At 60.2% G+C, this 52,088-nt stretch carries 50 protein-coding genes and 1 pseudogene; 25 read left to right on the forward strand and 26 right to left on the reverse strand.

The features are described from left to right. The coding region (locus tag KHO31_RS36045) for a hypothetical protein (RefSeq protein ID WP_211625678.1) at window positions 1-313 on the reverse strand (313 nt) is incomplete at its 3' end. Here KHO31_RS36045 and KHO31_RS36050 point away from each other — a divergent pair. Both KHO31_RS36050 and KHO31_RS36055 read left to right on the forward strand, forming a co-directional pair. Continuing rightward, entirely contained in the window at window positions 312-986 is a 675-nt protein-coding gene (locus tag KHO31_RS36050) for a peroxiredoxin-like family protein (RefSeq protein WP_201081509.1), read from the forward strand. The two genes, KHO31_RS36045 and KHO31_RS36050, sit on opposite strands and share 2 nt — an antisense overlap. Window positions 987-1,055: 69 nt before the next feature. After that, window positions 1,056-1,778, forward strand: a complete 723-nt coding sequence (locus KHO31_RS36055) for an SDR family oxidoreductase (RefSeq protein WP_201081511.1) — start codon at window positions 1,056-1,058, stop codon at window positions 1,776-1,778. On the opposite strand, the gene KHO31_RS36060 is transcribed toward KHO31_RS36055, so the two are convergent. Next, window positions 1,727-2,659 (reverse strand): LysR family transcriptional regulator, encoded by a 933-nt coding sequence (locus tag KHO31_RS36060; protein ID WP_201081513.1) that lies wholly within the window; start codon window positions 2,657-2,659, stop codon window positions 1,727-1,729. The two genes, KHO31_RS36055 and KHO31_RS36060, sit on opposite strands and share 52 nt — an antisense overlap. 431 nt (window positions 2,660-3,090) lie before the next feature. Between KHO31_RS36060 and KHO31_RS36065 the strand changes: the two genes are divergently transcribed. Together KHO31_RS36065 and KHO31_RS36070 are read left to right on the forward strand one after the other, a co-directional pair. Next, on the forward strand, window positions 3,091-4,194 hold the full coding sequence (locus KHO31_RS36065; protein WP_201139363.1) for an alkene reductase: 1,104 nt from the start codon (window positions 3,091-3,093) through the stop codon (window positions 4,192-4,194). Between the two features lie 170 nt (window positions 4,195-4,364). After that, window positions 4,365-5,198 carry an NHL repeat-containing protein gene (locus KHO31_RS36070; protein ID WP_201081517.1) on the forward strand — a complete coding sequence of 278 codons (834 nt, stop codon included), beginning with the start codon at window positions 4,365-4,367 and terminating at the stop codon, window positions 5,196-5,198. A 111-nt stretch (window positions 5,199-5,309) separates the two neighbouring features. On the opposite strand, the pseudogene KHO31_RS39645 reads toward KHO31_RS36070, so the two are convergent. From KHO31_RS39645 to KHO31_RS36125, 12 genes and pseudogenes are all read right to left on the reverse strand, one after another. Further along, window positions 5,310-5,452, reverse strand: a pseudogene (locus KHO31_RS39645) (IS6 family transposase); the annotation flags it as partial. Between the two features lie 7 nt (window positions 5,453-5,459). Beyond that, window positions 5,460-6,212, reverse strand: coding sequence for a histidine utilization repressor (gene hutC, locus KHO31_RS36075; protein ID WP_201081519.1), 753 nt, complete (start codon window positions 6,210-6,212; stop codon window positions 5,460-5,462). A gap of 49 nt (window positions 6,213-6,261) precedes the next feature. Then, complete coding sequence (hisC, locus tag KHO31_RS36080; RefSeq protein ID WP_201081521.1) at window positions 6,262-7,401, reverse strand: histidinol-phosphate transaminase; 1,140 nt, start codon at window positions 7,399-7,401, stop codon at window positions 6,262-6,264. Beyond that, window positions 7,398-8,252: a phytanoyl-CoA dioxygenase family protein gene (locus tag KHO31_RS36085; RefSeq protein ID WP_211625680.1), complete on the reverse strand. Its 855-nt coding sequence runs from the start codon at window positions 8,250-8,252 to the stop codon at window positions 7,398-7,400. The genes hisC and KHO31_RS36085 overlap by 4 nt, the downstream gene beginning before the upstream one ends. Window positions 8,253-8,290: 38 nt before the next feature. Continuing rightward, the gene (locus tag KHO31_RS36090) at window positions 8,291-9,043 is read right to left on the reverse strand and encodes an amino acid ABC transporter ATP-binding protein (protein ID WP_201081680.1); all 753 of its coding nucleotides are present in this window, start codon (window positions 9,041-9,043) and stop codon (window positions 8,291-8,293) included. Window positions 9,044-9,074: 31 nt separating this feature from the next. Then, window positions 9,075-9,857: an amino acid ABC transporter permease gene (locus KHO31_RS36095; RefSeq protein WP_201081525.1), complete on the reverse strand. Its 783-nt coding sequence runs from the start codon at window positions 9,855-9,857 to the stop codon at window positions 9,075-9,077. Next, window positions 9,824-10,675: a substrate-binding periplasmic protein gene (locus KHO31_RS36100; protein WP_211625682.1), complete on the reverse strand. Its 852-nt coding sequence runs from the start codon at window positions 10,673-10,675 to the stop codon at window positions 9,824-9,826. Before KHO31_RS36100 ends, KHO31_RS36095 begins: the two co-directional genes overlap by 34 nt. Window positions 10,676-11,300: 625 nt before the next feature. Further along, a complete protein-coding gene (locus KHO31_RS36105) occupies window positions 11,301-11,627 on the reverse strand; it encodes a Rieske (2Fe-2S) protein (protein WP_201081529.1) in 327 nt (108 codons plus the stop codon). A gap of 11 nt (window positions 11,628-11,638) precedes the next feature. Then, window positions 11,639-12,406: a DsbA family oxidoreductase gene (locus tag KHO31_RS36110; protein ID WP_211625684.1), complete on the reverse strand. Its 768-nt coding sequence runs from the start codon at window positions 12,404-12,406 to the stop codon at window positions 11,639-11,641. A gap of 125 nt (window positions 12,407-12,531) precedes the next feature. Further along, complete coding sequence (locus KHO31_RS36115; protein ID WP_200655127.1) at window positions 12,532-13,512, reverse strand: quinone oxidoreductase family protein; 981 nt, start codon at window positions 13,510-13,512, stop codon at window positions 12,532-12,534. A 115-nt stretch (window positions 13,513-13,627) separates the two neighbouring features. Further along, window positions 13,628-14,692, reverse strand: a complete 1,065-nt coding sequence (locus tag KHO31_RS36120) for a BKACE family enzyme (RefSeq protein WP_201081535.1) — start codon at window positions 14,690-14,692, stop codon at window positions 13,628-13,630. Between the two features lie 74 nt (window positions 14,693-14,766). Further along, on the reverse strand, window positions 14,767-15,078 hold the full coding sequence (locus tag KHO31_RS36125; RefSeq protein ID WP_201081537.1) for a hypothetical protein: 312 nt from the start codon (window positions 15,076-15,078) through the stop codon (window positions 14,767-14,769). Window positions 15,079-15,726: 648 nt separating this feature from the next. On the opposite strand from KHO31_RS36125, the gene KHO31_RS36130 reads away from it, so the two are divergent. The 8 genes from KHO31_RS36130 to KHO31_RS36165 all read left to right on the forward strand — a co-directional run bounded on the left by KHO31_RS36130 (window position 15,727) and on the right by KHO31_RS36165 (window position 24,092). Then, window positions 15,727-16,848, forward strand: a complete 1,122-nt coding sequence (locus KHO31_RS36130) for a porin (RefSeq protein WP_200655124.1) — start codon at window positions 15,727-15,729, stop codon at window positions 16,846-16,848. Between the two features lie 28 nt (window positions 16,849-16,876). After that, a complete protein-coding gene (locus KHO31_RS36135; RefSeq protein ID WP_201086526.1) occupies window positions 16,877-17,251 on the forward strand; it encodes a BON domain-containing protein in 375 nt (124 codons plus the stop codon). A 281-nt stretch (window positions 17,252-17,532) separates the two neighbouring features. Next, a complete protein-coding gene (locus tag KHO31_RS36140) occupies window positions 17,533-18,054 on the forward strand; it encodes a hypothetical protein (RefSeq protein WP_200655122.1) in 522 nt (173 codons plus the stop codon). A gap of 7 nt (window positions 18,055-18,061) precedes the next feature. After that, window positions 18,062-18,349: a hypothetical protein gene (locus tag KHO31_RS36145; protein ID WP_321207333.1), complete on the forward strand. Its 288-nt coding sequence runs from the start codon at window positions 18,062-18,064 to the stop codon at window positions 18,347-18,349. Between the two features lie 349 nt (window positions 18,350-18,698). Continuing rightward, window positions 18,699-19,544: a TauD/TfdA dioxygenase family protein gene (locus KHO31_RS36150; RefSeq protein ID WP_236555775.1), complete on the forward strand. Its 846-nt coding sequence runs from the start codon at window positions 18,699-18,701 to the stop codon at window positions 19,542-19,544. 234 nt (window positions 19,545-19,778) lie between these two features. Beyond that, window positions 19,779-20,603: a GntR family transcriptional regulator gene (locus tag KHO31_RS36155; RefSeq protein ID WP_201081543.1), complete on the forward strand. Its 825-nt coding sequence runs from the start codon at window positions 19,779-19,781 to the stop codon at window positions 20,601-20,603. A gap of 875 nt (window positions 20,604-21,478) precedes the next feature. Beyond that, complete coding sequence (locus KHO31_RS36160; protein ID WP_211619420.1) at window positions 21,479-22,750, forward strand: MFS transporter; 1,272 nt, start codon at window positions 21,479-21,481, stop codon at window positions 22,748-22,750. Between the two features lie 133 nt (window positions 22,751-22,883). Beyond that, on the forward strand, window positions 22,884-24,092 hold the full coding sequence (locus KHO31_RS36165; RefSeq protein WP_201086525.1) for a CaiB/BaiF CoA transferase family protein: 1,209 nt from the start codon (window positions 22,884-22,886) through the stop codon (window positions 24,090-24,092). Window positions 24,093-24,196: 104 nt separating this feature from the next. Here the strand turns inward: KHO31_RS36165 and phaC are convergent, their stop codons facing one another. The 3 genes from phaC to glaH all read right to left on the reverse strand — a co-directional run bounded on the left by phaC (window position 24,197) and on the right by glaH (window position 28,380). Next, window positions 24,197-25,924 (reverse strand): class I poly(R)-hydroxyalkanoic acid synthase, encoded by a 1,728-nt coding sequence (phaC, locus tag KHO31_RS36170; RefSeq protein WP_201086524.1) that lies wholly within the window; start codon window positions 25,922-25,924, stop codon window positions 24,197-24,199. A 243-nt stretch (window positions 25,925-26,167) separates the two neighbouring features. Beyond that, complete coding sequence (gene lhgO, locus KHO31_RS36175) at window positions 26,168-27,448, reverse strand: L-2-hydroxyglutarate oxidase (protein WP_201081550.1); 1,281 nt, start codon at window positions 27,446-27,448, stop codon at window positions 26,168-26,170. Further along, window positions 27,445-28,380: a glutarate dioxygenase GlaH gene (gene glaH, locus KHO31_RS36180; protein ID WP_236071684.1), complete on the reverse strand. Its 936-nt coding sequence runs from the start codon at window positions 28,378-28,380 to the stop codon at window positions 27,445-27,447. The genes lhgO and glaH overlap by 4 nt, the downstream gene beginning before the upstream one ends. A gap of 99 nt (window positions 28,381-28,479) precedes the next feature. Here glaH and KHO31_RS36185 point away from each other — a divergent pair, with 99 nt between their 5' ends. Beyond that, complete coding sequence (locus KHO31_RS36185) at window positions 28,480-29,397, forward strand: LysR substrate-binding domain-containing protein (RefSeq protein ID WP_200654568.1); 918 nt, start codon at window positions 28,480-28,482, stop codon at window positions 29,395-29,397. 77 nt (window positions 29,398-29,474) lie between these two features. On the opposite strand, the gene KHO31_RS36190 is transcribed toward KHO31_RS36185, so the two are convergent. Next, window positions 29,475-30,518 carry an AraC family transcriptional regulator gene (locus tag KHO31_RS36190; protein ID WP_201081554.1) on the reverse strand — a complete coding sequence of 348 codons (1,044 nt, stop codon included), beginning with the start codon at window positions 30,516-30,518 and terminating at the stop codon, window positions 29,475-29,477. 235 nt (window positions 30,519-30,753) lie between these two features. On the opposite strand from KHO31_RS36190, the gene KHO31_RS36195 reads away from it, so the two are divergent. The 3 genes from KHO31_RS36195 (at window position 30,754) to KHO31_RS36205 (ending at window position 34,058) form a co-directional block, all read left to right on the forward strand. Further along, window positions 30,754-31,314: an RBBP9/YdeN family alpha/beta hydrolase gene (locus KHO31_RS36195; RefSeq protein WP_201081556.1), complete on the forward strand. Its 561-nt coding sequence runs from the start codon at window positions 30,754-30,756 to the stop codon at window positions 31,312-31,314. A 183-nt stretch (window positions 31,315-31,497) separates the two neighbouring features. Then, window positions 31,498-32,844: an MFS transporter gene (locus KHO31_RS36200; RefSeq protein WP_236071685.1), complete on the forward strand. Its 1,347-nt coding sequence runs from the start codon at window positions 31,498-31,500 to the stop codon at window positions 32,842-32,844. A 155-nt stretch (window positions 32,845-32,999) separates the two neighbouring features. Beyond that, window positions 33,000-34,058: a BKACE family enzyme gene (locus KHO31_RS36205; protein ID WP_211625686.1), complete on the forward strand. Its 1,059-nt coding sequence runs from the start codon at window positions 33,000-33,002 to the stop codon at window positions 34,056-34,058. A 149-nt stretch (window positions 34,059-34,207) separates the two neighbouring features. Here KHO31_RS36205 and KHO31_RS36210 read toward each other — a convergent pair whose 3' ends face one another. Then, window positions 34,208-34,468, reverse strand: a complete 261-nt coding sequence (locus KHO31_RS36210) for a DUF4148 domain-containing protein (RefSeq protein ID WP_200654562.1) — start codon at window positions 34,466-34,468, stop codon at window positions 34,208-34,210. Window positions 34,469-34,705: 237 nt separating this feature from the next. On the opposite strand from KHO31_RS36210, the gene KHO31_RS36215 reads away from it, so the two are divergent. Next, window positions 34,706-36,667: an alpha-galactosidase gene (locus KHO31_RS36215; RefSeq protein ID WP_211625688.1), complete on the forward strand. Its 1,962-nt coding sequence runs from the start codon at window positions 34,706-34,708 to the stop codon at window positions 36,665-36,667. Window positions 36,668-36,714: 47 nt separating this feature from the next. Here KHO31_RS36215 and KHO31_RS36220 read toward each other — a convergent pair whose 3' ends face one another. Further along, window positions 36,715-38,571 carry a beta-galactosidase gene (locus KHO31_RS36220; RefSeq protein WP_201086520.1) on the reverse strand — a complete coding sequence of 619 codons (1,857 nt, stop codon included), beginning with the start codon at window positions 38,569-38,571 and terminating at the stop codon, window positions 36,715-36,717. A gap of 323 nt (window positions 38,572-38,894) precedes the next feature. Between KHO31_RS36220 and KHO31_RS36225 the strand changes: the two genes are divergently transcribed. Continuing rightward, a complete protein-coding gene (locus KHO31_RS36225) occupies window positions 38,895-39,584 on the forward strand; it encodes a ferredoxin reductase domain-containing protein (protein ID WP_201081578.1) in 690 nt (229 codons plus the stop codon). Window positions 39,585-39,659: 75 nt separating this feature from the next. Here the strand turns inward: KHO31_RS36225 and KHO31_RS36230 are convergent, their stop codons facing one another. The 4 genes from KHO31_RS36230 to KHO31_RS36245 form a co-directional block, all read right to left on the reverse strand. Further along, the gene (locus tag KHO31_RS36230; protein ID WP_407945984.1) at window positions 39,660-40,850 is read right to left on the reverse strand and encodes a helix-turn-helix transcriptional regulator; all 1,191 of its coding nucleotides are present in this window, start codon (window positions 40,848-40,850) and stop codon (window positions 39,660-39,662) included. A 146-nt stretch (window positions 40,851-40,996) separates the two neighbouring features. Beyond that, window positions 40,997-42,901 carry a sulfate adenylyltransferase subunit CysN gene (gene cysN, locus KHO31_RS36235; protein WP_201108496.1) on the reverse strand — a complete coding sequence of 635 codons (1,905 nt, stop codon included), beginning with the start codon at window positions 42,899-42,901 and terminating at the stop codon, window positions 40,997-40,999. Then, window positions 42,901-43,854 carry a sulfate adenylyltransferase subunit CysD gene (gene cysD, locus KHO31_RS36240; protein ID WP_201086518.1) on the reverse strand — a complete coding sequence of 318 codons (954 nt, stop codon included), beginning with the start codon at window positions 43,852-43,854 and terminating at the stop codon, window positions 42,901-42,903. The genes cysN and cysD overlap by 1 nt, the downstream gene beginning before the upstream one ends. A gap of 90 nt (window positions 43,855-43,944) precedes the next feature. Continuing rightward, window positions 43,945-44,430 (reverse strand): SRPBCC domain-containing protein, encoded by a 486-nt coding sequence (locus KHO31_RS36245; protein WP_201081584.1) that lies wholly within the window; start codon window positions 44,428-44,430, stop codon window positions 43,945-43,947. A 186-nt stretch (window positions 44,431-44,616) separates the two neighbouring features. Here KHO31_RS36245 and KHO31_RS36250 point away from each other — a divergent pair, with 186 nt between their 5' ends. The 5 genes from KHO31_RS36250 to KHO31_RS36270 all read left to right on the forward strand — a co-directional run bounded on the left by KHO31_RS36250 (window position 44,617) and on the right by KHO31_RS36270 (window position 49,300). Next, window positions 44,617-45,726: a DUF1214 domain-containing protein gene (locus KHO31_RS36250; RefSeq protein ID WP_201081586.1), complete on the forward strand. Its 1,110-nt coding sequence runs from the start codon at window positions 44,617-44,619 to the stop codon at window positions 45,724-45,726. After that, complete coding sequence (locus tag KHO31_RS36255; protein ID WP_201081588.1) at window positions 45,723-46,925, forward strand: sulfotransferase family protein; 1,203 nt, start codon at window positions 45,723-45,725, stop codon at window positions 46,923-46,925. Before KHO31_RS36250 ends, KHO31_RS36255 begins: the two co-directional genes overlap by 4 nt. A gap of 77 nt (window positions 46,926-47,002) precedes the next feature. Then, window positions 47,003-47,443, forward strand: a complete 441-nt coding sequence (locus tag KHO31_RS36260; RefSeq protein ID WP_201081590.1) for a nuclear transport factor 2 family protein — start codon at window positions 47,003-47,005, stop codon at window positions 47,441-47,443. Window position 47,444: 1 nt separating this feature from the next. Further along, the gene (locus KHO31_RS36265) at window positions 47,445-48,236 is read left to right on the forward strand and encodes an SDR family oxidoreductase (RefSeq protein WP_201141558.1); all 792 of its coding nucleotides are present in this window, start codon (window positions 47,445-47,447) and stop codon (window positions 48,234-48,236) included. A gap of 35 nt (window positions 48,237-48,271) precedes the next feature. Beyond that, complete coding sequence (locus tag KHO31_RS36270) at window positions 48,272-49,300, forward strand: acetyltransferase (protein ID WP_201081702.1); 1,029 nt, start codon at window positions 48,272-48,274, stop codon at window positions 49,298-49,300. 78 nt (window positions 49,301-49,378) lie between these two features. Here the strand turns inward: KHO31_RS36270 and KHO31_RS36275 are convergent, their stop codons facing one another. Further along, window positions 49,379-49,603, reverse strand: a complete 225-nt coding sequence (locus KHO31_RS36275; protein ID WP_201081594.1) for a hypothetical protein — start codon at window positions 49,601-49,603, stop codon at window positions 49,379-49,381. Between the two features lie 364 nt (window positions 49,604-49,967). On the opposite strand from KHO31_RS36275, the gene KHO31_RS36280 reads away from it, so the two are divergent. Further along, the gene (locus tag KHO31_RS36280; protein ID WP_201081596.1) at window positions 49,968-50,492 is read left to right on the forward strand and encodes a nuclear transport factor 2 family protein; all 525 of its coding nucleotides are present in this window, start codon (window positions 49,968-49,970) and stop codon (window positions 50,490-50,492) included. Between the two features lie 107 nt (window positions 50,493-50,599). After that, on the forward strand, window positions 50,600-51,376 hold the full coding sequence (locus KHO31_RS36285; RefSeq protein WP_211621298.1) for a glucose 1-dehydrogenase: 777 nt from the start codon (window positions 50,600-50,602) through the stop codon (window positions 51,374-51,376). 92 nt (window positions 51,377-51,468) lie between these two features. On the opposite strand, the gene KHO31_RS36290 is transcribed toward KHO31_RS36285, so the two are convergent. Further along, on the reverse strand, window positions 51,469-52,088 hold a 620-nt coding region (locus tag KHO31_RS36290; protein WP_211625690.1), incomplete at its 5' end, for a M20/M25/M40 family metallo-hydrolase.

Below are 52,088 nucleotides of genomic sequence, written 5' to 3' on the forward strand. Positions count from 1 at the left end.
CAGCATCGCGGCGCTCAGACGCCGCGCGTCCGCGCTTGGTTTCCAGATCATTCCCGACACGAAAACGGCCTGAAAACCACCCGTACTTCCATGCGATGTTTCTCGAGAGGCCCCTTGGTGTTGTCACATTAAAGTATCGGACATGCAATAGTTCGGCAGACTGATTTTTCCTCAAGAACAAGACATCCATCGCCTCCCATGCCCAGCAGGAATGACAGTTATGCAGTCTTACTGTCTTCTCCGTCGGTTTGCATTGGCGGACTATCCCTTCCACGCAATGTGCGTTAAACATCATCAGGAAGGAGATTGTCATGTCACTTCAAGCCAGGCTCGACGCATTCAAGGCCGATTTCAAAGGCGGAAAAGCCCCGTACTTTGCACCGCAGGAAATCCATCCGATCATGGAACGTGCGACGGCCGAACTCGTGGCGTCCGGTCAGGCCGCACGCGCTCTCAAAGCAGGCGACGTAGCGCCAGAATTTACCCTCAATGATCCGGAGGGCAAACCCGTGTCGTCTGTCGACCTGCTGAAACAGGGGGCGCTCGTGATCAGCTTCTACCGTGGCGTGTGGTGCCCGTATTGCAATCTTGAACTGACGGCCCTTGAAGAAGCGCTGCCGTCGTTCAAGGCCGAAGGTGCAAGTCTGATTGCGATCTCCCCGCAGAATGCCGTGAACAGCCGCAAATCGGTTCGCACCAACAAGCTGAACTTTCCGATCCTGAGCGACACGCACAATGATGTGGCCGCCGCATTCGGCATCCGCTTTGCTTTGCCCGACTATCTCGTGGATCTGTACAAGAGTCTAAAAAACGATCTGCCGGCGTTCAACGGGGACGACAGTTGGACGTTGCCGATGCCGGCGCGCTACGTGGTCGGGCAAGACGGAACGATCCTGTACTCGGAGGTCAACCCGGACTATACGCACCGCCCTGAGCCTCAGGATATGTTGCCCGCTCTCCGCAAGAAGATCGCTTCGGCGTCTTGATCCGGTCCTGCTTCGTTCCCGGTCGTGAACGGTTGGACAGGCACGTTGGACCATCTACATCGAGGCAATATGAAATCACGTACTTTTCTCGTCACCGGTGCCAGCAAAGGCATCGGCAGAGCCGTCGCAGAGCGGCTGAACGCAGACGGGCACCGGGTTGTGGGACTGGCACGTCAGGCAGACGACCCTGGCTTCCCAGGGACGCTCGTGTCTGTCGACCTATCCGATCGCGTGAAAACGCAGGCTACGCTCGATAAGCTTGTGGCGGAATACAAGTTCGACGGCCTGGTCAATAACGTTGGGCTGGTCAAACCGCAGAGGCTGGGCGCCATCGATCTGGATACGCTTGACTCCGTCATGTCGCTCAATCTGCATCCAGCTATACAGGCGGCGCAAGCACTCCTACCCAATATGAGCGCCCAAGGCTGGGGGCGAATCGTCAACATAACGAGCCTTACTGTCCTCGGCATCGTGGAACGTACGGCTTATGCTGCCGCCAAGTCCGCGCTGGTGAGTTTTTCGCGCTCCTGGGCGCTTGAGTTGGCGACCACCGGCATCACGGTCAATTCCGTAGCGCCGGGCCCCACGGAAACCGAACTGTTTAGAGCCAACAACGCGCCAGGAAGCGAAGGGGAGCAGCGCTATCTCGCCGCCGTCCCAATGAAACGCTTCGGCAAACCAGGCGAGATTGCTGCAGCCATCACGTTCCTGCTGTCCGAAGATGCTGCTTTCATTACGGGTCAATCGTTGTTTGTCGATGGCGGCGCCTCTATCGGCAAGGCTTCAATTTGAGGGCCGAATAGCTCCTCAATCCAGGCGACGAAAGCGCGTGCCTTTGCACTGACCATGCGCCCACTGGGGAAAACTGCCCACAGGTCGATACCCGGCAATTCCCAGTCGGGCAGCACGCGTTTCACGGCACCACTCGCGAGTTCCGGCGTGAACATCCATTCCGAAGCGATCGCGACGCCCATGTCGGCGAGCACGGCCGCGCGCACGCCTTCCGCCGCGTTCACGCGGATGCGCCCGGCGACGACAATTGCCGTTTCCGAATTGCCTTGCTTGAACGACCACACGCTTCCGCCGCCGCCCTGCTCATACACGATCGCCTGATGCGATAGCAGATCCGCAGGTACCCGCGGTTCGCCGGCTTTTGCGAACCAGGCTGGCGTGCCGACGACGCAACGCCGACCGTGGGTGACCTTGCGTGCAGTCATGTTCGAGTCGCCGAGTACCCCCATCCTGAGTGCTACGTCGATGCCGCGTTCCAGCAGATCAATGTTTTCATCGTCGAGCACAATGTCGATGTTGAGTTCAGGGTGTCGATCAAGAAATGTCTGGAGCCGCGGGAGGATGTGAATCCGCGCAAAGGTCACCGCTGCTGAAACCCTGAGACGGCCCGAGAGGGCGCCAGCCGATCCTCTTGCCGCAAACTCCGCCTCGTCGGCCTCTTCGATCGCCCGCTTTGCGCGCTCGTAAAATGCGTGGCCCGCTTCGGTCGGCGTCAGCCCGCGCGTCGAACGGAGTAGCAGTCGAACTGCGAGCCGCTCTTCGAGTTGCGCGATGGACTTGGATACGGCGGGCTGCCCAACGTTCAACAGCCGCGCTGCCGCCGAAAAAGAGCCGGACTCCACCACGCACACAAACGTTTCCATCGCTGTCAGTCGGTCCACGATCGTCCCTCCTGGAACGGATAGTTGGGGCTCGTTCGTCGCACCGTCAAACACGCGCGACGAAACCTGGTTGCCGGACGATACACCACCGCGCCACGCTGTTTTCGGTAGCGCCGGCATAACACTTATTCCGCACAGGCAAACGGTAACGCGTTCTTATCCTCAGCGACTTCTCTTGCGCCGTAAGCCGTTCACCGGCCGGGACGAAGTCCGCCCGATATGCCCCAAGGGAATGACTGTTATGCAGTGACGCTGCCTACCCTGGGCAGTTCAATTCAACGACGATGTCTCTGTGTTTGGCGAGCCGCTACCAGGCGCTTGTCTGACAGTAAATCGCCGTTGTGGCTCGCCCCGCAGTTGCAAGAGCCACCGAATCTGTTACCGCGCTCGTACCGCAAGCCGGTACTAACTGATCCGCAAGGAGTCACTCCATGAGCAAGCTGTTTTCAGCCGTCAAAGTCGGTCCTTACACGCTTTCCCATCGCGTCGCGATGGCGCCATTGACACGCATGCGTTCGGAACCCGGCGACGTGCCGGGCGATCTGATGGTCGACTACTACACGCAGCGCGCAACCGAAGGTGGTCTTATCGTCACGGAGGCAACCCCCATTTCGGTACAGGGCTACGGCTATGCAATGGCCCCGGGAATCTACGCCGACGATCAGATTGCAGGGTGGCGCCGGATCACGGATGCCGTGCACGCCAAAGGCGCTCGCATCTTTCTCCAGTTGTGGCATGTCGGCCGTCAGTCTCACCCCGATCTTCAGCCGGGTGGCGCGGCGCCCGTCGCGCCGTCTGCGCTGAAAGCCGAAGGCCATGCGTATTCGGTGAACGGCGAAGTCGAATTCACTATGCCTCGTGCGCTTGAACTGCGCGAAATCCCCGCCATTATCGAGGACTTCCGCAGGGGCGCCGAGCGGGCACTGCGTGCGGGCTTCGACGGTGTGGAGCTGCACGGCGCAAATGGCTACTTGCCGGACCAGTTTCTCCAGGACGGTTCGAATGCTCGCACCGACGAGTACGGTGGGCCGATTGAAAATCGTGCCCGCTTTCTCCTCGAAGTAACGGATGCTCTGATTTCGGTGTGGGGAGCGGATCGGGTCGGCGTGCGCATTGCACCGAGCGGCACCTATGGCTCGATGCATGACAGCGATCCTGAAACCACCTTCGGTTACGTGACGGAGCAGCTGGACAAGCGTGGCATCGGCTATCTTCACGTGGTCGAGCCACGCATCAAGGGCACGGAAACGATCGGCGAAGTTCACGATCCGGTCGCGGCGCGCCATCTGCGCCCGAAGTTCACCGGCACGCTAATCGCTGCAGGCGGTTTCACGAAAGAGACTGCGGACGCGATCATCGAAGCGGGCCACGCGGACATCGTAGCGTTTGGACGCCATTTCATCGCCAACCCCGATCTGCCCGAGCGCCTGCGCTTGAATCTGCCACTCAACCGGTACGACCGTAGTACTTTTTATGGCGGCGACGCACGCGGTTACACCGACTATCCGTTCCATGCTGAAACGCAGGCCGCGTAATTCTGCACCCCACCATCCGGAACCGGAAGAGCGGATTCCGGTGCTTGACTCCCTTCACACGAGCACGGCCTGAACGACGCAGCGCCCCGCGCTAACATAGCGCCGGTCGTTGCGTTGGCCACTACGGCGCGGCAGGGTGAAGGGTTCTAATTTATCTCACAGGACTCGGTATGAGCATTCTGGTTACCAGCGCCTCTGGTTCGAACGGCGATGGATACGGGGCGCTCCTGTCATTCCGCCTCGACGGTACTTTCATGGGTTCGTTCAGCGACGACCCTCGCATCGTCGATCCTCGCGGCATGAGCGTCAGTCCGGATCTGCAGCATCTTTATGTCAATAGCGGAAACGACCGCATCCTTGCGCTCGACACCAAAGGGATGGTGGTACGCGACACGGGTTCCGTTCCAGGACTGAATGCCGGAGGCGCCAACCTTGGGCCCGATGAGCGCTACTACGTTGGATTGCGTAGCGCTCGGACGATTGCTGCGTTCCCTCCATCTCTCGACGGAGCCGCACAATCCTTACTGCCAGTCGGTGTGGTTCCGTATCCTCGCGGATTCGCCTTCGGCACGGATGGCAAGCTTTTCCTTGCTTCCGGCATTGGTCCAGACGGTGAGGGTGAGAACAACATCGTCGTGTTCGACCCGGACGGTGGACTGCATGCTTCCCGATTCATTACGGACGACGCTGTGAGTCCACTGGATCTCACGATTGGGCCGAACGGAAATGTGCTTGTGTCCAGCGAGTTCCCGTTCGGCAAGCCGGGCGCGGTATGTACCGTCCGCGAGTACGACAGTTCAACCGGCAGCCTTGTCCGCGTGTTCCGGGTGGATCGGAATATGAGCTTTCATCGTCCTCGGGGTCTGCGCTTCGACCCTGAGGGATATTTGTTTTGCGTCGCTCGGGATACCGTCGTTGCGTTCGACTTCGTCGACGGACGCTGCCTGGGCCCCGTTATCGATATGCCGAGGTTAAACGGCCAGGCGATTGCTTTCTTTGCTTGACGCACTGATCCAACGTCACGGAAATGATACTAATGAGCATTAGTAGAGCATTTAAAGGTGCTGTCACGTTAAAGCGTTCGCTATGCAAAGCCGGATAGAACGCACCCGTACTCAGAAAGCGGACGGATCCTGGGTGAGCGCAGTGCAGCTTGCCGCGCGGCAAAGCGTGCGGCAAGCTGTTTTCGATAGGGTGGTGCACGCAGCAAATGTCGCTTGAGCGCGAAGTGCTGACGGATCGGCCCAAAACTCGCGAGCAACGCCTCAGCGACTCGTGGCCAACCCTTGGCCGCGCATCGAGTTCGGTTTGAAGCGCGAACCGAGCCGATACCGGTTGCCCGCATGAACGAAGTGGGCGAGTGTCACCGGAGTGCCGTCGGTCCAGGTGCGGCGCGTCAGCATCAGACAAGGCTCGTCTGTTCGCATCTCGAGCAGCGCTGCCTGTTCCGGCGTCGGTAGACAGGCGTCCACGATATGCTCGATTTCCAGTTCGTAGTGTGACACGTTGTTGTAGAGATACTGCGACGGCGGCTCGGCTGTGAAATCCTGCGTGAGAAAATTGGGTGCAGCAGCGGGGTTCACATACCGATCTTCGAACTGAATGGGCCGCCCATTTTCCAGATGTACGCATGTCAGATGAAACACGGGCGTATTCATCGGCAAGCCGAATGCTGCGGCGACCTCGACCGACGCGGCTTCGCGAGCCAGCGTGATGACCTTGCAGGCGTAGTCGTGCCCTCGTGAGCGAATCTCATCACGAATATGGGCGATCATCAGCAGGTTCGACTGCGGTTTGCCTTCAGCGACAAACGTGCCGACGCCGGCGACGCGTTCGAGTTCACCCTCGGCGGTCAATTCGCGTAATGCGCGATTGACCGTCATGCGCGCTACCCCAAACGCCGTCGCCAGATCGATCTCCGAGGGGATGCGCTCGCCAACGCCCCATTCGCCTGCGCGAACCTTGTCGCGCACGATTGACTTGATCTGCTGAAACGGCGCACCCGGTTTTTGAGCCATGTGTACTACCTTTCGATTCCGATTGAGCGACACCGATTCTATTACGCTTTCAGCGGCTCCCAAGCGACGCGAGCAACGTGCGCAGAAACATGTCATTTTCTTCTTCTGTACCGACGGTCACGCGGACAAAATCGTCCAGTTCGTAGGCGCCGAGCGGCCGGACCACGATGCCGGCCTGCAGCAACTGCTGTGCCGCTGTCTTTGCGTCGTTCAGGCCAATTGTGACGAAATTCGCATGCGTCGGAATGAATGGAATGCCCTGACGCTCCAGCGCCTGGGTGATTTGCGTAACGCCCGCACGGTTCAGGCTCTGCGTGCGTTGCAGGAACGCACGATCGGCGAGCGCCACCAATGCCGCGCGCTGCGCGAGTGCATTGACGCTGAACGTCGGGCGGATTCGGGCAATGGCATCGACAAGATCGGGATGCATGATGCCGTAACCGACTCGCAGCGAGGCTAGCCCGTACGCCTTCGAGAACGTTCGCGCGACGATCAGTTGCGGATAACGCGCAACCAGTGAAATCGAATCCGGTCGCAGCGCTGGATCGACATAATCGATATATGCTTCATCGAGTAACACGAGCATATCCGGACCGACAGAATCCAGAATGATTTCGATCTCCGCCGGGGACAGCAGCGTACCCGTTGGATTGTTAGGATTGCAGATGTAAACGAGGCGCGTCGTGTCGGTCAGTGCCGCGCACATCGCGTCAGGATCGTGTCGATAATCGAGCGCCGGCACTTCGATTGCGGTAGCGCCGCGCGCTCCAATGCTGATCGGATACGCCTGAAATGCGTACTGCGAATAGAGACCGGCGGTGCCGGGCAGCAAACTCAATGCGGCGCACAGATCGATCAGTTCATGGGAGCCATTCGTCACCGCGATGTGATCGGCCGGCACACCATGGTAGCGGGCAAGCGCGTTGCGCAAATCGAATGCATCGCTGTCCGGATAGCGCGCGAGAGCGGTATCCGCGCCGCTGAACTGCTCAGCCAACGCTTGCGCGACATATGGGCTGCAGCCGAGCGGATTTTCATTCGACGCAAGCTTGATGATGCGCGCAAGACCATATTCGCGCGCAACCGATTGCTCGGAGCGGCCCGGTACATAGCGCGGCAACGCACGGATATGCGCGGGCACCGGTGCGTCTTGCATGGCATCGTCCAGCTCGCTTTTCGCTTCGCTCATGCGCCCACCTGTCCCTGTTCTGCGCGCCACACTATCGGAAAGAGCGGATGCGCCATCGGCGCGTCTTCGGCGAGCGTCTCGCGCAGGCCCGGAAACTCCGGCGATGTCCGCCACGGGCGTGGCTTGTGGCGCACATCGTCACCGATAAACCGCAGCGAAAACGCGCGGCGCCGACGGTTGCCGCCAACGCCCCCCGACGCATGCAACGTCAGCATGTGAAAACACACCATATCGCCAGGTTCGAGCTCCCAGCCGACGATCGGATAGGCGTCGCGATTGCTTTCGATATCGGGCAGATCGGTCAGGCTGCCTTCGGGAAACCACTTCGCCTCGTTGGCAATGAACGTGCGAGGCATCAGCCACGGCCCGCGATGCGAACCCGCGACAAATTCGAGAGTCGACTCCCGCGCGACCGGATCGACGGGAATCCACATGCTGACGTTCTGGTCACCGGTGATGTTGTAGTACGGCTGGTCCTGGTGCCACGGCGTACGCTGGCGCGTGTTTGGCTCCTTCACAAGCAGGTGATCGTGATAGAAGCGGGCCGCTTCGCCGCCCATCAACGCGCCCGCGACGCTCGGCGCAGGCGATTCCATGATGAAACGACGGTAACCGTCGTTATCCTGCCAGTTGCAGAAGTCCTCGAAGAACCAGCCTGGATCGTCCGGCCGGCTCGCCACCTTGGCACGCGGACTCGGTTGAGCGATGTTTCGGTCGATGGCCTCGCGCAACATCGCCAGTTCATCGGCCGAGAAAATATTGCGAATGCACACCGCGCCGTCGACGCGAAACGCCCGCACCAGTTCGTCGGTCATAGCGCGTGCGACGCGCTGCTGAATGGTCTCAGACATCTCCGTTTCCTTTGTATGGGGTTGACATTTCACGCCGCTCAACGCTCGACTGCACGTATGAAGTCGGCGATGCGGCTGTCTCCAGTCGCGCCGAGAATCGAGTCAGGGGTGCCCGACTCCAGAATGACGCCATTCGCGACGAAATGAATCGTGTCGGCCAGCTTCCGCGCGAACGCCATCTCATGCGTCACGATGGCAAGCGTCAAACCCGCATCGGCAAGGGTGCGAATCGTGTCGAGCACGCCAGCGACAAGCTCCGGATCGAGTGCCGAGGTCGGCTCGTCGAACAGGACGACTTTGGGCTTCATCGCCAGTGCGCGCGCAATTGCAACGCGCTGGCGCTGGCCGCCCGACAACTGGTCGGGGTAGTAGTCGAGACGATTGCCCAGACCGACCTGGTGCAGGATCGCCGAGGCCTCACTGATGACTTCGTCGCGTTGACGACGCTGCACGTGGATTGGCCCTTCGATAACGTTTTCGAGCACCGTGCGATGAGCGAAGAGATTGAATTGCTGAAACACCATTGGCATCTTGCGCCGTACGACGCGCAGCTGCGCTTCCGGTTTTGTGCGAAACGTGGCGCCATCCTGATGACAAAGCCGTTCGCCTTCGAAATGAATTTCACCGCCAGTCGGCATGTCCAGAAAATTGATGCAACGGAGCAAGGTGGACTTGCCCCCGCCACTCGGACCGATGAAGAAACTGACCTCGCCGGGCCGGATACGCAGGTCGATGCCTCTGAGCACCTGTACCGCGCCGAACGTTTTTTCGAGTGCGCGCACGTCGAGAATGGGCGCGGGGAGATTCGCCTCCTCGTTTCGATCAGGCTTCAAGATTGGGCTCCGTGCTAGCCGCGCCGGCCGTGCTCGCGGGGATCTGTGTCGACACGCGTTTTCCGCCACGATGTACCGGGGTGAACTGCTGCTCGATCCACCGCACGCCACGTGCTGCAGCAAAGCTCATCGCGAAGTAGATGATCGCCACCATCAGATAGACCTGCATGCTCATGAAGGTATCGGCGATCACAATCGTGCCGTGCCGCAGCAGTTCGTTGACCGCGATGAACGACACCAGCGACGAATCTTTCAGCAACGAAATGAAATAGCCGCCGATCGTAGGGAGCGCGACCTTCAGCGCTTGAGGAAGAATCACCCGCCGGTAGATCATCGCGTGCGACATACCGATGGTCAGTCCTGCTTCACGCTGACCGTTGTCTACCGCCTGGATCGCCGCGCGGAATACCTCGGAAAGATACGCGCCGAGGTTCAGCGCGAGGCCGAGCACACCCGCCCAGAATCCCGGCAAGGTCAAACCGACCTGCGGCAACGTGAAGTAAATCACCAGTAGCTGGACCACCAGCGGTACGTCGCGCCAGATCTCGACATAGGCGCGCAGCAGCCAGTCGAGCCAGCGCCGTGACGACAGCCGGCCTAGCGCGACCGCCAGGCCGAGCGCAATCGCACACGTCATGCTGATGACAGACAGTTCGATCGTCACCCACGCGCCCTTCAATAAGAACGGAAAGTAGCGCGGAATCAGCGTAAAGAAGAACTCGCTCATGATCGGTGCGGTTACTTCGTCAGCACCGCTTGTTCCGGCGACCATGCACCGTACTTCGTCAGGATCTTCTGGCGCGTGCCGTCCTGATCCATAGATTGGAGCGCACCATTGATCGCCGTGAGAAGGTCACTGCATTCTGCGCGAACCGCTGCTGCACTCGTGCCGAATTTATAGCTGGCCTTGTTTTCGGCGTCGGCCCATTCAGGCTTCGGATGGTAGTAGATCGGCTGACCGACAACGCGCAGATTTTTCATCTTCTCGCGTTGGCCGAGCAAAGTGCCCTGATCGAGCAGTACCGCGTCGACTTGGCCGTTCTGCAGCGCGAGGAATGGTTCGCCAAACGAATTGAAGTCCATGACTTCACCGATCTGGCCTTCGGTCGCAAGCCTGTGCGCGTTCACCGAATCGTTGGTGCCGAGCGTTGTGGCAACCTTCCGGTTCTTCAGGTCTGCGAATGACTGGATCGGTGAATCGGTTTTGACAATTATTTCATCGTACAGCAGGAAATAGGGCCGCGAGAAACGTACGTTGGCGCTCTGGATGCGCTCCTGCGTGGCCGACATCGAGGAGAAGATGATGTCCCAGCGCTTCGATTTCAGACCGGGAATGAGCGTACTCCATTCGGTGACGACGAAGTCTGTCTTCGGCACGCCGATGCGCTTGCCCAATTCCTTCAGCATATCGGCCTCGAAGCCGCCGTAGCTGCCGTCTTCGTTTTGCCAGACGAAAGGACGGGTACCCATCAGGCCGTTGCCCGCTGTCAGGACGCCGCTCGCCTTCACGTCGTCCAGACAACCGGCGGCGACTGGAAATGCGGAGCTGGACAGGACGGCGGCGACATATAACGCGATCAGACGATTCATGGCGAACACTCCGGGCAGAAGGGGAACGACTGGTGGAAACGTTGCGCGCGTCTGCGATACCTCGGTGGGACCCACTCGCATAGCGGTCTAGACCGGACTATACTGCAACAAAAAAAATAGCCAAGTTTTTTTTCGATGCAGACAAGCTCAAAAGCTACGCGGCGGCGAACTGGGATCTCGGTGTGACGTATCAGTTGTTTTGTCCTGGGAATACTTGCGTCCCGGGGGCGACATTTTCGTGAATTGGGAGAGGTGCAAGAGCGACAACATCAGCGTCCGCTTGCATAGCATCGTCACGGCGATCGAAATTGGCATGACCCGAGTGACCAAGGGGCGAGGCGAGGGCCCGTGGTCCACACTCGAATGGCTGTTGGCAATACTGTTGCCAATGATTTGCGGTGTGCTGATAGTGGTTGCGAAGCGGCTGAGTTCCTTTTTGAGCGCGGTGCGACAAACCCGCGGTCAAATGTTTCTTCAAGCGCCTGCTGCGCTCGAGCCCTGTACCGCGCAGGATCGTCACGGCGGGGCGCAGTGATGTCCTTGGGCGTGAGAGCGGAGAGGTCGAACTGCCCTTTGCGAAGTCGATGTATCAAGCCGATGCCTGAAATCGTCGTCGCGGTACTCCCTAAATTTTCGGAAGCTGAAAATCGACTTCAGCAACGACTCCGCTATCAGCCGCTCGTACTGGGAAAGTCGTCAGACATAAGCTACCGGCTCCATGCATGCAACCTGTCGTCAGATCGAAACGTAAGCCGTGTGCCGGGCACTGCAATAGGTAGCCGTCAAGTTGACCGGATGCCAGCGACGCGCCGTTGTGAGGGCACGAATTATCGATGGCGTAAACGGTACCTTCGATATTGAAGATGACAATGCTGCGACCATTGACGAAGACAATTTTGCGCTTCCCGGGAGGCAGTTCATCGACAGGGTCAATCGGAATAGGGTGTGACATTTCGTTCCCGTTCAATCCCCAATCGATTCGAGCATGACTTCCACAATAACGTCGGCGGGATAGGCGCCCGAAAGGTTGTGTACTCCGTTGAACACCATGAATGGGACACCACTCACGGAGTGGGCGTCAATCGGTAGCGGGTTCGCATCTGGCCCGACATAACGGCCTGTGCTGAAAACGTACTCGCTCAAGCCGTCGTGACTCAGTCCACACTCGAGTCCAAGCCGCTCCAGCACGCCTCGGTCGCCGATGTTCTCGCAATCGACGAAAAAGGCCGTCAGAAGCCGTTCTACCAATGCTGCCTGCTTCGCTTCAGTCTCATGCGCGTACGCATACGCCAATAGTCGATGTGCTGCCGCCGTGTTCGGAAGCAACGGAATATGATCAAAGGAGAAAGTTATGCCGGCTGGGCGCCCCGCTTGTTGCAACTGCGCCCGTCGCGCCGCGACCGCCTCGGAACCGCCAAGACGCGCAAGGTAGAAAGCCTGGTAGGGTTCGCCCACGAGGGGTGTGTTGGGCAATAGCTGAACCGAGCGCCACACCACTCTCGGCTCGATCTCCGGCCTCAGTTCGGTTAAACGTTTTATGGCGGTACGTAGATGCCGCGTGCCAATCAGGCACCACGGGCAGATGAAATCCAGGAAAACTTCGATCTCCAGAAAAGGTTTGTTGCTATCGGCTACATGCTCCCTCACTGTCTGTCCGGGTTCAGCGACATTGACGGCGCACACCATCCGCTCTTGCTCACAAACCATGGAGTGAATGTTTCGACTGGTCACGTCTGCTCCTCAACTGTGTTCTTCAACAAATTCCAAAGCGCGTGGCCGGCAGCGGGTCATTAACGACCTGACCCGACATGCCGAATCACTGGGCTACGTTCCGCAGCCCAAACAGCCTGACATACTCAAATCACGAAAATGGAGGAGCCCGTAGTTTTTCGAGCCTCCAAGTCCTGATGTGCCTGCACCGCGTCCTCCAACGCATACCGCTGATTGATCCCGATGCGGATGCGGCCTGCTGCCACATGGCCGAATAGCTCATCGACCAGTTCTGCCTTCTCGGCCGGATCGGCGATGTAGTCGGCGAGACCCGGGCGGGTCACGTACAGGGAGCCCTTGCGGGCCAGAATTGCCGGATCGAACGGCGGGATTTTGCCGGAAGCGGTGCCGACGCAGACCAGCAGGCCGCGGCGTTTGAGGGAGTCTAGCGAGGACATGAAGGTGGTCTTGCCCACGCTGTCGAAGACCACGGATACGCCCACTCCGTTGGTGAGTTCCCGCACGCGCTTGGCTACATCCTCATGACTGTAGTTAATCGTGTGATCACAGCCGTGGGCGCGCGCCACCTCGGCCTTGGCGTCAGTCGAAACCGTGCCAATCACCGTCAGGCCGAGCAATTTGGCCCACTGCGAAACGATCAGGCCAACACCGCCTGCTGCGGCGTGCAGCAGCACGGCGTCGCCCGCTTTGAAAGGGTAGATTCGGCGCACCAGGTAGGCGGCGGACAAGCCCCGCATGGTCATGGCCGCTGCAGCTTCGCAACTGATGGCCTCCGGCAGCTTGATCAGCGGCGCGGCAGAAATCAGCCGCTCCGTGCTGTAGGCGCCAAGGGTGTTGATGAAGCCCGTGTAGGTCACGCGGTCGCCGACCGCCAGATGGGTCACCCCGGCACCGATGGCCTCGACCACGCCGGATGCCTCGTTGCCGAGGCCGCTGGGCAGCGGAACCTCATAGATACCTCCGCGGAAGTAGGTGTCGGCAAAGTTAAGACCCACTGCCACGTGGCGGACGCGCACCTCTCCCGGTCCCGGCTCTCCGACTTCAGCGTCCTCAAAACGAAGGACCTCGGGGCCGCCGGTTTCGTAGAATTTAACGACTTTTGCCATGTTGTCTCCTGTGTCGATCGGAGTTAGCGCTTTAGCGCTTACTGCGATCCCATGCAAGCTGGTTGCTGTTATGTATCGACTGCCGCAGTTCGCCTGCGGCTCGCTAGCGCTTACTTCACCCTTGGGTCGGCTTGCGCAGGAATCCCTGGTTGCCACCGTTACGATTGGGCGCGAAGCCATTGGCCTGAAGCGTCTCGTCCGCCGTTTCGTAGAAGACCCCAATTTTCATGATCTCGCGTGCCTGTTGCGCTGTCGCGATGGGACGGCCAAATTCGCCGGAGATACGCACCAGTTGCTTAATTTGCTCGACGGAGCTCATCTTGCCCGTGCGGGTCTGGTTCCAGAGCACATCCTCGATGCCGCACCGTACGTGCAGGCCCAAGGCAATGCCGATCATATTCACGGGCAGCACATTCAGCACCGAACTCTCCACCGTGATCACCGCGCCGTCGGGCGCAGCACGCAGGAAATTCGCCAGGTTGTAGATGTTCGCCTGATCCATGCCGCCGCTGATAGCCACCCAGTTCATCACCAGTGGCCCCTTGTAGACGCCGCGGCGAATCATCCGCTCAATCGTTTCAAAGCTGTTGATGTTGTAGCACTGAAACTCACTTTGGATTCCGGCAGCCGTCAGGCGTCGGATGTGCTCTTCGGCCCAGCTGGGATTCGAGGGGACAATCATGTCCTTGTAGGTTGCATAGAGGTGCGGGAACCCGCGCGAAACGCCCTTGAAGTCATCTATGCCGGCATGCTCTGTCACGTTCATCTGCGTCGTGTTGACGGTGACAGTCACCTGGTCGGGCTTCGGATCGAGTTCGGCCAGCATATGCCGCGTGTCATCGCTAAGCCATTTGGCCGCAGAACCATCGTCCTCGGGCGCAAAGCTGATGGAGCCGCCCACCTGGATGACCATTTCCGGCACGCGGGCGCGCACCCCGGCGATCAGCTCGTTGAACATGGACAGGCGCTTGCTGCCCTTGCCATCGGCTTCGCGTACATGCAGATGCAGCACGGTGGCACCGGCTTCGTAGCAATCCACCGCCTTCTGGATCTGCTCCTCCATGGTGACAGGAATGTCTTCCGGGAAGTCCGAGGGAATCCAGCCCGGCGCATAGGGAGCGGCTGTGATGATCAGAGGCTGCTGGTTCTCGGGATAGAGGTGGCCGTCGAGAAAGTTCATGGTGATGGATCTCCAAATTGAAATGTGAATAGTGAGAATGTCGAACCAGATGAGAAAGCTTTAGAAACCCATTTTCAGCACCATCGAGTGTCTGATGCGACCAGTGAATCATCTGGCCGGCCGCCACTTCCTGCTTTACATTGCATGCCTTGCACTTGACTTTTCATGACAGCAGTCCGCTGACGCAAGAGCGCCGGATCATCGACTGCCCCATCCACGATCCCGACAGCGGCGGCAGGACAAAACGGGATCAAGTGCGCATCATGCTGACCAATCTGGTTCATTGGCAGCACCTGCCTTTCATCGGGCTCCCGATGAACCCTTGGCATGCCACGCGTGAGTCTGTCGTAAGCAATGTGCTGCACGATGAATCGTTCGTTCTTCAACGTGCCTCTCAACGGCTTCGACGATGAGACGGATGCTTCGGCGTGATGTCATGGTGGGACGGCATCACAATGCCGACCATGCACGCGTAGCAAAGCGCTTCATGAGTCATTGGAGTGAGATTCCCCCTCGGGACAAACCCTAGAGCAATCCGCGCCGCAATCCGTCGAGCGGCATGAGTTTTGTTCACCAATACGTTCGAAAATGGCTGCGTCGACAGCATTGGAATCCCTCCGTTCATTGACTTCGCATCGGCCGCGGCAGTGCAGGGCCACTGTGGTTCGCAGTGTATTCCCATAATTTAATAATGTCGACAAAAATAGAGGTGCGGAATTGGTCGCTGGATGTGGCAGGCGACTATTGACTCCGCCGTCGCGAATCTGGGCTTCCGAACGTGGGTGCTTGTTATGAAGACGTAAACCGTTCTGCCTGCCAGGTCGACTCAGTATAAGTATTAATGTCGACATCAAAAATTTTGGAGGATGATCGGTATTGTCAGTGTTCAGTCGGCAAACGGGCCGTTGCGGGAAAGCCCTGGAATCGTCGGGCGATTGCGCCGGCAGCGGGAATCGACGACCCCGCGCGATTCGGTAACAGGCAAGCATCCGGTCGGGCTCGCCCGGTCATCATAAAAGGCAGAGGAGACGTCAATGAAACTGAAGTGGAGCGGAGTAGCGGTACTCGCGGTATTCGCCAGCGCAGCGCATGCGCAGTCGTCGGTCACGTTGTACGGCGCAATCGATTCGGGCGTTTTCTTTCAGAGCACGGCGGCGTCTTCCTTCGCGCCGAACGCCCACAACAACGGGCACGTGTACGGCATCAAGGACGGCAGCCTCTATGGGAGTTTCTGGGGCATCAAGGGGACCGAAGACATCGGCGGCGGCTACAAGGTCAACTTCAGACTGCAGGGGGTGTTCAACAGCAGCAACGGCAAGGTTGGGCTGCCCGACACGACGGGCACGACTGCGATATTCAACCAGCAGACGACGGTCGGCCTCTCCGGACCGTTCGGCACGTTCGACGCCGGACGGCAGTACACGCCGATGATCTACGCGATGGCCGATACCGACGTCCGCGCGGCGCAGTACTTCGGCAGCATCCTGGGCGCATGGCTTGGGCTGAACCAGGCCGCCGGCTGGCCCGGGACGAACACGAATGTGCCGCTCGGGGCGTTGTATGACAGCAACGCGCTCGTCTATCAGACACCGAAGTTCTACGGCGCGTCAGCCGCGCTCGAGTACGCGCCGGGCGGCGTGGCGGGCCAGATTCAGGGCGGTACGCGCGAATCGGCGGTGCTCAGGTATTCGAACTACGGCCTCAACCTGTCCGCCGTCTACTACAACGCTCACGACACGAACCTCGCGGCGGCCGCGCCGACCGGGTACGACAATAACCGCCTCTACTATTTCGGCGCGAAGTACACGTTCCGCGGCGTATCGGTGTCGGCGTCGTACGGGATCGGCAAGAATCCGTCGAACACGCTCCTCGCGGACTACGAAATGATTTCGGGTGGTCTCGGCTATCAGTTCACCCCGTTCTTCAAGATCACGTCCGGCTTCTACTACCTGAAGGACCGCAACAACTCGGCGAACCATTCGAGTGAATACGCGGTGGGCGCGGAATACAACCTGTCGAAGCGCACAATCGTCTCTGCGCAGGTCGGCTACGTCGCGAACCACGGGACGATGAACCAGACGATCATGTACGGCCAGATCGTCGCGCCGGGCGTATCGACCACGGCCGCAATGATCGGTCTGCGTCACAGCTTCTGATGAATTGAAATCGAAACGGAGAACAACGATGAAAACGATGAATGGACTCAGGGTGGCGCTTGGCGTCGCGATCACGGCGGTGTCGATCGGCGCGTGGGCGCAGGACGGCGCGTCGGCAGGGGCCTCGGCTGGCACGGCGGTCACCGCGTCTGGCGGGATGACGGCCAAAGCCACACGGCAGGCGAATCGAGCGCTACGACGCAAGGTGTACGCAGCACTCGCGAAGCACAAGGAGATCGACGCGGGCGACATCGGTGTCACCGCGAAAGGCGGCACGGTGATGATCAGCGGCACGGTCCCGGACGCGTCGCAGATCAATACCGTCACCGAGATCGTGAAGGGCGTCGAGGGTGTGACGTCGGTGACCAGCAAGCTCTCGGTGCAGCGGCCGTTCGGCCAGTAGAGCGGCGCGCAGGCTGGTTGAATTTGAATAGACAGACTTGCCCAATGGATTTGAACCTGACTCACGTCTGCAAACCGCGCGCGACCTTTCCAGGTCGACTGCGCCTTGCGTGAGTCAGGGTTCGCGATGCGCCGTCATGATCGACCGTCGAGTGAGCGAAGACGACCATTAGCTCGCGCGTTATAAGCGCAACTGGAACTCGAAGCACGGCATGTTGTGGGGTCCGTCGCACTTCATGAATACCCAGACCGGTCAGCCGTTCACGCAAGGAGGAACCTGTCATGAAGGTCATCTCTCACCTCGACAAGGTGCGACGCTTGTCGGCGCTTCGACAGCATCTCGATCCGTTAGCAGACTTCGAATTGTGGTTCTGGACCACGCTGACCGCAAGTATCAACGTCTTCAATGCAACGCTGCACCTCACTGGTCTGACGCGTGACGATCCCGTGTTCTCGACCATTCCCGGCGTGCACGTTGTGAAGCAAGCGGACGGTAGCTACGCGCGCGAGTTGCGCGGGCTCGGCGATGTGAGCCATGTCGATTGGCCGGCAATCGAGGGAGAAGTACCTCAGGCCATTCGGCAACTCGAACACGCGTTGCATACCATCGAGTATCACCGGGATCCATGCATTCGCGGAGATTGCGCTCCAACACAAGCCATCGTCGACGAATGTGAACAAGCGTTTACACAAGTCGTGTACGCATTCGAACAAGCGTTGAGGGATACCGACTATGAAAACCGGGAATCATCGGATCAAAGCCGAGAACATCGAGACGTCGCTAAGGATTCTCGGCGAAGATGACTGGGAAATGAAAATTGAGGCAGCGATGCTGGCCGGGACACACTGGGCGAACTACGCGCTGCATCGCCGCGGCGTCACTTCAGACAGTGAGGACATCGTCCACAACTCGATGCTCGTCGTGAACATGCTGCGCAAGTATTCCCTTGCGGAAGGCGAACTGCTTGGTGCGCTGACCGAAATCGAGGAGCTTCGCCCTCTTTATGTTCGGGGAGACTTGCCAGACGGTTCTCGCGCCGCAGCGCGGGCGTTGGAACTGCTTCGGTTGATCAGCGCGCTCGCCAGGCGCGCGCCATGACTGCTTCAGCAGAAAGCGTCGCGAGGATTCATCCGACCATTCAAGTGCCAGTTGCTCGATCAAGGGAGTACTCGCGCGCTACCGCCAGCCCGAGCGGCGGCATCAATAACTCGCGATCAACCAGGCCTGCGGCGGGCACGGCGCACGGCTAGCCATACCTGCCATCGTATTTCACGACCGACTAAGTCTGGCGAGCATGAAATTAATGTCGACATAAATAAGATGGTCTGCTATCTTGTTTGTACAGATGCGGGGCAACAATATTTTTCGGTTTCGTAAAGCTGCGGCGCCACGCGGCGACGGTGGGGGAATTGGCGAAATTCCCGCCAGATACAAGGAGATATCGCTCATGATTAAGGTAGAAAGACTGACCGCTTGCATTGGTGCCGAGGTGTCCGGTGTGAGCCTGGGGGATGCGTCCCGAGATGCATCGCTGTTCGCGGAAATCAAGGCTTTGTTGCTTAAGCACCGAGTCCTCTTTTTTCGAGATCAAGATATCTCCCGGAAAGAGCATGTCGCCTTTGCGAGCCGCTTCGGGAAATTGGAAGAGCATCCCGTTGCGGAGAGCGATCCGGAAAACCCGGGCCTCGTGCAGATCTATCGATCGCAACAAAAGAATCCTTACGAAAACAACTATCACAGTGACGGACTTTGGCGGCCGAACCCATCTATGGGTGCCGTGTTGCGCTGCGTCGAGTGTCCGGAGGTTGGGGGTGACACCATCTGGGTCAACATGGTAGAGGCTTATAAGCAACTACCAGAAGAGATCAAGAAGCGCATCGAGGGGTTGAGAGCAAAAAGCAGCATTGAGCACTCGTTCGGTGCGGCAATGGATCCGGAGGAGCGAAGAAAACTTGCGGCGCAGAATCCAGAGGTGGAGCACCCTGTCGTGCGGACTCACCCAGAGACTGGCGAAAAGATTCTTTACGTCAGCAGCTTCACGACGCATTTCGCCAACTACCACACACCTGAGAATGTGCGTTGCGGTTTGGACAAGACGCCAGGTGCGAGCCTTCTGCTGAATTATCTGCTGAGCCAGGCATCGATCCCTGAGTATCAGGTTCGCTTCCGGTGGAAACCGAACAGTATTGCCATCTGGGACAACCGGTCAACGCAGCACTACGCGGTCATGGATTATTGGCCGGCTCCGCGCAAGATGGAGCGAGCAGGAATCGAAGGCGATAAACCATACTAACCGTTTGCTTGTCCTCGCGAGGCTCGAGGTGTTCGGGCTCTCTCGGGCGGTCGCAGTTCGGTTTTGCATGGATCATTGCTTGGCTCGGTCAGCGCGTCGTCATGGCTGTCGCCCGTGCTGCCCACCGAATGCTCGATGCGGCCGTCGGCCGGGGAGTTTTTGTCGACATTAGAATGCTGGAGACTATAATGGTTAAAGGATTAAATTCGACGAAAATTAATTGCGCTATACGCCATGGCCCGAAATAAAACGCAGAACCTTCCCGATCTTTCCTCGCTCCTTACGCCCAAGAATTCACTGATGCTGGCAGTCGAGCGGGCGGTGCTGCGCGGGCAGGACTGGGCGTATGCCTCGGTGCCGATTGCCGAGCAGATCGCTGCCCGGCTGGCCGGGGTCATTACGCTTGACCTGGTGAAGTCGGGGCAGCGCTTGCTGGAGAAAGATATCAGCGAGGTGCTGCACGTTAGCCGCGCGCCGGTGCGCGAAGCGATGCGTATTCTGGAGCGGGACCGCCTGGTTGAGTTTCAGGCCAGACGCGGGGCGATCGTTACGGCGCCCGACGAGAATGAGCTTCGGGACATTTTCCGTGTGCGCAGCGTGCTTTACGTCACGATGTTGGAGCAGGTGGCGCGCGAAAACCCGTCCGAACTCGAGGCGTTACTGAACGAGCATATGCCCAGGCTAACCAGGGCGGCCGAGGAGTCGGTCGACGCCTATGCCGTGGAAAGCTTCCTCCTGAATTTCAACACGGTCGATCTGTGCCGCAACCGGCTTCTGGTCGATGTCCTGCACTCCATCTCATTGAGAACCCTGCGGTATGTTCGGCTAGGATTTGTGGCTAAGCCTCAGTCGGTTCGCACATCTTTAAAAGTCTGGAGCGCGCTGCAGAAGGCGGCGATCAAGCGGGACAACAAGCTACTGCTTTCCCTTGCAGCGTCGCGGCTGGACGACGCCAGGGACGCTGCCATTCGCGCAATCGTTGCAAAACCGGCAGACAGTCGACCTGCACGTGCCACAAAGCCGGCGCGGGCCCGAGTAGCAGCCGCCTCTGCAGAGTGAGTCGCTCCGGGCTGCTAAGGAAAGTTGAATCCTGATTGCGCGGCGTTCCATCTTTTGGAACGCCGCGGTGGGTTTTCCGTTGCCGGTGCCCCGTCTATCGTGGCCGCGGTGCAGCGCGAATTGATTGGAACATTCCGTGCATAGTTGCGGCACGTTGGGATGTCATGTCGTCGGAATCGACTCCGCTTCCCGCTCATCCATCCTCTCCTCGACGCTGGGTACGTTCACCTGGTAGCAGACACCGCATACCAGCACCTTCGGTAGTTTGCTACACGCCAGTGCGGGAATCTTGCTCCCGCATCAGCGGATTCGCGTACACGCAGTGCATCGTGCCGATCCCGCGATCAGGCCACGCACGCTTCAACTTTACTTGTGCCGGACCAGCTCGATCCGGTGCGAGAAATCCTTGTCGATGATCGTTTCGTCGCGCCCCCAATATGACGAACCTTAGCTTTGCTTAGGGTTTACGCCGCGTCGTAACAGTTCGCTTCTGCGCTCAGACGTGACGTTTCGCGTGCTGATAATAATTAATGTCGCCAAAAATAATTCCCGGTGCTATCCTGAAATCAGTGTCCGTCGTCAGGAGCTTCGCAGCCGCAAGGGAGGCTTTGGCGCAACACTTATACGGAGGTGTTCATACTGGCAAGCGCCTTCCACAAGTCATCGAGACGCTTGAAATAAGCGTTGAAATCCAAAGCGCGCACGGGCGACACAAAGAAAGCGTCCGGTGATGCTGACGGTCAGCAGAAACCACTGCCGGTCCCGGTTTAGCGGTCTTGCCTCACAGGGGCCAGACGACACCAGGCGGCACGATTCAATATGAATTTAGAGAATCATCGGAGGAGACAGAATTGAGCCCTTATACAAGTAACGTAATGCCGGCCGAGTCGGCGGCGGCTACCAGTGGCGCCCGAGTCTACGCCTGGGTGGTATTTGCATTGATGTTTTGCCTTTTGCTGTCTGACTACATGTCGCGGCAGGCGCTCAATGCCTTGTTTCCGATCTTGAAAGTGCAGTGGCAGCTGACCGATACAAAGCTCGGTTCGATTAGCGGCGTGGTGCCGTTGGCGGTCGGCGTGCTGACCCTCCCATTTTCGATAGTCGCGGACCGTTGGGGGCGTGTCAAAAGCATTGCGCTGATGGCTGCGCTGTGGAGCGTTGCCACGCTCGGTTGCGCGATTGCCAGCAGCTACAACGAGATGTTCATCGCGCGCATCTTCGTTGGTGTCGGCGAGGCTGCTTACGGAAGTGTCGGACTCGCGATGCTCATGAGCATCTTTCCAAAGCGTCTGCGCTCTACCATTGCCGGCGGCTTTACGTCTGCCGCTGCCTTTGGGTCCGTGCTCGGTGTTTCGCTTTCCGGCGTCGTTGCGACTCACTTTGGCTGGCGCTGGTCGATGGGTCTGATGGCGATCTTCGGTTTTGTGTTGGTGATCATTTACTTCTTCGTCGTCTCGGAAAAAAGGCTCGCGCGTGCGCATGCGGCCAATGCGAGCGGAACGCCGGTGGCGGAGCGTCTGAAACTGACGCCTCGAGCGTTTTTCTCTGGCCTGTTCCCATCCCGCTCCGTCTTTTGTGCGTACCTCGGCAGCGCCTCGCAAATCTTCATTCAGGGCACGCTTTTCGTGTGGCTGCCCAGCTACCTGAATCGTTACTGGGACATGCCTGTCAGCAAGGCAGCCGTCGTGGCGGCCGGCCTTGTCCTTGTCAGCGGCATGGGCCAACTTCTGTGCGGTGTGATCACCGACCGGATCAGCCGGGACTCGTCGCTTAAGCGGTGGAACATGGCCATTGGTTATTGCCTCGTGCTGGGCATCCTGCTGGCGGTCGCGTTCCGCTTGCCACCGGGCAATCTGCAGCTCGCGCTCCTTGCGCCCGCGGTGTTTTTCCTTGCCAGTTCGTTCGGCACATGTAGCGCGATTATTGCTGGGGCCACACCGCCAGCTATCCATGGCTCGGCATTTGCCACACTGACGCTGTTCAACAATATTTTAGGCCTCGCAGCGGGTCCCTTTTTCACCGGTGTGGTAGCGGACGCGGTGGGTCTTCAAGGCGCGTTGCGCCTGCTTCCGCTCGCGGCAGTTCTGCCCCTCACGGTGTACCTCATTGGCCGGTGGTGTCACATCGCGGAAGCGCGACGCGGCTGAGCGTGCCGCCGGCGCGGTGAACCTCATCGACTGGACGTTTTCTGATGTCCATGTTCCGAGTGGCCCGCCTTGATGGGCCAGCTACACCGCTTACGCCGGGTGAGCCAGAAACTCCTGCAAATACGGACTTGCTATGTCAAACCTGAATCCATCGCTGCCGCTCGCGGGCGTGCGTGTGCTCGATCTTTCCCGCGTGCTGGCGGGCCCGTGGTGCGGCATGGTGCTGGGCGACCTCGGCGCCGAAGTCATCAAGGTCGAGCACCCGAAGCGCGGCGACGATACGCGCGATTGGGGCTTGCGCATCGGATCGACCGAGACGGCCTATTTCAATAGCGTCAACCGCAACAAGCGCTCGGTGAGCCTTGACCTGCAAACCGCCGAGGGCCAGCAGATCGCGCGGGATCTGGCTCAGAAGAGCGACGTCGTGATTCAGAACTTCAAGTTCGGCGGCATGGAGAAGCTGGGTCTCGGCTACGAGCAACTGAAGCAGAACCACGAGGACCTGATCTACTGCTCGATTTCCGGCTACGACCGCACGGGACCGGAGGCCGCACGCCCCGGCTACGATCTTGTGGTTCAGGGCGAGGCCGGGCTGATGGCGCTCAACGGCGAGGCCGGCCAGCCCCCGTTGAAGTTCGGGATCGCCGCAGTCGACATGTTCACAGGGATGTACTCGGCCCAGGCCATTCTGGCGGCGCTCTTCGAACGTCAACGAACCGGCAAGGGACATCACATTGAAATGGCGCTGTTCGACTGCGGACTGATGATCACCTCGTATTGCGGGGTGGAAGCGCTGATCGCGGGCGAAGACACGCCGCGTTACGGAAACGCGCATCCTTCAATCGTACCGTACGGTGTGTTCGACGCCGCGGATGGGCCGCTCGTCATCACGGTCGGCAACAATAACCAGTTTGCACGCTTTTGCCGCGAGGTAATCGAACGGCCCGATCTTGCCGAGGACGATCGCTTCCAGACCAATATCGGCCGCGCCGCGAATCGGGCGGTGCTGGTGCCCGAAATCGATCGCGAGATCGGGCGAAGAGAGCGCCGCAGTCTGCTCGACCGTTTGACGCAGGCCGGCATTCCATGCGGTGAAGTTCTCGGGCTCCACGAAGCGCTGACCTCGAAGCGCGCGCACGATGCTGGACTCGTGACGACGCATCCGCATCCGGAGGTTGGCAGCACGCAAGTCCTCGCTCCGCCCTGGCGCTTCGACGGCGCGCGCTTGCCGGTACGAAGCGCGCCGCCTCGACTGGGGGAAGGCACGGACGACGTGCTCCAGACGTTGCTCGGGCTGTCCGGTGAGCAACTCTCCCGATTGAAGGCTGACGGCGTCATCTGACGTCGTGCGCGGACGCAGCACTGCGCCTCTGACTCTGGAGGCGCTGTCAATCGCCATCGAGAACGCGCACGCGCGTGACCGCCTGGTCTAAAGGCCGTTGCCGGTCAAGCGCCCATCACTTCCGGCGGGTGCCTCGCGACGTAGCGCCCCGGCGCGGGTTCGATCGGCTTGTATTTCGAATTGCCCGCCCGCTTGGGCGCTTTGATCTGTTTGCCCGCATGCGGTTTCAGCCAGTTCATCCAGTGCGTCCACCAGCTTCCCGGCTGCGACTTCGCCGTCGCAAGCCATGCCTCCGGGTCATCGCCGAGCGTGCCGTCGGTCCAGAAGCTGCGCTTGTTCTTCGATGCCGGATTGATGACGCCCGCGATATGTCCGCTCGCGCCAAGCACGAATTGCGTCTCGCCCCCTACCAGCTGCGTCGAGCGATACGCGCCCCGCCACGGCACGATGTGATCTTCCTGTGTGCCGAAGACATAGCTCGGCATGTCGATCCGTCCGAGGTCCACCGGCGTGCCGCACATCGAGAGCTGCCCTGCCTTGCACAGGTTGTTTTCCAGGTACATGTTGCGCAGATACCAGGCGTACATTGGCCCCGGGAGGTTGGTGCCGTCGGCGTTCCAGTACAGCAGGTCGAACGCTTGCGGCGCACCGCCCTTCAGGTAGTTGTTGACGACATACGGCCAGATGAGATCGTTGGCACGCAGGGTCTGAAAGACAAAGCCGAGTTCGCCACCTGAATAGATGCCGCCGCGTCCGATGGTCTGCTCGCGCTGCGACACGCCCTGCTCGTCAATGAACACGCCGAGATCGCCCGGGTCGCTGAAATCGAGCATGGTCGTGAGCAGCGTGAGGCTTTCCACCGGATCGTCGCCGCGCGCGCGCAACACCGCGAGCGCCGACGACAGGATCGTGCCGCCCACGCACCAGCCGACCGCATTGACCTTGTCGGCGCCGCTGATCGCTTGTCCGACCTCGATCGCCTTGATCGCGCCCTTTTCGAGGTAGTCGTCCCAGGTGATGTGGCCCAGGTTCGCGTCAGGGTTGCGCCACGACACGAGGAACACCGTCTGCCCCTGTTCGCACGCGAAACGCACGAACGAGTTCTCCGGCTGGAGGTCGAGGATGTAGAACTTGTTGATGCAGGGCGGCACGATCACGAGCGGCCGCTCGGCGACCTCGTCAGTGAGCGGTGCGTACTGGATCAACTGGAACAGTTCGTTCTCAAACACCACCGAGCCTTTTGACACGGCCACGTTGCGGCCTACCTCGAAGGCAGTTTCATCGGTGATCGAGATCCGGCCGCGCTTCAGGTCTTCGAGCAGATTGGCGAAACCGGCACGCACGCTCTCGCCCTGCGTCTCAAGCGCGGTTTTCATTGCATCAGGGTTGGTGGCGGCGAAGTTGGCCGGGCTCATCGAATCGATGAACTGGCGCGCGTAGAAACGCAGCTTGTGCTTTTCCTTCTCACCGAGGCCCGCCGCTTCGACCATGTCATTGAGCAGGCGCGAGTTGAGCAGGTATGTCTGTTTCAGAAGGCTGTACCAGGCATTGTTGTTCCAGGCCTCGGCGCTGAATCGCCGGTCGCCGCGCTCGGGCTGGACGGTCGGTTCCGGGGTTTTTCCGGTAGCGCTTGCGATCATGCCCATGTACAAGGCCATCTGCTGCTGCCAGTAATGGGCTTGCGCCTGGGCCAATGCCAACGCCGACACCGGCGTGCTTCCTGCGCTGGCAGGTGCATCGTCGCTCATGCCGGTGAAGGCGTGCAGCAGGCTCTGCCCGGATTTGAAGAAACCCTGGACGAACTCGTCCGGCATATTGAACGGGGAAGCCATGCTATCTCCTGAGTTCCGTCGTCAGCATCTGTTAACTCCCTCCTGACGGCGAGAGTCCCGACTGACGAGCTTCTAAATTGAATGGGTCAAGCCTCAGATTCCTGTGCCGGCTCAATATACCGCAGCTTGAGTTGCAGTATGCACCGTGCGCATTGGCCGCGACCCAAAGTCATACACATGGCGCACGGCACGCACAGGCTCGCCCCTTCGATCTCCCATGCAGAAGGTCGCCCGGCCGTGTGCTTACCCGATCGCCAGACCCTGTACCTGGTCGGACGAGTACGACCGGGTAAGTGGAGCAAGATCGAAACGCGCGTCGAACTCGTCGACGAGATAGGCGCCGATCGGCAACGCGGAGGTCGCCGCCGGAGACGGTGCGTTGCATACGTGCAGACTGCGCTGCGACGAACGGATCAGGAAGTCATGCACCATGCTGCCGTCCGCCATTACGGCCTGCGCGCGGACGCCGGACGGGTAAGGCTCGAGGTCGGACAGCTCGAGTTCCGGACAGTATCGGCGGCACAGTTCGAGATAGCCCCGTTTCCACAGCGAGTTGCGCATCTCGATGAGCCCCGATGCGCCATGCTTTCCGAGCATCTTCCAGAAGCCCGGGAACGCTGCCATGCCGGCGAGATCCTTCAGACTTGCGTCGCGCCAGCGATAGCCCTCGCGCGCCAGCGCCAGCACGGCGTTAGGGCCCACCGTGACATATCCTCCGATCATGCGCGTCAGGTGCACGCCGAGAAAGGGCAGATCAGGATCTGGCACCGGATAGATCAGGTGCTTCACGATGTCGTTCTTCGACGCCGGCAATCGATAGTATTCGCCGCGAAACGGCACGATCCGAAAATCGAGATCGACATTGCACATCTTCGCGAGACGATCCGCCATCAGCCCTGCGCAGACGATGGCGTACTTTGCCCGGAAGCGGCCGCCCGAGGTCTCCGCGGTAATGCCGTTCTCGTCCTCGTGGAGCGCGTCGACACGCTGGTTCAGCAGAATCTGTGCGCCTTGCTCCTGCGCGAGTCGGGCCATTGTCGTGGTCATGCCCGGATAGTCCGCGATGCCGCTCGACGCCACGCGGATCGCCGCGCGACCCGCGATGCGCGGTTCGAGTTCCCTCAACGCTGCCTCATCGAGCATCTGCGGTTCGAGCCGGTTTTGCTCGCAACGTGCGTAGAGCGCATTCAGTCTTTCGATTTCGACGTTTTCGGTCGCGACGATCAGCTTGCCGCATTGCTCGACCCGCACGTCATGCCGGCGGGCGAACTCATAGGTCGCGGCGGCGCCTCGCCTGCAGAAGTCGGCCTTGAGGCTTCCCGGCGCGTAATACACGCCCGCGTGGATCACGCCGCTGTTGTGACTGGACTGGTGAGCTGCGAGTGAGGCCTCCTTCTCGAGCAGCAGCACGCTCAGGCCCGGATGACGTTCGATCAGTTGCATGGCCGTCGAGACGCCGACGATGCCACCGCCTACGATCAGGACGTCCGCGTCATAGCCGCGGTGATGCTGGGCGGTCGTCATTGTGCGAACACTCCGCGTTGGCGCATCAGTTCACGATGAAGCGCCGGATGCTTCCTGAACGGCGCCCGGCCGTGCAGCCAGAAATAATTGTTGAGGACCACGAGGTCGCCCACGGGAAGCGGCACTTCGCGCGTCGCGGAGGACGCTTCCATCGACGCCGACAGGTCGTGCAGATAAACCGCTTCGGCGGATGAACGGGGCTGCACGAATTGATCGATGAACGACATCGCGAGGCCATACTCGTTCTGGAAGAACACGGGGCGTTCGACTTGCGCGTCGACGTTCTTCGAACCCGGCGCCTTGTAGAGAAATGGCCGGGTGCCGAGTGGATTGTTGAGGAACGTGTCGCGCTCGCTCCAGTCGTCGAGATGCATGAAGCGCGACTCGCCGCCGAGCGCGTTCTCTTCCGCGAACTTCATCATGAGCAGCCATTCGGTCGGCTCGTCGACAAAGGTTCCGTCTGTGTGCAACGTGAACAGGCGGTATGCCTGACGCAGGTAGGAGTCGCTGTTGTCCGTGTCCTTCACGAGGAAGCGCGCGTAATACGTGCCGGACATCGAGTCGTGATTCGCCGGTCCAAGCAGGTACCCGACTGCCGTTCCGAAAAGGACGAAGTCGCGAGGATCGGTGGTCGCGTCCTGGACGCCCAGTGTGAATCCTCCGGTGGATCGGTCCCGCACGAGTTGCCGAAGCGCAGGGGCGAATCCGTCGCCGACTGCGCGCTCGAGCGCGTCCGCCACCATAAAGCGCATGAACGGCACGTATTCGAGGTTCTGGAGGTCGATGTCTTTGACGGAAGAGAAGAATTTCTGCAGCGCGTCAGGTTGCACCGTGATATGTCGCAGACGTTCGTGATGGGGATGACGCTCGATCGAAAACTTCAGTTGCGAATCGACCGGTGCGGCCATCGGCAATGCTGTGACGGAGCTCATGAAGGTGTCCTTGGGAAGAAAGTATGGCTATTTGACTCTTTATCTGTGATTGGTTAAACACGTATAAACTACGTTTTTATTCGTAGATTGAGATTAAAAATGCTCGATAGTCGGCAACTCAAACTATTCGTCGCATTGGCCGAAGATTTGCACTTCGCCCGCACAGCCGACCGGCTCGATATCGCGCAATCGGTGCTCAGCCAGCAGATCAAGAGGCTTGAAACCGATCTCGGCGTACGGCTGCTCAACCGCAACAAACGCGCGGCGATCACGCTGACCGATGCGGGGGACGTTTTTCTGGTCGAAGCCAAGGCCGCACTGCGGCAACTGGAGCGCGCCGATCGCATCGGGCGTCTGGCAGCACGAGGAGAAGCGGGTCACGTTGCGCTGGGCTATATCGGCTCGGCCGTCACGACCGGGCTGCTGCCCGATACGCTCAGGGCATTCAGGATGGCGAGCCCGGACGTCCGTATGCACGTCGTGGCGATGGAAACGCCGACGCAACTGGAACGTTTGTCAGACGGGACCATCGATGTCGGTTTCATTCGGCCTCGTGCGCACTATCCCGACGGGGTCACAGCCAAAGTCGTTCAGCGCGAACGCTTGCTGATTGCGCTGCCGGCGGACAGCCCACTCGCGCGCGTGAAAGCCGTGAAGGCTTCCCAGTTGCGCGGGGTGTCATTCATTGCGCCGCAGTTCAATGAGGCGGCCGGCTTCGCGGAAGATCTCGCCAGACTCGGCCGCGTCGGTGGGTTCGACGCGCAACCGGAGTACCGGGTCAACGATTTCATTACTGCGGTCAGCATGGCGTCTGCGGGCTACGGCGTAGCCCTCGTGCCTCAATCCATCCAGGGATTCGCTCAACCCGGCGTGGTGTTCAAACCTTTAAGCGACTTCGAAGATCAGGTCGAAATCGCGGTGGCGTATCGTGTTCGCGAGCATTCGCCTTGCGTGCGGGGGGTCATCGATACAGCGCTGTCATACGGCGGCCTCGTTAAGCGACAGGGGACGAATTGACACTGAGCTACAGCACCCCCGGTTCCTCCACGCGTTGGATCAGCCGTCCTCGGCGATACACATGGCTTGGTAAAGGGTTATGCCCTTCTTGCCGGCGCAGGTGCTGTCTGTCTGCGCACTGCGCCGCGCGCCGCCCGGCTCTCCTTGGCACTGCAACCGAATTGCGTGTGATACCAGCGGGAGAATGCGCTCGGCGCGGAAAAACCGAGTAGGGTTGCCACCTCGGTCAACGGACGATCGCTCTCGATGACATGACGCGTGCTCAGCTCCTTGCGGATGTCGTTGACGATCGACGAGAAGCTCTGCCCCTGTTCCGCCAGCCGGCGCTGGACCGTGCGGCACACCACGCCGAGGTGCTCGGCCACCTGTTCGATGCCGCAGCGTCCACTGGGTAACAGCAGCAGGATCGTGCGCCGCACGTCCTCAAGCATGGTCGCCTGCTGCGACATGGCTGACGCGTCTAGCAACTGCTGCGCATAGCGCACCATCGCCGGGTCGGCTGACGGGTTGCGTGCGTCGAGATCGTCCTTCGCGCAGATGATGCAGTTGAAGTCATAGTCGAACTCGACGCAACTGCCAAAAAACCGTTGGTGCGTACTGGTGTCGCGCGGCGCCGGATGTTCGAAGCATACCCGCCGCGGCTGCCAGTCGGTCTTGAGGAGCTGGCGTATCAATTGCACCATGACACCTAGCGCCAGTTCAACCCTTTGGCGCGTGGGCTGATGCGCACGGCCAGCAATGACCGCCTCGCGAATGATGACCAGTTCGCCGCATTCTTCGATCGCCATCGACAGCGCACCGTTGAGCAACGACTGGTAGCGCATCAGCATGTCGAGCGAGTCGCGCAGCGTCGCCTGGTCGCGGATTAGCAATCCTACCGCCCCAAGGTTGGACAAGAGGCGCGACTCGGCCATGCACAGCCCGAAACTTTCGTTGCCCGACAGGGTTGCGGACGCCTGGAGCAGTTGTCCGACACGCTCGACCGGAATCATGAGGTCCGGCTCGCGCAGTACGCCCGGACTTAACCCCGCGTCAAGAAGCATCCGCACCGGGTCCAGTCCGGATGCGCGAGCGACCTCGTTGTAGTTGGTTAAGCTCGCGGCGCGGACAAGTGACGACATCGGAAAACCGAATTGAAGACTGGCACGAAATGATAAGTCCCTGTCATGTATTGTCAAGCGGGGGAAACCCATCACACCCACACTACATCACGCGCGTTTTCGTTGGAAGAAAGACACCGTTGAGTTCCCGGGCAGCCGCTCAACCCAGCACTACGCAGTGATGGATTAACAGCCGTGCCACCGCAAGATGGAACGCATCACCTTCACCGGTGACATGCCTGACTGAATGATCGACATGGACTCTATGACGCCAACCGTTCTCATCGTCCCCGGCCTGCGTGAGCATGTGCCGAACCACTGGCAGACCCTGTTGGCGGCGAAGCTGCCCCGTGTATGCAGCGTCGCCCCGCTTGAGCACGACAAGCTGAGCTGCGCGGCTCGCGTCGACGCGATCGACCGTGCTCTGGCCGCTATCGAGGGGCCCGTGATCATCGTGGCGCACAGCGCCGGCGCGATGATGATCGCCCACTGGGTGGCGCGGGGTTCGACACGCGAGGTGCGCGGCGCACTGCTTGCGGCACCCGCGGATCTCGAGACGCCCATGCCGACAGGCTACCCGGCGATTGACGTACTGAAAGAGCATGGCTGGCTGCCGATCCCGCGCGGTAGATTGCCGTTTCCGAGCATCGTTGCGGCAGGCTGCAACGATCCACTGACGCGTCTCGATCGCGCCAGCGAGTTCGCGCAGGCGTGGGGCAGTCGCTTCGTCGAACTCGGCGAGGTCGGGCATCTGAATCCGGCCTCGGGCCATGGCGAATGGCCGCGGGCCGAAGAGTTCATTCGCGAACTCTCATGACCGAACGATGGCCAAGTGCCACTGACGGGCGCGACGCTCTCGGTGGATGACGGGCAGCGCGTCGTGATGGGTTGATTCGCGCCCAACCGCAACGGTGGGAAACGCGGCTTCCTGCGTAAGGCCGTCTAAACACGCGAGGCGTCAGAACCGTGGCCGGTATTTCAAAAATGTTAGGAGACAAGCGTGCACGTGATACCCGATGACCCCGAGGACGGCAACAACGACGACTACCTGACGAGCCGGCGGCAGGCCTGGTTTGCCTTTGCGATGACCTTCGCGCTCATGTTTTTCGATTTTGTCGACCGACAGGTGATCGTCTCGCTATTTCCCCACATCAAGAGCGACTGGAACCTGAGTGACAAACAACTGGGTTCCCTGGTTTCCGTCATTTCCATCGTAGTGGGGGTGGGGGGATTACCGGTAGCGCTGGTGGCAGACCGCATGGGCCGTGTAAAGAGCATTGTTGTGATGGCTATCACCTGGAGCCTGGCCACTATCTCGTGCATGTTCACGGCCAATTACAGTCAATTGTTTGTGGCGCGTGCGATGGTGGGGGTGGGTGAAACAGGCTACGGTTCGGTGGGAGTCGCCCTTATCTCGACACTGTTTCCCAAGCGCTTGCGGAGCGCCGCGCTCGGCATCTTCTACGCGGCTCCCTCGCTGGGGTCTGTGCTGGGCGTGGTGTTGGGGGGCATGATCGCGGCCAGGTGGGGCTGGAAGGCCGCATTTGGTGTGGTCGGCGTACCTGGGCTCGTGCTGGCATTGCTTTATCTGTTCGTGCGCGACTACAAGACGGTGGCACTGACGCCAAGCCCGAACCAGGCGACCCATTCGCTGGGCGGGACGCTCAAGCACATCTTTGTCGCGATGGCGCGCACGCGAACGCTCCTATGGGTTTGCGTTGGAGCGGCGGCACAACTGATTACGGTGTCGGCCATGTGGTCGTGGTTGCCCAGCTACCTGAACCGTTTCCACGGCATGGCCCCGGAGGCTGCAGCCAGGTCGGCCGCGGCGGTGGTGTTGGTCAGCGCCTTTGGCTGCACCTTCTGGGGCATCGTGGTGGGCCGCCTGGCACTTCGCACACCGCGCAACAAACTGTCCGCGCTGTCCGTGTTGTGCCTGATCACATCGGTGATTCTCGTGGTGGCGTTTGGCGGCTCATACACGGGCGATGCCCAGTTCAAGCTGATCCTGCTTGGCGGTTTCTTCATGAACTGCACCGTCGGTTTGGTTGCCGGCGTTGCCATGGACGTCATTCACCCAGGTGTGCGCTCTACCGGCGCGGCCGTACTTTCCCTGTTTCAAAACGTGCTCGGACTGGCGGTGGGTCCGTTCCTGGCGGGTGTCCTGTCTGACCAATGGGGTTTGCAGTGGGCACTGACCGTCATTCCTCTCTTCAGCATATTGGCCGCGGTGCTTTTTGTCATCGCAATGCGCAGTTATGACGCGGACGTGGCACGGATCTCCGATGTGAAGCTGGACGTAGCGCCAGCCCTCGCCGACACCCTGAGCGCCGGCGCTGCCACCTGATTTGGGGGCATTGGGGCTAGGAGACGCTTCGAACAAACGGAGTCGTCGGCTTACCGGAAGAGAATTGTCGACAACAAGCACTACTGAGTGTTGGGATCACCAACCCAATCCCCCTATTTCTTTCCTTACTCCCGACCTGTCTTTGGAAACATGACATGAACTTTCTCGACGGTTCCCTCTACCCTGAAAACCAGCAACCCCTGATCATCACCGCTGCACCCTATGCCCCAGGATGGCTGCCCTCCGATTTTCCCGAAGACATCCCGGTCACGATGGAGCAGCAGATCGAGAAGGCCGTGGACTGCTACAACGCCGGCGCCACCGTGCTGCACCTGCACGTGCGCGAACTCGACGGTAAGGGCAGCAAACGCCTGTCGAAGTTCAACGAGCTGATCGCCGGCGTGCGCGCCCGCGTACCCGAGATGATCATCCAGGTGGGCGGCTCGATCAGCTTCGCGCCTGAGACAGAAGGCGCCGCGGCCAAGTGGCTGAGCGACGACACGCGCCACATGCTGGCCGAACTCGATCCCAAGCCCGACCAGGTCACGGTGACCATCAACACCTCGCAGATGAACGTCACCGAACATGCGGAACTGGAGGATTTCAAGGGCACGTCGAGAGAAATCCCCGCGATCTACAACGCCTACAAGGAGATGACGGTGCCGGCGCAGCCTGGCTGGGCTGAGGAGCACATCCGCCGTCTGAGCGAAGCCGGCATTCAGAGCGCTTTTCAGTGCTACAACATCAACAGCTTCGAGTCGGTGGAGCGGCTGATTCGGCGTGGCATCTATAAGGGCCCACTGGTCATGAACTGGGTAGCGATCAGCGGCGGGATGGACGCACCGAATATCTACAACCTGGCCAACTTTGTGCGCGCTACGCCGGACGGCGCAGTGCTGACAGTGGAGAGTTCAGTGCGCAACGTGCTGCCGGTGAACATGATGGGCATTGCGCTGGGTCTGCACGTGCGCTGCGGCACTGAGGACTGCCTCTGGAACCAGACGCGCACGAAGAAGGCGAGCACAGTCGAGCAGATCGAGCAACTGGTGCGCATCTCGCGCGAGTTCGGCCGCGAGGTGGCCACCGCCCAGCAGGCGCGCGAAATCAGCAAGATCGGTGTGTTCTACGACACGGCGGAAGAGACCCTGCTGGCCAACGGCTTCGCGCCCAACCGCAACGGTGGTAACCAGGGCTTCCTGCGCAAGGCCGTCTGAATTATTGAACGCTAATAAAACGCTCAAGCCATCCGGCCCGGGCGAAGGCACCGGAACCCGGAGCAGAGGTATCGACTGCAATAGCACAGGCCCGCATCTCATACGAGATGCGGGCCTGTTTCAAGATGCCGGGCGAGCTGGCTGAATTCTTACTTGCCAGATTGCGACGTGCTGCTGGTGCCGGCGCCGTAAGCCGTATTGTTGCTGTTCTGTTGCGCGACGATGGCTTCAGCGTGCTGAATGTTTGCCGGGTAGTTCAACCAGTCGTTCGGGTTGTAGCCAGCTTTTTCAAGCTGGACGAGTTCTTCGCGGACTTGTGCGCGCGTGACGGGCTGGCTCGACTGCGCAAAGGAAGCGAGCGGAGCGGCGACGAGGGCAGCGACGGCAAAGGCCTTGATGATCGATTTCATGATGACTACCTTCAGAGATTATTTTGATCTGAGCAACAAACTCACGCGTCTGTCGCAAATGGCGCCAGTTTAAGAGTTGCTGGAATTGGGGTAAATACTTAATTTGACGATAGACTGTTGCTAATTTAGAAACAGTCCTGATCGGCGCGGGTCCGAATTCCTCACTGGGCGGTTTGGACGCGCTGGGCCGCCGCCGGTACTCTATGCAAGTTGCTCCTGCTCGAGACAGGTCTCGCCATGCGCGCCAACGATGCTTTGCCCACGCAAGCCGGCATGCCCGTGTTCCAGACGAGGGGCGATGCCTGCTCATTCGGTAATGACGCGATTGCGTTGCGCTGGACGGTCAAGAACGAACGTCTTGCCGATTTCTCACTGATCGATTTCGCGGGCGAACGCACGCTGCCCGTCGTCGCGCCGTTCGCGCTATGGCTCGCTGACGGAAGTACCGTGGGCGTGGCCCAGTTGAGGGTCCTTGCACCGGTGAGCGAAAATGCACTCGCACCCAACCCCCGCGCGTCCCGCCTGGCCGAACGAATTGCCGGCCGACGCGTGAGCGCCACCCTCGTCGACGCTCAAGGCCGTCTAAAGGTGGAATGGAGTGTGGAGCAACGCGAAGGCTCACGATACCTACGCGAACAATTAGCGATTACGGCGCTTCTTCGGGACGAAGATATCTCCGTCGTTTCATTGCTGCAGACGCGTGTTGCCGACGCACAGGCCAGCAGCGAACTGAAGGGCATGCCTGTTGTCGCGGGGAACTTCTATCTAGGCTTCGAGCTGCCGCTGGCGGAAAGTCATGTGGACGGTGACAGCGTCAGTTTTACTCTGCAACGCGCGTTGCCGCTGGAAAAGAACCGGACGCTGGTCTATTCCGCCGTGGCGGGCGTTGTGCGCAACGGTCAGTTGCGGCGCGACTTCGCCACCTATCTGGAACGGGAGCGGGCTCATCCGTATCGCCCGTTTCTGCACTACAACAGCTGGGGCGACATCGGCTACCTCACGCCGTACACGCAGGAGCAAGCGCTCGAGCGCATCGAAGCAATCGGCCGCGAGTTGCATGCGGCGCGCGGCGTGCAGATCGATTCGTTTCTGTTCGACGATGGCTGGGACGACCTTAGCGGCGGCTGGCATTTCAGCAAGGATTTTCCGCATGGCTTCATTCCGCTGCGTGACGCTGCAGCCCGATACGGCGCCGCGCCTGGCATATGGCTGTCCCCGTGGGGTGGCTACGGAGCGCCGAAACACGAGCGCGTGATGCGCGGCCGTGCCGCCGGATATGAGGTCACCGATGACGGACTCGCGCTATCGGGGCCGAGTTACTATCGACGCTTTCATGAAGTCGTGATGACCTTGCTTCATGAGGACGGCGTCAACCAGTTCAAGTTCGACGGTACAGGCAACGCTGACAGGGTGTTTCCAGGCAGCCTCTTCGATAGCGATTGGGACGCGGCGATCCAGCTCATCGAACATATCCGCGCGGCCGAACCCGATACCTTCATCAATCTCACGACAGGGACGCACCCGTCGCCGTTCTGGCTGCGCTACGCAGACTCCATCTGGCGCGGTGGCAGGGACGACGATCTGGCGGGAACCGGCACCAACCGCGAGCGCTGGATCACGTACCGCGACGCGCAGACGTATCACAACGTCGTGATGCGCAGTCCGCTCTTCCCGCTCAATTCGCTGATGCTGCACGGCATCCTCTACGCGCAGTGCAATCCGCGCCTCAACACGGCGGCAGGCGATGATTTCGCCAACGAGGTGCGTTCCTACTTTGGAAGCGGCACGCAATTGCAGGAGCTATACATTACGCCAGCGCTACTGATCGAGTACGACTGGGATGTGCTCGCGGACGCCGCCAGATGGGCGCGCGAAAACAGCGATGTACTGCGCGACAGCCATTGGATTGGAGGGGCTCCAGACCGGCTGGAGGTCTACGGTTGGGCAGCGTGGACGCGACACAAGGCGATCGTCACGCTGCGTAATCCGCACAGCTGCGTGCAACGCTTCACGCTGGATCTGCGGCGACAACTGGAGTTGCCGGCTGCGGCGGTGGGGCGATTCGATTCACGTAGCATGTGGCGTGAAGGGGCTTCCGATATTCCAGCTGTCCTAAACGCTGATCTGCCGCAGGAAGTCCAGCTCGCGCCGTTCGAAGTGCTCACGCTGGAACTGTTGCCGGTCGCTGAGGCGGAGTAGAGAAACGGATGTGGCGGCATGCCTGCCGTCGGCCCGCAGCGTTCGCGCTAATTCAACGTATCCGCCAGTTCCACCGGCATCGCCTTGATCTGGTGCAAGTCGAAGATAAGCACCTCGTTTTCACCTCGCACGAGCCACGGCGCGGGGCAATACAAGCGCCTTTGCGGACCGATATTCCAGTAGCGTCCGAGATTGTGCCCGTTGACCCAGACGACGCCCTTGGTCCAGTTGCTCATGTCGAGCCAGGTGTCGCCGACTTCATCCAGCACCAAACTTGCCTTGAAAAACAGCCCGGGCTTCAGCGGGTTCGAGCAGCTTCCCTTCAGGTTGACGATAAACGTCTCATCCATCGGGAGCAGGAAGACTTCCCAGCCCTTGAGCGTGGAGAACGGCCCATCGGCGATTTTCGTCCTGACCGGTTCGAGCAGTCCTTTGCGGTCGACGAGCGCGGGGCCGAAGTTGACCCGCCCCAGGCCCTCGACGAAGATCTCTAACGATACCGGGCCGCCCGGATTCGACTGGTGCTCCGGCAACGTCAAAGGTAGCGCGAGCGGCGCGCGATGCATTACGTGGAGCGGCTGCGCGTATTCCCGTGGTATTCGTGTCCTCGACACGCCGCCCGCGTAGTGTTCGTCGACGAAAACAGTCGCATAGTCATGAACATTGCTGATATCCAGCACACCGTTCGTGAAGTCTTGCAACTGCTTGCGGTACAGCACGAAGCCAAACGCCTGGCCATAACTTTCAAAGGACTGTGGTTCGATGCTCTGTTCGCGCGGCAGCGCCGTCGGCAGGTTGTCCCAGATCGATGCGTAGAGCGTCGGCATCAAGGCACCGATGTCCGTGCATTCGAGCGTGGCGATGGCATCAGGTAGATCGGGCAAGGGCGCAGGCAGGTAGCCGCCGATGATGTCGCGGTACTTCATGAACTTCGGCGTCGCCACGCCCTGCTCGCTGATCGGCGCCGAATAGTCGTAGCTGGTGATGTCGGGCTGATAGTTGCCTGAACCATCCACGTTCGCGCCGGCATAAAAACCAAAGCTCGTACCGCCGTGAATGACATACAGATTGAACGACCGCTTCGACTGCATGAACGCGATCAAGGTCTGCGAGAGGTTGTAGTTGATCCCGGCGAAACCCGGTTCGCCCCAATGAGTCAACCACCCTGGGTACACCTCACCGGCCATCGCGGGCACCGCGGGGAATTCCCGGCGGGCGGTTGTGATTTGTGCAACGTCACCATTGCTCAACGCAATCGCACCACCGGTTACCGTAGTGCGATTGCGTTCGAGTTGCGGGAGGCCGTCTTCGGTGTAGAAGGGCCCGGTTACGCCTCCGTTGAGCCAAAGCTGCCTGAGTTCTTCGAGGTAAGCCGGATTGCTCGCGTAGGAACCGAATTCATTTTCGATCTGGATCATCAGGATCGGTCCACCGTGATGGATCAGCAACGGCTTGATACGCGGGATCAGTTCCTCGATGTAGCGAGCCACCGCTGCCATATAGCGTGCATCGGTGGCCGAGTCGGTCCTCAACTGGACGTTTGGATCGCTCAAGAGGTAGGAAGGGAGGCCTCCCAGATCCCATTCGGCACAGACGTAAGGTCCGGGACGCAGCAGCACCCACATGCCCTCGAACCGGCACAGCCGGATGAAGGCCTCGATATCGCGGTTGCCGCTGTGGAAATCGAACACGCCCGGACGTGTCTCGTGATAATTCCACATGATGTACAAAGCGATGCAGTTCATCCCCATCGCCTTGGCCATCCTGATTCGATGTTGCCAATACTCGCGCGGGATGCGGGCGGGGTGCATCTCGCCGCTGCGAATCTGGAACGGCTCGCCGTCGAGCAGGAAGTCTTCGCCGTCAGGGCTGAAAGAGAAGGTGTGGCCGCGTTCGAGGTTCACGGTGCACTCACACGTTGGCGCCTGAGGCGCGGTTGAACAACGCGAATCTTCGAACTGAAGAATACAGCGACCGCTTACTTACTACGAGCTTTCGCGGGGTCGACCAGCGGGACCACTGCGTCACCAAGCCAACGGCCACCCTTTATCAGCGTAGCTATATAGGTGGTATGCGCGTTGAACGCCTTGCTCGAGGATTTCTCGCGCCCTAACCTGAATCTGACATTCAGCGGTCCTTCGAACAGTTTCATGGACCGGCCATCTCATGCAATCCATACATCGACGAACTCCCGATTTCGGAAGTCGAAGGTCCTATTGGAGAAGACATGCACGACAACCTCCTCCCAGTCATCATCACACGGAAATGGCAACTTGCCGAGAGTTACCATGCCGTTGAACTTCAAACCAGGTCCCGATCGGAACTTCCGTCGTTTGACGATGGCGCTTGTGTCACACTTGTTCACGACAATGTCATCTGCAAGGAGAGAATATATCCCCTGTGCGGTTCTACGTCTCGGCCGCGTGCGTATGTCATCGCTGTGAGACAAGATGATGGCGGCACGGAAACAGAAGCAGCTGACATCTCGTTGAGTCAAGGAGACGAAGCGTTTATCGTAACGCCACGGAGTCCTACGGTTATTTTAGACGATCGCACACGATCTATCCTTTTTGCTGGAGGCGTGGGCGCCGCGTCGATCGCGGGAATCGCAAACCGGCTTGCCCTGGCAGGTCAAAAATTCGAGCTGCACAACTTCGCCCGATCACCTGAACGCGCAGTCTTTCGGGAAGAACTTGATGCGCTTAAAAGCGAAGGTGGGGTCCATCACCATTTTGGCTTGAATGCTGACCGCTTGGAGCAGACAACGTCTCACGCGATGAGCCCAGCACAAGCGAACACGCAGATCTACTGCAGCGGCCCCCCAGCATTTATGGATCTCATCGAGCGCCAGGCTCGCGCCTGGGTCTATCCGGCCAATATCCATAAAATTGTCTTGGGTGACAGAAAAAATTCATAGTCGCGTCTTGTCGAGGACGCGCGTCGAGCGTCTCGAAGTCAGTTGCACTGGCTGCATCTGCCGTCGCACGTCGCTTCAGACCATCGAAACGACGCTATTGAGCAGCGTCTTCACGAGTACCGCCTGGCGCGTCGCACCCGTTTTCGCAAATACGCCGCGCAAATGCGCTCGCGCCGTATTCTTCGTCACGCCGAGCGCATCGGCGGCTTCGTCCAGTGTGAGGCCGTCAACCAGAAGAAGGGCGAGCTCCGTTTCGGTCGGCGTCAGACGAAACAACTTGCGCAGCATGACGCGCGCATTCTGCGGCGAGCCGGCGGGATCACGAATGAAGACGGCGACGGCGGGCCGGCGTTTCTTGTCCTCCGCACAATAGTTGAGCGGAATCGGGCGCATCAGAACGCTGAGCGGCATTTCACCCGTCGGCCGTGACAGCGTTGTCGCCTCGACGCATGCGGTAGCGGCGACGAGGTGATTGTTAATCGCCGACTGAATTGTCTTCTGGAAGCGGCGATTCTCCAACGGACAGTGCGCATGCAAGGCATCGTGGTTGAGGTAAATGCCATCCTGCTTCGCAAACAGACGGTCGGCCGCGCCGTTGCTCTTCATGACCTTGCCATGTTCGTCGAGGATCACGGTGCCCACCAGCATGCGGTCGATGGTGCCTGCGTATAAGGTGCGTTCGGATTCGAGGACATCGAGCGTCGAGTGCAGATCGACCGCGCGTTTCAGATGCGGCAGGAGAATGGCGATCAATGCCTTGTCGGCTGGGCTATAGTCGGAGCCGCGATGGGCGCGGCTGACAAAGAACGCACATTCCACACCGTCATCGGTGCGGATGTTGGCCGCCAGGATATAGCGCAGATCGAGCGGCTTCAGGTATTGCAGATAGAACTCATGCTCGCACCAGGCTGGTTCGCCGAACAGTTCGTCGGCGGTGAGCACCTGACCGGCGGGCAGCGTGATAAATGGACATATCGCATAGTAGTGCTCGCTGTAGGACGGCTCGCCCGGCAATAGCGTGCCGTACGAGGACGCATTGACGATCAGGCCAGGCCGGTCGCTCGCCGGATTGCGCAATACCAGCGTGACAAAACTCGCGTCGAGTTGCTGCCGGATGCATTCCAGCAGGCGTGACCACGGCGTCGCCTCCAAAGGCCCCTGATAGACGAGACCGAGCAGCGCACTCAACTGCCGGGGGCCAAGTGCCGCAGCGTCAAAGTATTCGGAAGCGATACTGTCGCAATCCGTCGATATCTCCATCGACATGTTCGGTGTCTCCGATGAACATGGACTCAAGATTTTTGCTTGTGTTTGCGACGATCATACAAACGTGCGCGCCGCCCACATCGTCCGTTTGATCTAGTCGATGGGGCGGCGCACCGATAACACGGCAGCCTTGCAGCGAGAGGACGTTAGTGCGGATTGCCGTCGCCCAGCAAATACGCCACGACGCGCTCGGCTGCCTGTTCGGGCGAGTCGGTCGTGGTGTCGATGCGGATTTCAGGCTGTTCAGGCGGTTCATACGGCGAGTCGATGCCGGTGAAATTCTTCAGTTCGCCGCGCCGCGCTTTCTTATACAGTCCCTTGGGATCGCGTTGTTCGGCGACATCGATTGGCGTGTCCACGAATATCTCGACGAACACGCCCGCGCCGGCCAGCGCGCGCGCCATATTGCGCTCGGCACGGAAGGGCGAAATGAACGACACCAGGGTGATCAGGCCTGCGTCCGTCATCAGACGCGCGACCTCGGCGACACGCCGGATATTCTCGACCCGGTCGGCCTCGGAAAAGCCGAGATCCTTGTTCAATCCATGGCGCACGTTGTCGCCATCGAGCAGATAGGTGTGCTTGCCGAGCGCGTGCAGTTTCTTCTCCACCAGATTGGCGATGGTCGATTTGCCCGCGCCCGATAACCCCGTGAACCACGCAATGCGCGGCGTTTGGCCCTTGAGCGCAGCATGCGCCGCGCGATCGACATCGATCGCCTGCCAGTGCACGTTCTGCGAGCGCCGCAACGCGAAATGCAGCATGCCGGCGCCGACGGTATTGTTGGTCAGGCGGTCGATCACGATAAAGCCGCCGGTATCGCGATTCTCGGCATAGGTGTCGAACGCGATCGGCTGATCGAGACTGAGATTGCACACGCCGATTTCGTTGAGATCGAGTGTGCGGGCCGCCAGGTGTTCGAGTGTGTTGACGTTGATCTTGTATTTGGGCTGAGCACCGGTGGCGCCCACCAGACGGGTGCCGATCTTCAGCAGATACGGACGGCCCGGCAGCATCGGCTCGTCGCTCATCCAGACGAGCGTGGCTTCGAACTGGTCGGCGACGGCGGGCGGCGCGTCGGTGCGCGCGATCACGTCACCGCGGCTAACATCGATTTCGTCTTCCAGCGTCAGCGTGACCGATTGTCCGCACGCTGCCGAGTCACACTCGCCCGTGGCGGTGATGATGGACGCGACACGGCTTTCCTTGCCGGACGGCAAGACGCGAATGCGCTCGCCGCGACGGATATCGCCTGAGACGATGTTGCCCGCGTAGCCGCGAAAATTCAGGTGCGGCCGGTTGACCCATTGCACCGGCAGCCGGAACGGGCCGCTGCGTTGCGCGTCGTCTTCGATCGGCACGGTTTCCAGATACTCCATCAGCGCAGATCCCTGATACCAAGGCGTGTTGGCACTGGGCCCGGTGACGTTGTCGCCGCGCAGTGCCGACATCGGGATGCAAACGATATTTTCCAGCCCGATCTGCCTGGCAAACTCGCGATACTCGGCTTCGATCCGGTCGAATACATCTTGCGCGTAATCGACCATATCCAGCTTGTTGATCGCCACCACGATGCGGCGAATGCCGATCAGCGACACCAGGTAGCTGTGGCGGCGCGTCTGCGTCAGTACACCTTTACGTGCATCGATCAGGATGATCGCGACATCGGCTGTAGAGGCGCCAGTCACCATATTGCGCGTGTACTGTTCATGTCCCGGCGTATCGGCGACGATGAACTTGCGCTTCTCGGTCGAGAAAAAACGGTAGGCGACGTCGATCGTGATGCCCTGTTCGCGCTCGGCGGTGAGTCCGTCGACGAGCAGCGCGAAGTCGAGATCGCCGCCTTGCGTGCCGACTTTTTTTGAATCCGCTTCGAGCTGGCTGAGCTGGTCTTCGAACAGCATCTTCGACTCGTACAACAACCGGCCGATCAACGTGCTCTTGCCGTCGTCGACACTGCCACAGGTGATGAAACGCAGCAGTCCTTTGGTTTGATGCGTCGACAGATATTGCTCGATGTCGTCGGCAATCATGGTGGAAACGTGTGCCATCAGAAGTATCCCTCCTGTTTCTTCTTTTCCATCGAACCGGCCGAATCGCTGTCGATCAACCGTCCCTGGCGCTCTGACGTCTTCGCCAGCAGCATTTCCTGGATAATGCCGGTCAGCGTATCGGCCTCGCTCTCAATCGCGCCGGTGAGCGGGTAGCAGCCGAGCGTGCGGAAACGCACGTTCTTCATCTGCGGTGCTTCGTTCGTGTGAAGCGGCATGCGCTCGTCGTCGACCATGATGAGCGTGCCGTCACGCTCGACCACCGGACGCTCCTTCGCGAAGTACAAGGGCACGATCGGAATCTGGTTCAGGTAGATGTACTGCCAGATATCGAGCTCGGTCCAGTTCGAAATCGGGAACACGCGGATGCTTTCACCCTTGCGCTTGCGCGCGTTATACAGGCGCCAGAGTTCGGGGCGCTGCATCTTCGGGTCCCAGCGGTGCTGTTCGGAGCGGATCGAGAAAATGCGTTCCTTGGCGCGCGATTTCTCTTCGTCGCGGCGTGCCCCGCCGAAGGCCGCATCGAATCCATAGTGATCGAGCGCCTGTTTCAAACCCTGCGTCTTCCAGACGTCCGTATGCACCGCCGAGCCGTGTGTGAACGGATTGATGTTCTTCTCGACGCCTTCAGGGTTGATATGGACCAGCAGTTCAAGACCGAGCCGCTCGACGGTCTGGTCGCGAAACGCGATCATCTCGCGGAATTTCCACGTCGTATCGACGTGCAGCAGCGCAAAGGGAGGCTTGGCAGGATAGAACGCCTTCATCGCGAGATGCAGCATGACCGAGCTGTCCTTGCCGATCGAATACAGCATCACCGGGTTTTCGCATTCAGCCACCACCTCGCGCATGATGTGGATGCTCTCTGCCTCCAGACGCTCCAAGTGGGTCAACATCGTGAGTCTCCTTGTCGTTTGCTGGGCCCCGTGACGAAGATGAGGGGGGCCGCGCATGAAGGAGACAGTACCGGTGCGGTGCAGATGGATTCTTCGTCCGACCAGACTAAAAAGCGCATGGCGCGCGTTGCGTCCGTACGAACGGGACTAGCCTGGCTGCGTCGCGCGCGCGGCCTGGTAGAGCGACTCGGCCCGGACTTTCAGGCTGCGCGCGACCGCGTCAAAACCCATGCGCACCCATTCACCGTGCGTGGCCATCACGACCGGCGCCGTCGGCCCAAGAAACAGGTCGGTCGAGTAGTAAGTGCAGCTTGCCTCGCCGGTTGCCTCGATCACCTGGTCACGGCGCGCCGCATCCGGGTTGCCGGCTGAAGGCGTCATTTCCCACGACAACAGCGTCGGACGGTCGAACGCCGCAAGGTGCTCGATCACGTGAAGCAGTTCGCCGGGCGCGGCGGGGTTCGGCAGGAACAGATTGACCGGTTCACCCATCTTGAGCGTCGATTCGACCTTGACCGTGTACGGATTCCATTGCGGATACTGCGCGAGATCGATCAACACATCCCACACAAGCGACGCAGGCGCATCGATCTCGACTTTGATCGATGTCACCAGGTATTGCTGACTGGACATATGTGACTCCTTGGCAAGCGGGTTGTTGCGCACCATCGCGCGCACTCATCTTGTCAGGGGCACGTGAACGGGTTCCTCGTCCAGGTGGACTATTGACGGGTAAACCCAGGCTAGTCCGGTCGGACGAAGAGCGCGGGATTCGTCCACTTGTATCGTGTGCTTCCAAGGACACGACGGAGACCCGGCATGGCGGTACATTCCAGCGAAGAACAGCTTCTTTCCGGCCACGCATGGGCCGATTTCTGCGAGACGCTAAAACGCAGCGGCCAGCAGATTCTCCGGGCGGAGGCACCCAGCGACGCGCTTACCCGCACTGAAGGCTTTCGCTATCTCAGCCGACTCTTGCGAATTGCGCTTGAAATGCATGTGGAATTCGCGGACGCGGATTTCCCCGGTTTCTTCTCGCCATCGCACGAAACCGCGAAGATCGGCGCGGATAACCCGGACAATCTCTACCAATATGCTCGCCTGAACGGCGCGCACGACTATCGGGTTTCCGGCCAGCGCGGCACTGTGGCGTATTTGAGCTTCGGCACGCAGAAGGGAGGCTACGAGACCGACGGCAAGATGACCCAGACCGGTTTTATCGATGCCGGCCATCTGGCGGTCGAGGCGGACGGCAGTTTTGAAATCGTGCTGAGCCAACGCCCGCATGAAGGCAACTGGGTGCGTATGGAACCGGGCACCAACGCGCTGATCGCGCGGCAGACGTTTCTCGATCGCAAGTCGGAGAAGCCTGCCCAACTGAAGATCGAGCGCATCGGTTCGACCGACAAGCCCGCTGCGCTCGATCCCGCCACGCTGCACACCGGCCTGTTGCGCGCGGCCGGTTTCGTCGAGAACACCGCACGTCTCTTCGCGGATTGGGCCGCGGGCTATCAGCGCCACGCCAACCAGTTGCCGCCCGCCGACCAGGCGGTGTGCCAGGCCGTGGGCGGCGACCCGAACATCTTCTACTACCACTCGTACTGGACCCTCGGCGACGACGAGGCGCTGGTGATCGAGGCGGCGTCCCTACCCGAATGCGACTTCTGGAACCTGCAGATCAACAACTACTGGATGGAATCGCTCGACTATCGCCACCACACCGTCTGCATCAACAAACATTCGGCGCGCTACGACGCCAATGGCGGCGTCACGCTGATCCTGAGCGCGCGCAATCCGGGCAAGCCCAACTGGCTCGACACGGCGGGGCACCGCAATGGGACGATGTGCTGGCGCTGGGTCGGTGCCGCGCAACCGGTTCACCCGGTTGCACGGGTCGTCAAACTCGAAACGCTTGAGGAGGCGGTATGACGACCGACGCAACCACAGCAACCAGGTTCGACGTGGACCACTTGTTGGAACTAGCGATCGAACGCTCTGGAGGACTTACCGATTTCGGCGGCGGTAACTATCGCGCGGCGCTTGACGTGTTGTTCGATTCGCTGACACGCGAGGCCAACCTGTCGCCGCAAGGCGAGGCGTTGTTGCACGGCAAGGTGCTGGCGCAACTGGTCAACCGGCTGGTCATCGAGGACTATTGCCGACGCTATCCCGAGATTCTCACGCAGCCGATCGATGACCCGCTTGTCATCGTCGGCTTGCCGCGGACCGGCACCACGCTGCTGCAACGCATGCTGGCCGTCGACCCGCGTTTCTACTCAGCGGCCTGGTGGGAAACGCGCTACCCGGCGCCGTTGCCGGGTGAAGCGGTTGAGCATCCCGCGTCGCGCATCGCGTCGGCCTGTGCGGAGGTCGACCAGATGATCCAATATATCCCGCAGATTCTCGCGATTCACCCGCTCGACGCGATGCAGCCGGACGAAGAGTTCATGCTGATGGAGCACGCGTTCATGTGCGCAATGGACTCGTATGCAAACGTCCCGGCGTATACGGCCTGGCTCGCGCAGCAGGACCAGACCTCCGTCTATGAATACCTGAAAAAAATGCTGCAGTTCCTGCAATGGCAAAAGCGGCAACGCGGCGTGCCGGATGCGCAGCGATGGATACTTAAGACACCGCAGCATCTGCATACACTCGAATGCCTGTTCAAGGTTTTCCCGCGCGCAAAAGTGGTGCTGACGCACCGCGATCCAACCATGACGATTCCGTCGATGGCCAGCATGGCGCACACCCTGTGGAAGATGTTCGCCGACGCCCCGGACGCCAAAGTGGTCGGCGGGCAGTGGTCCACGCAAATGAGGCGCGCTGTTCACCACGCGATGGCGGTGCGCGCCACGCTGCCGGCCGGGTGCTTTCTCGACATCCGTTTCGAGGACACCGTGACCGATCCGTTCGGCGTGATCGAGCGGGTGTATCGCTTTGCCGGCATGCCGTTTCCCGACGATGTCCGCGACGCGATGAAGGCATGGCTGTCGCACAACAGCCGCGACAAGCGCGCGGTACACGACTACACGCTCGCGGAGTTCGGACTGAGTGTGGAGCAGCTTGAACGCGACTTCGCGCCGTACCGCGAACGTCATATTTTGCCCGGAGTAAGCGCGGCGCATTAGCGCGCGATTCCCCGCGCATCCGGCGCGTTACCCCCGCATTAATAAGCCCTCTCATCATGGACACACACAGGAAAAGCATGCCGCGCGATTTGCAGTACCTGCTCGACCGGGCCGACATCTCCGATTTGCTGATCGATTACGGCACCGCGATCGATGCGCGCGATTTTGCCGCGCTGGATCGCATTTTCACCGCCGACGCCGTGATCGACTACCGCGCGACCGGCGGCCCACGTTGCACGCTCGAAGAAGCCAGGCAGTTTCTGGCCGAGGCATTGCCGCAGTTCCCGCGCAGCCAGCACATGATGGGCAATATCAGCATCGCGCTGCAAGATGCGACGGCGACCGCTCGCACGATGTGCCACAACCCGATGGTGATGCGGCAGCCCGACGGCGGTGAGAAGGTGATGTTCTTCGGCATCTGGTACGCGGATGAACTGGTGCGCACCGACGACGGCTGGCGCATTCGCAACCGCTGCCTGGAATTCTGCTACTCGTATAACTATCAAGGAAGTATTTGACATGCTCATGCGAAACAAGGTCGTCGTGGTGTCGGGCATCGGTCCGGGCCTCGGTATCAAGCTTGCAGTTGAGGCCGCGCGCGAGGGCGCACACGCGGTTGTCGTTGCCGCCCGCACCGCGGCGAAACTGGATGAGGCGGAACAGCGGATCCGCGAATTGGGCGTCGACTGTCAGGTGCTGAAGGTGACGGCGGACATTACCGACAGGCAGCAATGCAAGCATCTGGTCGAACAGGCGATCGAGCGGTTCGACCGGATTGACGCGTTGGTGAACAGCGCATTTGTGCACGGCAAATTCCCCGAGCCGATCGAAGAGGCTGATCTGGAAGGCTGGCGCTCGGTGTTCGACACCAACGTGTTCGGCACCATGAACCTGACGCTGGAAGTGGTGCCGCACATGAAAAAGCGCGGCAGCGGCGCGATCGTCATGATCAACACGCAGGCGGTGCGCAAACCGTTTCCGGGTGAATCGGGCTATGCGGCGTCCAAAGGCGCGCTTGCGGTGGCGGTCAAGTATCTCGCGCGAGAACTTGGGGCTCACGGGATCCGGGCCAACAGCATCCACATGGGCTGGATGTGGGGCGCGCCGGTGCAGGAGCATGTGCGGCAGGCAGCGGCTGCGTACGACGTGCCGCAGGAGCAGATCATCGCGCCGATCGCCGCGAACATCGCGCTCGGACACATTTCGACTGACGATGACTGCGCAAAAGCGGCATTATTTCTGGTATCGGACTACGCGAAGGTCATCACCGGTGCGACACTCGACGCCAACGGTGGCGACTTCATGCCTTGACGCGGCCCGTTTGGAGACACACTGTGACCCAGCCTATCGGCACGGATCAGCATAAACGCGGCGGCGCTGCGGGCGCGGAAGACTCGCGCGCCACCGCCACGGCGACTCACTTCTTCGCCTTCAACGGCGACGCGGACGGACTCTGCGCGCTGCAACAGCTGCGTCTCGCCGAGGCGCAGCAAGCCGTGCTGGTCACCGGCGTCAAACGCGACATCCAATTGTTGCGGCGTATCGAAGCCGGTCCCGGCGATCGGATCACCGTGCTCGACGTCTCGCACGAGCAGAACCGCGAGGACGTCAACCGTCTGTTGCGGACCGGCGCACAAGTCCGGTATTTCGATCATCATTTTGCGGGCGATTTGCCGGCGCATCCGGCATTCGACGCCCATATCAACACGGCAGCCGACGTGTGCACCAGCTCGATCGTCAACGGCTATCTGGGCGGACGACATGTCTGTTGGGCCATCGTCGCGGCCTTCGGAGATGAACTGCCGCAGCTCGGCCAGGCGCTCGCTCGCGCATATGGACTCGCACCTGAAACCGTTGCATCGCTCGCGGAACTGGGACGTCACCTGAACTACAACGCCTACGGCGAAACCATTGACGACCTGCACTTCGACCCTGCCGTATTGGCTGATGCGATGTTGCCGTTCGCGGACCCGAGCGATTTCATGCGGAACACCCACGTCTTCGCGGCGCTGTGCGAAGGCTATCGTGAAGATATGGGGAAGGCGCGTGCGCTGCGTCCTGAACGGGAGGTGAGCGGCGCCACACTGGTCAGACTTCCTCACGAAGCGTGGGCGCGGCGCGCAACCGGGGTGCTCGCCAACGAACTGATGCAAACGCGGCCGGACAGCGCGCTCGCGGTCCTATCGCCGAAGTCCGATGGCGGCTTCGTCGTGAGCGTGCGGGTGCCGGCGGGCAAAGCGCTGGGCGCCGACGATTTCTGCCGCGGCTTCGACACCGGCGGCGGCAGAAAGCGGGCGGCGGGAATCAATCATTTGCCGGAGACCGAATGCGAGCAGTTCATCGCGCGCTTCGAAACGGCTTTTCGGATGCCATGAACGACGCATCGGACCGATCAGGCCGATGCGCTCCCCAATCGTTGTCGCGCGATATGGCCTAGACCGCGATCAATCGAATCAATGCGCCGCGAGCGTATTGAGCGCGCCCATACCCAATTGATTCCGGCTGACGATCGGACAGTTTAGCGCGCAACCGGTCGGGTCCAGGTTCGCGTAGGATGCCGCGCGCGCGCCATTGTCCGAACTGGCATCGCCTGCATGCGTGCGCACGAAGCCGCCGAGCGCCAACAACGCGACCGTACATCCGCCGACGACACCGAGTTTTCGGGTAAAGAGTTTCATGTTGTCTCCGTCCAGTTCAGCCAGGGTTCGTCTTGCGCGGCCATTCTGGGGCACGGCAGAGCGATGATTTTGTATGGACTCAGGCTAGCACCGCCGATTGACCGGGGCTTAGTCCGATTGAATTAGGGGGAAACCTTGGGTGTCTGGGGGGCGGCCGGGACCGCTAGTCGCAGCGCCTGTGTTGCAGAGCAGCAAGAGGGCGGCATGGGGTTAGCCCTGATCGGCATCGTCCGGTTGGCCGATGAAGCCGTCGCCGCCACGTTCCCGTCCCAGTTAGTCCGAATGGATGATTGAGCCTTGCGGTGGGGCTTGTAACTTATCGCAAGGGCGTCGCTTTCGATCGTCCTCGGAACACGGAGACTACATGACGGCAATGGACCACCTTGAGGCGCGGCTGCGCAGGCTCGAGGACATGGATGCGATCCGCAGTCTGAAGGCGCGTTACTTCTTTTGCTGTGATCGGAAAGACCCACAGGGTGTGCGCGATTGCTTCATGCCAGGGCAGGTGCTGATCGACTACGGGCGTATCGGCGTGTTCAGCGAGCGTGATCAACTGGTCGACGTGTTCGAGCGACTCGGCTGCCACGATCATATTGTCGAAATGCATCACGGAGCGAATCCACAGATTTCGCTCGTCGACGATACGACGGCGCGTGGCACCTGGGGATTGTTCTACTACCTGATCAACACGCGCGATCGCGTGATCACCCAACTGGGCGCGTACTACGACGACGAATATCGAAAGCTCGATGGCGTTTGGAAGATCGCTGCGACGCGCTGCGTCGTGACGTCGACCCTGGCAATGGATCTCGCCGATGGAATGGCGAAGATTCTGTTCGCGGGCCGAAATGCGCCGGCACTCGTCGACGATCCGGTAAATCAGGCGTAGCCCCGCTCGGGGATTCCGAAACCCTGGTTCTACAACCACATCAACCTGGTTTGCGCGTTCCCCTCGCGGCGATGCGCTCAGCCAGTCAGAAAAGGAGCTTCATCATCATGGGTCGTCTTGCAAACAAGGTCGCTATTGTCACCGGCGGCGCCCGCGGCATGGGCGAACAGACGTGCCGCCTCTTCGCGCAGGAAGGGGCACGGGTGGTCATCGCTGATGTGCTGGAAGCGGAGGGCGAAGCACTCGCACGCGAACTGGGGGACGCAGCCTGTTTCATGCGCCTCGATGTCAGTGACGAAGCGAACTGGGAGTCCCTTGTCGCGGCGACGCTGAGAAAATTTGAACGCATCGATGTACTCGTCAACAACGCAGCCGTGCTGGTGTTCGGCGAGATCACCGCGTTGACCAAACGTGACTTCGAGCGCGCCGTTTCGATCAACCTCGTCGGCACCTTCCTGGGCATTCGCACGGTCGCGACTGTCATGAAGTCCCAGCGGGCCGGCTCGATCGTCAACATTTCGTCGGTTGACGGGTTGCGCGGTGTCAACGCGCTTGCGGCCTATGTGTCGAGCAAATGGGGCGTGCGTGGGCTGACCAAGGTAGCCGCGCTCGAGCTCGGTCATCATGGTGTCCGTGTGAACTCGATTCATCCAGGTGGCGTCAACACGCTGATGTCGAATCCGGGTGGGGTGCCGGTCGAAGAGGTCAACAAGGCCTATAAACACGTGCCGATGCAACGGGTCGGCGAACCGGACGAGATTGCCCGGGCGACGCTGTTCCTCGCTAGCGACGAGGCGTCCTATTGCAATGGCAGCGAGTTGTCCGTTGATGGCGGTATGGCGGCCGGGAGCTACTATGCCGGCTTGCCGGGAGCGCCGGTCTGACGGGTATCTGGGGCGCGCCGCAGCCGTTGGCGCGCCGCTGCCTGCCGGCGATACTTCGGCGGCCTGCGTGAGCGGTCGCGGATGGATTCAGCTTACATAGCCTCGTCCAGAAGCACATTGGCCAGCACCGACGCACCTTGCGCCAGGTGCACGGGATCCGCATCTTCCAACTCGTTGTGACTCAGTCCGGCTTTGCAGGGCACAAAAATCATGGCGGTGGGCGCGACATACGACAGATTGACCGCATCGTGACCTGCTCCGCTGCAAATATCCATGGCGGGATAACCCAGCGACGACGTCGCTTGCCTTACGCGTTGGACACATTGATCGTCGAAGGCGACGGGTTCATAGGCCGCAACCGTTTGCACGTCGACACTCGCGCCGTGGGTCATGGCCCGTTGGTCGCAGATAGTCTCGATTTCGGCTACGAGCTTCTGGAGCATCGGTTGCTGCGGGTGCCGTACATCAATGCTGAAGACGACTTTACCGGGTATCGTGCTTGGCGAATTGGGATAACAATCGATGTGTCCCACCGTCACGCGCGCGTCGGGATCAATTCTGTGGCCGAGGTCAAGGATAGACGCAATCATATTTGCGGCGGCTCTCGAGAAACATCGCATGGAAGTACGGGTGGTTTTCAGGCCGTTTTCGTGTCGGGAATGATCTGGAAACCAAGCGCGGACGCGCGGCGTCTGAGCGCCGCGATGCTGCG

This window comes from Paraburkholderia domus, assembly GCF_905220705.1.
Taxonomy (GTDB): domain Bacteria; phylum Pseudomonadota; class Gammaproteobacteria; order Burkholderiales; family Burkholderiaceae; genus Paraburkholderia; species Paraburkholderia domus.

Bases quoted from the DNA above. Each gene is read 5' to 3' on its own strand.
- KHO31_RS36050 (WP_201081509.1), top strand. From the start codon at position 312: ATGTCACTTCAAGCCAGGCTCGACGCATTCAAGGCCGATTTCAAAGGC.
- KHO31_RS36055 (WP_201081511.1), top strand. From the start codon at position 1,056: ATGAAATCACGTACTTTTCTCGTCACCGGTGCCAGCAAAGGCATCGGC.
- KHO31_RS36065 (WP_201139363.1), top strand. From the start codon at position 3,091: ATGAGCAAGCTGTTTTCAGCCGTCAAAGTCGGTCCTTACACGCTTTCC.
- KHO31_RS36070 (WP_201081517.1), top strand. From the start codon at position 4,365: ATGAGCATTCTGGTTACCAGCGCCTCTGGTTCGAACGGCGATGGATAC.
- hutC (WP_201081519.1), bottom strand. From the start codon at position 6,212: ATGGCTCAAAAACCGGGTGCGCCGTTTCAGCAGATCAAGTCAATCGTG.
- hisC (WP_201081521.1), bottom strand. From the start codon at position 7,401: ATGAGCGAAGCGAAAAGCGAGCTGGACGATGCCATGCAAGACGCACCG.
- KHO31_RS36085 (WP_211625680.1), bottom strand. From the start codon at position 8,252: ATGTCTGAGACCATTCAGCAGCGCGTCGCACGCGCTATGACCGACGAA.
- KHO31_RS36095 (WP_201081525.1), bottom strand. From the start codon at position 9,857: ATGGTCGCCGGAACAAGCGGTGCTGACGAAGTAACCGCACCGATCATG.
- KHO31_RS36100 (WP_211625682.1), bottom strand. From the start codon at position 10,675: ATGAATCGTCTGATCGCGTTATATGTCGCCGCCGTCCTGTCCAGCTCC.
- KHO31_RS36105 (WP_201081529.1), bottom strand. From the start codon at position 11,627: ATGTCACACCCTATTCCGATTGACCCTGTCGATGAACTGCCTCCCGGG.
- KHO31_RS36115 (WP_200655127.1), bottom strand. From the start codon at position 13,512: ATGGCAAAAGTCGTTAAATTCTACGAAACCGGCGGCCCCGAGGTCCTT.
- KHO31_RS36120 (WP_201081535.1), bottom strand. From the start codon at position 14,692: ATGAACTTTCTCGACGGCCACCTCTATCCCGAGAACCAGCAGCCTCTG.
- KHO31_RS36130 (WP_200655124.1), top strand. From the start codon at position 15,727: ATGAAACTGAAGTGGAGCGGAGTAGCGGTACTCGCGGTATTCGCCAGC.
- KHO31_RS36135 (WP_201086526.1), top strand. From the start codon at position 16,877: ATGAAAACGATGAATGGACTCAGGGTGGCGCTTGGCGTCGCGATCACG.
- KHO31_RS36140 (WP_200655122.1), top strand. From the start codon at position 17,533: ATGAAGGTCATCTCTCACCTCGACAAGGTGCGACGCTTGTCGGCGCTT.
- KHO31_RS36145 (WP_321207333.1), top strand. From the start codon at position 18,062: ATGAAAATTGAGGCAGCGATGCTGGCCGGGACACACTGGGCGAACTAC.
- KHO31_RS36150 (WP_236555775.1), top strand. From the start codon at position 18,699: ATGATTAAGGTAGAAAGACTGACCGCTTGCATTGGTGCCGAGGTGTCC.
- KHO31_RS36155 (WP_201081543.1), top strand. From the start codon at position 19,779: ATGGCCCGAAATAAAACGCAGAACCTTCCCGATCTTTCCTCGCTCCTT.
- KHO31_RS36160 (WP_211619420.1), top strand. From the start codon at position 21,479: ATGCCGGCCGAGTCGGCGGCGGCTACCAGTGGCGCCCGAGTCTACGCC.
- KHO31_RS36165 (WP_201086525.1), top strand. From the start codon at position 22,884: ATGTCAAACCTGAATCCATCGCTGCCGCTCGCGGGCGTGCGTGTGCTC.
- phaC (WP_201086524.1), bottom strand. From the start codon at position 25,924: ATGGCTTCCCCGTTCAATATGCCGGACGAGTTCGTCCAGGGTTTCTTC.
- lhgO (WP_201081550.1), bottom strand. From the start codon at position 27,448: ATGACGACCGCCCAGCATCACCGCGGCTATGACGCGGACGTCCTGATC.
- glaH (WP_236071684.1), bottom strand. From the start codon at position 28,380: ATGAGCTCCGTCACAGCATTGCCGATGGCCGCACCGGTCGATTCGCAA.
- KHO31_RS36185 (WP_200654568.1), top strand. From the start codon at position 28,480: ATGCTCGATAGTCGGCAACTCAAACTATTCGTCGCATTGGCCGAAGAT.
- KHO31_RS36190 (WP_201081554.1), bottom strand. From the start codon at position 30,518: ATGTCGTCACTTGTCCGCGCCGCGAGCTTAACCAACTACAACGAGGTC.
- KHO31_RS36195 (WP_201081556.1), top strand. From the start codon at position 30,754: ATGGACTCTATGACGCCAACCGTTCTCATCGTCCCCGGCCTGCGTGAG.
- KHO31_RS36205 (WP_211625686.1), top strand. From the start codon at position 33,000: ATGAACTTTCTCGACGGTTCCCTCTACCCTGAAAACCAGCAACCCCTG.
- KHO31_RS36210 (WP_200654562.1), bottom strand. From the start codon at position 34,468: ATGAAATCGATCATCAAGGCCTTTGCCGTCGCTGCCCTCGTCGCCGCT.
- KHO31_RS36215 (WP_211625688.1), top strand. From the start codon at position 34,706: ATGCGCGCCAACGATGCTTTGCCCACGCAAGCCGGCATGCCCGTGTTC.
- KHO31_RS36225 (WP_201081578.1), top strand. From the start codon at position 38,895: ATGCACGACAACCTCCTCCCAGTCATCATCACACGGAAATGGCAACTT.
- KHO31_RS36230 (WP_407945984.1), bottom strand. From the start codon at position 40,850: ATGTCGATGGAGATATCGACGGATTGCGACAGTATCGCTTCCGAATAC.
- cysN (WP_201108496.1), bottom strand. From the start codon at position 42,901: ATGGCACACGTTTCCACCATGATTGCCGACGACATCGAGCAATATCTG.
- cysD (WP_201086518.1), bottom strand. From the start codon at position 43,854: ATGCGCGGCCCCCCTCATCTTCGTCACGGGGCCCAGCAAACGACAAGG.
- KHO31_RS36245 (WP_201081584.1), bottom strand. From the start codon at position 44,430: ATGTCCAGTCAGCAATACCTGGTGACATCGATCAAAGTCGAGATCGAT.
- KHO31_RS36250 (WP_201081586.1), top strand. From the start codon at position 44,617: ATGGCGGTACATTCCAGCGAAGAACAGCTTCTTTCCGGCCACGCATGG.
- KHO31_RS36255 (WP_201081588.1), top strand. From the start codon at position 45,723: ATGACGACCGACGCAACCACAGCAACCAGGTTCGACGTGGACCACTTG.
- KHO31_RS36260 (WP_201081590.1), top strand. From the start codon at position 47,003: ATGCCGCGCGATTTGCAGTACCTGCTCGACCGGGCCGACATCTCCGAT.
- KHO31_RS36265 (WP_201141558.1), top strand. From the start codon at position 47,445: ATGCTCATGCGAAACAAGGTCGTCGTGGTGTCGGGCATCGGTCCGGGC.
- KHO31_RS36275 (WP_201081594.1), bottom strand. From the start codon at position 49,603: ATGAAACTCTTTACCCGAAAACTCGGTGTCGTCGGCGGATGTACGGTC.
- KHO31_RS36280 (WP_201081596.1), top strand. From the start codon at position 49,968: ATGACGGCAATGGACCACCTTGAGGCGCGGCTGCGCAGGCTCGAGGAC.
- KHO31_RS36285 (WP_211621298.1), top strand. From the start codon at position 50,600: ATGGGTCGTCTTGCAAACAAGGTCGCTATTGTCACCGGCGGCGCCCGC.